The 55,633-nt window shown below is 67.1% G+C and carries 52 protein-coding genes, 2 tRNA genes and 9 pseudogenes (1 of these 63 cut by a window edge); 23 read left to right on the top strand and 40 right to left on the bottom strand.

Translation table 11 applies throughout. The features are described 5' to 3' along the window. The 3 genes from IPM60_00315 to IPM60_00305 form a co-directional block, all read left to right on the top strand. Positions 1-1,177: the final stretch of a multidrug efflux RND transporter permease subunit gene (locus IPM60_00315; GenBank protein ID MBK8906388.1), read on the top strand. It extends 1,994 nt beyond the left edge of the window; only the last 1,177 of its 3,171 coding nucleotides appear in the window; its start codon lies off the left edge, out of view; its stop codon occupies positions 1,175-1,177. An 82-nt stretch (positions 1,178-1,259) separates the two neighbouring features. Then, the gene (locus IPM60_00310; protein MBK8906387.1) at positions 1,260-3,323 is read left to right on the top strand and encodes a hypothetical protein; all 2,064 of its coding nucleotides are present in this window, start codon (positions 1,260-1,262) and stop codon (positions 3,321-3,323) included. Positions 3,324-3,471: 148 nt separating this feature from the next. After that, entirely contained in the window at positions 3,472-3,885 is a 414-nt protein-coding gene (locus IPM60_00305) for a hypothetical protein (protein ID MBK8906386.1), read from the top strand. A gap of 79 nt (positions 3,886-3,964) precedes the next feature. On the opposite strand, the gene IPM60_00300 is transcribed toward IPM60_00305, so the two are convergent. The 3 genes from IPM60_00300 to IPM60_00290 are packed head-to-tail and all read right to left on the bottom strand — an operon-like array spanning position 3,965 to position 6,761. Continuing rightward, a complete protein-coding gene (locus IPM60_00300) occupies positions 3,965-5,746 on the bottom strand; it encodes a cation:proton antiporter (GenBank protein MBK8906385.1) in 1,782 nt (593 codons plus the stop codon). A gap of 31 nt (positions 5,747-5,777) precedes the next feature. After that, the gene (locus tag IPM60_00295) at positions 5,778-6,302 is read right to left on the bottom strand and encodes a gamma carbonic anhydrase family protein (GenBank protein ID MBK8906384.1); all 525 of its coding nucleotides are present in this window, start codon (positions 6,300-6,302) and stop codon (positions 5,778-5,780) included. 3 nt (positions 6,303-6,305) lie between these two features. Further along, positions 6,306-6,761, bottom strand: coding sequence for a hypothetical protein (locus IPM60_00290; protein ID MBK8906383.1), 456 nt, complete (start codon positions 6,759-6,761; stop codon positions 6,306-6,308). A gap of 346 nt (positions 6,762-7,107) precedes the next feature. On the opposite strand from IPM60_00290, the gene IPM60_00285 reads away from it, so the two are divergent. Next, on the top strand, positions 7,108-8,028 hold the full coding sequence (locus tag IPM60_00285) for an SDR family oxidoreductase (GenBank protein MBK8906382.1): 921 nt from the start codon (positions 7,108-7,110) through the stop codon (positions 8,026-8,028). A gap of 41 nt (positions 8,029-8,069) precedes the next feature. On the opposite strand, the gene pseI is transcribed toward IPM60_00285, so the two are convergent. From pseI to IPM60_00240, 9 genes are all read right to left on the bottom strand, one after another. Continuing rightward, positions 8,070-9,125: a pseudaminic acid synthase gene (gene pseI, locus IPM60_00280; protein ID MBK8906381.1), complete on the bottom strand. Its 1,056-nt coding sequence runs from the start codon at positions 9,123-9,125 to the stop codon at positions 8,070-8,072. Positions 9,126-9,138: 13 nt separating this feature from the next. Continuing rightward, positions 9,139-10,668 (bottom strand): UDP-2,4-diacetamido-2,4,6-trideoxy-beta-L-altropyranose hydrolase, encoded by a 1,530-nt coding sequence (gene pseG / locus IPM60_00275; protein ID MBK8906380.1) that lies wholly within the window; start codon positions 10,666-10,668, stop codon positions 9,139-9,141. Further along, positions 10,661-12,280, bottom strand: a complete 1,620-nt coding sequence (locus IPM60_00270; protein ID MBK8906379.1) for a hypothetical protein — start codon at positions 12,278-12,280, stop codon at positions 10,661-10,663. The genes pseG and IPM60_00270 overlap by 8 nt, the downstream gene beginning before the upstream one ends. Continuing rightward, positions 12,277-12,933: a methyltransferase domain-containing protein gene (locus tag IPM60_00265; protein MBK8906378.1), complete on the bottom strand. Its 657-nt coding sequence runs from the start codon at positions 12,931-12,933 to the stop codon at positions 12,277-12,279. Before IPM60_00265 ends, IPM60_00270 begins: the two co-directional genes overlap by 4 nt. Next, positions 12,930-13,727 carry a glycosyltransferase family protein gene (locus IPM60_00260; GenBank protein MBK8906377.1) on the bottom strand — a complete coding sequence of 266 codons (798 nt, stop codon included), beginning with the start codon at positions 13,725-13,727 and terminating at the stop codon, positions 12,930-12,932. The genes IPM60_00265 and IPM60_00260 overlap by 4 nt, the downstream gene beginning before the upstream one ends. After that, the gene (gene pseC / locus IPM60_00255; GenBank protein MBK8906376.1) at positions 13,724-14,935 is read right to left on the bottom strand and encodes a UDP-4-amino-4,6-dideoxy-N-acetyl-beta-L-altrosamine transaminase; all 1,212 of its coding nucleotides are present in this window, start codon (positions 14,933-14,935) and stop codon (positions 13,724-13,726) included. Before pseC ends, IPM60_00260 begins: the two co-directional genes overlap by 4 nt. Positions 14,936-14,954: 19 nt before the next feature. After that, entirely contained in the window at positions 14,955-15,980 is a 1,026-nt protein-coding gene (gene pseB, locus IPM60_00250; protein MBK8906375.1) for a UDP-N-acetylglucosamine 4,6-dehydratase (inverting), read from the bottom strand. 64 nt (positions 15,981-16,044) lie between these two features. After that, complete coding sequence (locus IPM60_00245) at positions 16,045-16,386, bottom strand: hypothetical protein (protein MBK8906374.1); 342 nt, start codon at positions 16,384-16,386, stop codon at positions 16,045-16,047. Between the two features lie 235 nt (positions 16,387-16,621). Further along, entirely contained in the window at positions 16,622-17,233 is a 612-nt protein-coding gene (locus IPM60_00240) for a class I SAM-dependent methyltransferase (GenBank protein ID MBK8906373.1), read from the bottom strand. 137 nt (positions 17,234-17,370) lie between these two features. Between IPM60_00240 and IPM60_00235 the strand changes: the two genes are divergently transcribed. Continuing rightward, positions 17,371-18,384, top strand: coding sequence for an MBL fold metallo-hydrolase (locus IPM60_00235; GenBank protein ID MBK8906372.1), 1,014 nt, complete (start codon positions 17,371-17,373; stop codon positions 18,382-18,384). 38 nt (positions 18,385-18,422) lie between these two features. On the opposite strand, the gene mgtE is transcribed toward IPM60_00235, so the two are convergent. The 12 genes and pseudogenes from mgtE to cysE all read right to left on the bottom strand — a co-directional run bounded on the left by mgtE (position 18,423) and on the right by cysE (position 28,595). After that, positions 18,423-19,874 carry a magnesium transporter gene (mgtE, locus tag IPM60_00230; GenBank protein MBK8906371.1) on the bottom strand — a complete coding sequence of 484 codons (1,452 nt, stop codon included), beginning with the start codon at positions 19,872-19,874 and terminating at the stop codon, positions 18,423-18,425. A gap of 59 nt (positions 19,875-19,933) precedes the next feature. Then, positions 19,934-20,257, bottom strand: coding sequence for a DUF1476 domain-containing protein (locus IPM60_00225; protein MBK8906370.1), 324 nt, complete (start codon positions 20,255-20,257; stop codon positions 19,934-19,936). Between the two features lie 190 nt (positions 20,258-20,447). Beyond that, entirely contained in the window at positions 20,448-20,648 is a 201-nt protein-coding gene (gene iscX / locus IPM60_00220; GenBank protein MBK8906369.1) for a Fe-S cluster assembly protein IscX, read from the bottom strand. Positions 20,649-20,706: 58 nt separating this feature from the next. Then, entirely contained in the window at positions 20,707-21,045 is a 339-nt protein-coding gene (locus IPM60_00215) for a ferredoxin family 2Fe-2S iron-sulfur cluster binding protein (GenBank protein ID MBK8906368.1), read from the bottom strand. A 16-nt stretch (positions 21,046-21,061) separates the two neighbouring features. Next, positions 21,062-22,987, bottom strand: coding sequence for a Fe-S protein assembly chaperone HscA (hscA, locus tag IPM60_00210; protein ID MBK8906367.1), 1,926 nt, complete (start codon positions 22,985-22,987; stop codon positions 21,062-21,064). A gap of 1 nt (position 22,988) precedes the next feature. Then, entirely contained in the window at positions 22,989-23,693 is a 705-nt protein-coding gene (gene hscB, locus IPM60_00205; GenBank protein MBK8906366.1) for a Fe-S protein assembly co-chaperone HscB, read from the bottom strand. A gap of 124 nt (positions 23,694-23,817) precedes the next feature. Further along, the gene (locus IPM60_00200) at positions 23,818-24,159 is read right to left on the bottom strand and encodes an iron-sulfur cluster assembly accessory protein (GenBank protein ID MBK8906365.1); all 342 of its coding nucleotides are present in this window, start codon (positions 24,157-24,159) and stop codon (positions 23,818-23,820) included. A gap of 52 nt (positions 24,160-24,211) precedes the next feature. Beyond that, complete coding sequence (gene iscU / locus IPM60_00195; GenBank protein MBK8906364.1) at positions 24,212-24,613, bottom strand: Fe-S cluster assembly scaffold IscU; 402 nt, start codon at positions 24,611-24,613, stop codon at positions 24,212-24,214. Positions 24,614-24,693: 80 nt separating this feature from the next. Further along, positions 24,694-25,954: pseudogene (iscS, locus tag IPM60_00190) on the bottom strand (IscS subfamily cysteine desulfurase). Positions 25,955-26,022: 68 nt separating this feature from the next. Further along, positions 26,023-27,154: pseudogene (locus tag IPM60_00185) on the bottom strand (cysteine desulfurase). A gap of 71 nt (positions 27,155-27,225) precedes the next feature. Then, positions 27,226-27,714: an Rrf2 family transcriptional regulator gene (locus tag IPM60_00180; GenBank protein MBK8906363.1), complete on the bottom strand. Its 489-nt coding sequence runs from the start codon at positions 27,712-27,714 to the stop codon at positions 27,226-27,228. Positions 27,715-27,810: 96 nt separating this feature from the next. Further along, positions 27,811-28,595 (bottom strand): annotated as a pseudogene (cysE, locus tag IPM60_00175) (serine O-acetyltransferase). A 240-nt stretch (positions 28,596-28,835) separates the two neighbouring features. Between cysE and IPM60_00170 the strand changes: the two are divergent. From IPM60_00170 to IPM60_00155, 4 genes are all read left to right on the top strand, one after another. Continuing rightward, entirely contained in the window at positions 28,836-29,483 is a 648-nt protein-coding gene (locus tag IPM60_00170) for an alpha/beta hydrolase (GenBank protein MBK8906362.1), read from the top strand. Between the two features lie 287 nt (positions 29,484-29,770). Continuing rightward, positions 29,771-30,574, top strand: coding sequence for a L,D-transpeptidase family protein (locus IPM60_00165; protein MBK8906361.1), 804 nt, complete (start codon positions 29,771-29,773; stop codon positions 30,572-30,574). A gap of 107 nt (positions 30,575-30,681) precedes the next feature. Then, complete coding sequence (locus IPM60_00160) at positions 30,682-30,927, top strand: type II toxin-antitoxin system Phd/YefM family antitoxin (protein ID MBK8906360.1); 246 nt, start codon at positions 30,682-30,684, stop codon at positions 30,925-30,927. Beyond that, on the top strand, positions 30,924-31,319 hold the full coding sequence (locus tag IPM60_00155; protein ID MBK8906359.1) for a type II toxin-antitoxin system VapC family toxin: 396 nt from the start codon (positions 30,924-30,926) through the stop codon (positions 31,317-31,319). The genes IPM60_00160 and IPM60_00155 overlap by 4 nt, the downstream gene beginning before the upstream one ends. Positions 31,320-31,530: 211 nt before the next feature. On the opposite strand, the gene IPM60_00150 is transcribed toward IPM60_00155, so the two are convergent. From IPM60_00150 to IPM60_00140, 3 genes are all read right to left on the bottom strand, one after another. Beyond that, a complete protein-coding gene (locus IPM60_00150) occupies positions 31,531-31,668 on the bottom strand; it encodes a hypothetical protein (protein MBK8906358.1) in 138 nt (45 codons plus the stop codon). A 315-nt stretch (positions 31,669-31,983) separates the two neighbouring features. Beyond that, positions 31,984-32,060 (bottom strand) — tRNA-Pro (locus tag IPM60_00145). A 109-nt stretch (positions 32,061-32,169) separates the two neighbouring features. Further along, complete coding sequence (locus IPM60_00140; GenBank protein MBK8906357.1) at positions 32,170-33,207, bottom strand: polyprenyl synthetase family protein; 1,038 nt, start codon at positions 33,205-33,207, stop codon at positions 32,170-32,172. Between the two features lie 263 nt (positions 33,208-33,470). On the opposite strand from IPM60_00140, the pseudogene IPM60_00135 reads away from it, so the two are divergent. The 6 genes and pseudogenes from IPM60_00135 to IPM60_00110 all read left to right on the top strand — a co-directional run bounded on the left by IPM60_00135 (position 33,471) and on the right by IPM60_00110 (position 41,170). Beyond that, positions 33,471-34,245 (top strand): annotated as a pseudogene (locus IPM60_00135) (methyltransferase). A gap of 111 nt (positions 34,246-34,356) precedes the next feature. Then, positions 34,357-35,223: a S49 family peptidase gene (locus IPM60_00130; protein MBK8906356.1), complete on the top strand. Its 867-nt coding sequence runs from the start codon at positions 34,357-34,359 to the stop codon at positions 35,221-35,223. A 66-nt stretch (positions 35,224-35,289) separates the two neighbouring features. After that, positions 35,290-35,565 carry a hypothetical protein gene (locus IPM60_00125; protein MBK8906355.1) on the top strand — a complete coding sequence of 92 codons (276 nt, stop codon included), beginning with the start codon at positions 35,290-35,292 and terminating at the stop codon, positions 35,563-35,565. A 143-nt stretch (positions 35,566-35,708) separates the two neighbouring features. Then, a pseudogene (locus IPM60_00120) lies at positions 35,709-36,695 on the top strand (glycine--tRNA ligase subunit alpha). Continuing rightward, a pseudogene (locus IPM60_00115) lies at positions 36,640-38,664 on the top strand (glycine--tRNA ligase subunit beta). Before IPM60_00120 ends, IPM60_00115 begins: the two co-directional pseudogenes overlap by 56 nt. Before the next feature lies 1 nt (position 38,665). Then, a pseudogene (locus tag IPM60_00110) lies at positions 38,666-41,170 on the top strand (pyruvate, phosphate dikinase). 13 nt (positions 41,171-41,183) lie between these two features. Here the strand turns inward: IPM60_00110 and IPM60_00105 are convergent. Then, a complete protein-coding gene (locus IPM60_00105; protein ID MBK8906354.1) occupies positions 41,184-41,417 on the bottom strand; it encodes a hypothetical protein in 234 nt (77 codons plus the stop codon). 408 nt (positions 41,418-41,825) lie between these two features. Between IPM60_00105 and IPM60_00100 the strand changes: the two genes are divergently transcribed. Next, positions 41,826-41,978: a hypothetical protein gene (locus IPM60_00100; GenBank protein ID MBK8906353.1), complete on the top strand. Its 153-nt coding sequence runs from the start codon at positions 41,826-41,828 to the stop codon at positions 41,976-41,978. Here IPM60_00100 and IPM60_00095 read toward each other — a convergent pair. From IPM60_00095 to IPM60_00080, 4 genes are all read right to left on the bottom strand, one after another. Then, positions 41,964-42,119, bottom strand: coding sequence for a PIN domain-containing protein (locus IPM60_00095; protein MBK8906352.1), 156 nt, complete (start codon positions 42,117-42,119; stop codon positions 41,964-41,966). The two genes, IPM60_00100 and IPM60_00095, sit on opposite strands and share 15 nt — an antisense overlap. Further along, positions 42,116-42,394 carry an AbrB/MazE/SpoVT family DNA-binding domain-containing protein gene (locus IPM60_00090; GenBank protein ID MBK8906351.1) on the bottom strand — a complete coding sequence of 93 codons (279 nt, stop codon included), beginning with the start codon at positions 42,392-42,394 and terminating at the stop codon, positions 42,116-42,118. The genes IPM60_00095 and IPM60_00090 overlap by 4 nt, the downstream gene beginning before the upstream one ends. 209 nt (positions 42,395-42,603) lie before the next feature. Continuing rightward, positions 42,604-42,753, bottom strand: a complete 150-nt coding sequence (locus IPM60_00085; GenBank protein MBK8906350.1) for a hypothetical protein — start codon at positions 42,751-42,753, stop codon at positions 42,604-42,606. A 17-nt stretch (positions 42,754-42,770) separates the two neighbouring features. After that, positions 42,771-44,075 (bottom strand): iron-containing alcohol dehydrogenase, encoded by a 1,305-nt coding sequence (locus IPM60_00080; protein MBK8906349.1) that lies wholly within the window; start codon positions 44,073-44,075, stop codon positions 42,771-42,773. A 184-nt stretch (positions 44,076-44,259) separates the two neighbouring features. Here IPM60_00080 and IPM60_00075 point away from each other — a divergent pair, with 184 nt between their 5' ends. From IPM60_00075 to IPM60_00065, 3 genes are read left to right on the top strand one after another with little or no spacing between them, the layout of a single operon-like run. After that, positions 44,260-45,411: a Re/Si-specific NAD(P)(+) transhydrogenase subunit alpha gene (locus tag IPM60_00075; protein MBK8906348.1), complete on the top strand. Its 1,152-nt coding sequence runs from the start codon at positions 44,260-44,262 to the stop codon at positions 45,409-45,411. Between the two features lie 2 nt (positions 45,412-45,413). Further along, entirely contained in the window at positions 45,414-45,851 is a 438-nt protein-coding gene (locus IPM60_00070; protein MBK8906347.1) for an NAD(P) transhydrogenase subunit alpha, read from the top strand. A gap of 13 nt (positions 45,852-45,864) precedes the next feature. Next, positions 45,865-47,256, top strand: a complete 1,392-nt coding sequence (locus IPM60_00065; GenBank protein MBK8906346.1) for an NAD(P)(+) transhydrogenase (Re/Si-specific) subunit beta — start codon at positions 45,865-45,867, stop codon at positions 47,254-47,256. Between the two features lie 98 nt (positions 47,257-47,354). Here the strand turns inward: IPM60_00065 and IPM60_00060 are convergent. Further along, a pseudogene (locus tag IPM60_00060) lies at positions 47,355-47,507 on the bottom strand (DUF5615 family PIN-like protein). A 110-nt stretch (positions 47,508-47,617) separates the two neighbouring features. Then, on the bottom strand, positions 47,618-47,836 hold the full coding sequence (locus IPM60_00055; protein MBK8906345.1) for a DUF433 domain-containing protein: 219 nt from the start codon (positions 47,834-47,836) through the stop codon (positions 47,618-47,620). 237 nt (positions 47,837-48,073) lie between these two features. On the opposite strand from IPM60_00055, the gene IPM60_00050 reads away from it, so the two are divergent. Then, complete coding sequence (locus tag IPM60_00050; GenBank protein ID MBK8906344.1) at positions 48,074-48,334, top strand: hypothetical protein; 261 nt, start codon at positions 48,074-48,076, stop codon at positions 48,332-48,334. Beyond that, entirely contained in the window at positions 48,315-48,812 is a 498-nt protein-coding gene (locus IPM60_00045) for a PIN domain-containing protein (GenBank protein ID MBK8906343.1), read from the top strand. Before IPM60_00050 ends, IPM60_00045 begins: the two co-directional genes overlap by 20 nt. A 6-nt stretch (positions 48,813-48,818) precedes the next feature. Here IPM60_00045 and IPM60_00040 read toward each other — a convergent pair whose 3' ends face one another. The 5 genes and pseudogenes from IPM60_00040 to IPM60_00020 all read right to left on the bottom strand — a co-directional run bounded on the left by IPM60_00040 (position 48,819) and on the right by IPM60_00020 (position 53,371). Beyond that, positions 48,819-49,487 (bottom strand): hypothetical protein, encoded by a 669-nt coding sequence (locus IPM60_00040; protein ID MBK8906342.1) that lies wholly within the window; start codon positions 49,485-49,487, stop codon positions 48,819-48,821. Positions 49,488-50,033: 546 nt separating this feature from the next. Continuing rightward, positions 50,034-51,368 (bottom strand): annotated as a pseudogene (locus tag IPM60_00035) (IS1380 family transposase). A gap of 72 nt (positions 51,369-51,440) precedes the next feature. Then, on the bottom strand, positions 51,441-52,130 hold the full coding sequence (locus tag IPM60_00030; GenBank protein MBK8906341.1) for an ABC-F family ATP-binding cassette domain-containing protein: 690 nt from the start codon (positions 52,128-52,130) through the stop codon (positions 51,441-51,443). A 565-nt stretch (positions 52,131-52,695) separates the two neighbouring features. Beyond that, a tRNA-Ser gene (locus IPM60_00025) sits at positions 52,696-52,786 on the bottom strand. A gap of 84 nt (positions 52,787-52,870) precedes the next feature. Further along, positions 52,871-53,371: a YbaK/EbsC family protein gene (locus IPM60_00020; GenBank protein MBK8906340.1), complete on the bottom strand. Its 501-nt coding sequence runs from the start codon at positions 53,369-53,371 to the stop codon at positions 52,871-52,873. 59 nt (positions 53,372-53,430) lie between these two features. Between IPM60_00020 and IPM60_00015 the strand changes: the two genes are divergently transcribed. Both IPM60_00015 and IPM60_00010 read left to right on the top strand, forming a co-directional pair. Further along, a complete protein-coding gene (locus tag IPM60_00015; GenBank protein ID MBK8906339.1) occupies positions 53,431-54,198 on the top strand; it encodes a two pore domain potassium channel family protein in 768 nt (255 codons plus the stop codon). A 339-nt stretch (positions 54,199-54,537) separates the two neighbouring features. Further along, positions 54,538-54,783 (top strand): hypothetical protein, encoded by a 246-nt coding sequence (locus tag IPM60_00010; GenBank protein ID MBK8906338.1) that lies wholly within the window; start codon positions 54,538-54,540, stop codon positions 54,781-54,783. Positions 54,784-54,823: 40 nt separating this feature from the next. Here IPM60_00010 and IPM60_00005 read toward each other — a convergent pair. Then, positions 54,824-55,633 (bottom strand): ATP-binding cassette domain-containing protein (locus IPM60_00005; protein ID MBK8906337.1); only part of this gene is annotated, 810 nt, incomplete at its 5' end.

Genomic DNA, 55,633 nt, shown 5'->3' with positions numbered 1-55,633 from the left:
GCCGATCGTCGGCCTTGGCACCACCGGCGGCTTCGAATACCAGCTCGAGGACCTTCGCGGCGCGTCGCCGGCGGACATGGCGGCAGTGATGCGGGGTCTCGTCATCCAGGCCAACCAGCGCCCGGAACTGCAGGGTGTGTTCAGCACCTTCGCCGCCAACACGCCGCAGATCGACCTCAAGATAGACCGCGACAAGGTGCAGACCCTGGGCATCGAGATCGGCGATGTTTTCCAGGCCCTGCAGACCACGCTCGGCGGCTATTACGTTAACGACTTCAACCTGTTCGGCCGCGTCTGGCAGGTGAACATCCAGGGCGAGGCCAGCGATCGGGCACGGATCGACGACCTCTACCGCATCCATGTGCACAACGACCGCGGCGACATGGTGCCGATGCGCTCCATTGCAGAGCCGAAGCTGATCCTCGGTCCGCAGACTTTGATCCGCTACAACAACTATCGCAGCGTCACCATCAACGGCGGCCCGGCGCCGGGATACAGCTCCAGTCAAGCGCTGGCGGCGATGGAAGACTTGTCTGCGTCCGTGCTGCCCGCCGGCTACGCCTACGAATGGACCTCGACGGCGCTGCAGGAGATCGAGGCCGCGGGCCAGACTCCGATGATCCTCGGCCTTGCCGTGCTGTTCGCGTACCTGTTCCTGGTCGCCCTCTACGAGAGCTGGACGATCCCGATCCCGGTGCTGCTGTCGGTGTCGGTGGCCGTGCTGGGAGCGATGATCGCGCTGTGGGTCGCGGGGCTGGACAACAACCTCTACGCTCAGATCGGCATCGTCATCCTGATCGCTCTCGCCGCCAAGAATGCCATTCTCATCGTCGAGTTCGCCAAGGAGCAGCGGGAGAAGGGCATGTCGATCGTGGACGCGGCGGAGGCGGGTGCGCGGCTCCGCTTCCGGGCAGTGATGATGACCAGCTTTGCGTTCATAGCCGGCCTGATCCCGCTGGTCATTGCCACCGGCGCCAGCGCCATGAGCCGGCGCGGCGTCGGCACCGCCGTGTTCGGCGGCATGGTAGCCGCTGCGTTCGTGGGCATATTTCTGATCCCGGTGCTCTACGTGGTATTCCAGCGCCTCCGCGAGCGTATCCATGGCACGCCGAGCAAACACGAGGGCAGGCCGAGCGAGCACGAGACGGCGCAGCAACCGGCGGAGACCCGGGCTTAACCTTTGAGCAAGCGGCCTGGCGCTATCCTGACCACCCCGCGAGCCGGTTGAAGCGTGCCCGGGGCGTGAAAGGCCACTCGGGATGCGACAGTCCGGAAACGGGAAGCGCCGGGCCGAAGACGGCGATGCCGGCGGCGATGCGGGCGACCGGCCGGTAATCGCCGGCCGGTACCGGATCGATCTGCGCCAGTCGCTGCCGCGGCTCGATACTCCGTCCGCCAAAGCCTATGCGGCGGCCGACCGCGACGATGCCGGGGCGTCCCTGTTCGCCCTGGTCGCCCAGCCGACGATGCCGGCGCGGATGGAGGCGCTGCAGCGGCTGCAGGGTACCTTGGCGACCGGGTTCCTGGCGCCGCTCGCCAACGGCGTGGTGCGGTGCCCGTTGGCGCAACGGAACACCATTGCCATCGTCTACGACCGCCCCGGCGGCGGCACCCTCGCCGAACAACTGGCCGACGGCGACGCTGGCCTGTCGCAGTACGACTTGCCGCCCCGCCTCATTGCCCCGATCGCCGCGGCGCTGCAGGTTTTGGCCGACTGCAATGTAACCCATCGTGCGATCCGCCCGGACAACATCTGGTTCATGGACCGCCCCGGCGGCGAAGTGGCGCTCGGCGATTGCCTGACGGCGCCGCCCGCCCACGATCAGCCGCTGCTGTTCGAACCCATCGAGCGCGCCATGGCCGAGCGCATCAGCCGCGGCGACGGCAATACCAATGACGACCTCTATGCGTTCGGCGTGACCGTCGCTCTGGTGGTGCTGCGGCACAATCCGCTCGCCGGCCTCGACGACGACCAGGTTCTGACGGTCAAGCTGGAGCGCGGCAGCTACGAGGCGCTGTGCGGCCGTCATCGTGTGCCGATGTCGTTGATGGAGCCTCTGCGGGGCATGTTGTGCGACGATGCGGAGCAACGCTGGGGCATCGCTCAATTGAACGACTGGCTCGAAGGGCGTCGCCGCACACCGTTGCGCAGCGCCGTGGCCCGGACGCCGGCGAGCGAATTCCGCTTCCAAAGCATTGGTCACACCTCGCTGCGGCAGCTTGCTCACGCCCTGAGCCACGACATCGACGCGGCCGCCGCCATGATCCGCGGTGGCGAGTTGCAAACATGGCTTGCGGGACGCCTGAAGGCGCCCGAACTGGCCGCCGCCGTGACCGAACTGACTATGGCATCGGCCGCCGGAACGGCGGGCCCGCGCGGCTCCAACGCGTATCTGGTGGCGCGGGTCGCCATCCTCCTCGATCCCCGGGGTCCGATCCGCTACCGCGGCCGCGCCTTCATGCTGGACGGCCTGGGACCGTGCCTAGCGGCGGCGTGCCTCCAGCAACAGGACGTCCAGCCGTTCGCCGAAGCCATCGCGCTGGGCCTCCCCAACCACTGGCTGGCGCAGCAATCGTCGCCGCCGACGCGGTGGAACGAAGTGCCGTCCTTCTTCACCGGCCTGCAGGCGCAGCTGGAGTCGCTCGGGCCCGGCGGCGGCTGGGAGCGGTGTCTCTATGAGCTCAATCCCGGGCTGCCCTGCCAGAGTCCCCATCTCGCCGGCCACTACGTCTGCCAGCTCGATGCGGCGCTTCTAGCCCTGGATGCTATGGCCGACCACGCGGCGATGGAATCGGCATACGCCGACCGCTTCCCGGTCGACCGCCACGTCGCCGCGTTCGCTGCGTCGCGGTATGACCGGGAAAGCGCGCCGTATCTGAAGCTGCTCGCATCCTCCCAGCCGGAGGCGTGCGTGAGCGGCATGTTGGGCCTTTTGGCGCTGCTGCAAATCCGGGTTGGCGCAGCATCGCTCCCCGGCCTCGCGACCCTGTTCGGGAACCGGCTCGGCCCGGTGATCGCCACCTACCGCAGCCGCACGCTCCGTCTCGACATCGAACGTCAGCTTCCTAAGGCGATACAGACCGGCCGCCTGCTCGACCTGTACGTCCTGGTCGAGAACCCGGAGTGGCGGCGGCGAGATGCGGCCGGTTTCCGGACCGCCGCGGCGGAGTTCGCATCGGCCGAACGCGCCATCCTCGCCCTGGACGGCGGCGCCCGCCACGCCGCGGCATGGACGGTCGTCGGCCAGCGGCTCGCGGCGACCGTGTCGCTGATCGTCTCCAGCATCGCCATCGGCGTGATGCTGTTGCTCATCATCGCGTAGAGGCGGCTGAGACGGCATGGCGGGTCGCACCGCACCATCGACATCGGCCAAATCGCGACCGACGCGACCGGCCAAATCGCGACCGACGCGATCGGCTAAATCGCGACCGACGCCATCCGCGGCCTTCGGCAGCCGGCACACGCTCGGCTTGGCTCTCTGCGCCATCGCCGTCATCGCGGTGTGGCCGCCGACGGCCATGGTGGTCGCCATCGGCATGCTGCCGACCTTCTTCGCCGCCATCGTCGATCGCACCGCCGGCAAGCTGGCGGCGCGCTGCGTCGGGCTTTTGAACGCCTGCGGCGTGCTACCGTTCGTATTGCAGCTCTGGAGCAACGGTCACACGGTGACCGCGGCGGAACTCCTGCTCACCAACGTGTTCGACCTCAGCGCCATGTTCGCTGCGGCGGCGGTGGGTTGGCTGCTCTTCCTCGCCATTCCTCCGGTGGTCTCTGCCGTGCTTCGCGTGCAGGCGGAGCATCGCGCCGCCGCCCTCCGGGCACGCCAGAGAGAATTGGTGGAAGAGTGGGGAGAGGGCGTCGCGAATTCCGGTCATGTGCGTTGAACGCCGCTTGCACATCCTCGTCCTCCCTGCCGATGAGAGAGGAATAGCGCCGCTTGCGGTGACGACGACACGATCGTGATCATTGCTCCCTGGATTTTTCGGCGTCGCTGGCGAACAGGGCTTCCAGTTCCTTGGCGGACTCCATTGCCAGGAGCTGCATCTTTTCTTCTTCGTTGTAGTGCGCGTAGTCGCGATAAAGGCGGCGGCGGTCGTGGTCGCGGAACATGTTGACGGCCTTCTCCGCCTCGTGCTCCTTCATGCCGAGGCCCTGGAGAACCTCCCGCGCCAGGTCGACGCTGGCGAGGAATGTCTCACGGCGGATCACCTTGACCCCCAAGTCCATGAGCTTGTGCACATGGTTGCGGTTGCGGGCGCGGGCGTAGATCGGGAGGTTCGGAAAATGCTCACGCACCGTCTGCGCCGTCTTCATTGACGTCGCCACGTCGTCGATGGCGAGGACCAGCGCGGTCGCTTGCTCGGCCTTGGCGGCACGTAGCAATTCTAGGCGCGAGGCGTCGCCGTAATACACCTCGTTGCCGTAGCGGCGGACGAAGTCCACCTGCTCCGGGTTGATCTCGAGGGCGGTGAACGGGATCCTCTTGGCGCGGAGGATGCGCGCGATGATCTGCCCGAAGCGCCCGAACCCGGCGATGATCACCCGGTGCTCCTCCTCCGGCAGGGCGTCGAACTCGGGGCGCGTGCCGCCGCCGAGAGACGGCTTGAGAACCCGGTCGTTGAGAATGAACAACAGCGGCGTCACCCCCATCGACAGCGTCACCACCGCGATCAGCAGGTCGGTGAGGCCTTGGTCGATGATCCGGGTGTCGACCGCCATGCTGAGGATGACGAACGCGAATTCTCCACCCTGCGAGAGGGCGACGGCGAGGGAGCGGCTCGAGGGATTGCTGAGTTCGGACATCCGCCCGAGGACGAACAGGATGAGAAACTTGACGGCCACGAGCCCGATCACCAGCGCCGCTACCGTGCCGGCGTCGCTGCCGATCAGCCCGAGATTGAGGGACATGCCGACGGCGATGAAGAACAGGCCGAGGAGCAGACCCTTGAACGGCTCGATGTCCGCTTCGATGGTGTGGCGGTATTCGGATTCCGCGAGCAGCACTCCGGCGAGGAACGCCCCCAGAGCCATCGTCAGTCCGACCGACTCGACCAGCAAGGCGGTGCCGATCACCGTCAGCAGCGACATGGCGGTAAACACCTCGCGAATGCCGGTTGCGGCGATGGCGCGGAAGGCGTAGCGCAGGACAAAGCGTTCGCCGACGACGATGGCGAGGCACATGCCAACCGACTTGACGATCGGCATCAATTCGATCTCGGCGTCGTCTATGGCCTGCCCACCCGTGAGCAGGGGCAGCAACGCAAGGATCGGGATCACTGCCAGATCCTGGAACAACAGGATCGAGAACGCTGCGCGCCCATGGCGTGCCGTCAACTGGTTCTTTTCCGCCAAGGTCTGCAAGGCGAAGGCCGTCGACGACAGCGACAGCGCCAGGCCGACGACGATGGCGGCGGCAAGATCCAGGCCGCTGGCGTAAGCGGCGATCCCAAGCGCGGCGGCGGTCGCCACCACCTGGATGCCGCCGAGCCCGAACACCGCCTTGCGCATGGTCCAGAGGCGGCTCGGCTGCAGTTCGAGCCCGATGATGAACAGCAGCATTACGACGCCGAGTTCTGCGAAGTGGATCACACCCTCGACATCGCCGACCAAGCGGAGACCGAACGGCCCGATCACCGCGCCCGCGATCAGAAAGCCTAGCACGGCGCCCAGCCCGCACATCCGCGACACGGGCACCACTACGACCGCGGCGGCCAAGAACACGACCGCTTCGGTGAGAACGCTCACGGCGCGGCGATCCGAGCGTGTGTCAGAAGGATCAGCCCTGTTGTACGAGCCCGCCCTTGTAGCGGCGCAGGTTGTCGACGTAGTGGGCGGCGGCTTCGGCGTTCATGTCGAGATGCTCGGCGGTTACGGTGCGGACGACTTTGCCGGGGACACCCATGACCATCGAGTTATCCGGGATCTGCTTGCCTTCCGGGATCAGCGCTTTGGCGCCGACGATGCAGTTCCGTCCAATGCGGGCGCCGTTGAGGATGACGCTGCCGATGCCGATCAGGCTGTTGTCGCCGATGATGCAGCCGTGCAGCATGACCATGTGTCCGACGGTGACGCCGGCGCCGAGGATCAGCGGAAATCCCTCATCGGCGTGGAGGACGGAGCCGTCCTGAACATTGGTGTTGTCGCCGATGGTGATCGCCTCGGCGTCGCCGCGCACCACCGCATTCCACCAGATGCTGACGTTTCGCCCCAGGCGCACGCGCCCGATGACCACCGCCGATGGCGCGATCCAGAACGCGTCGCCATCGGTCTCGATCGACTCACCCTCGATGGCGTAGCGCATCGACTACCCTTTACCGTTCTGTCTCGGGGCCTCGACGATGTCGCCGGTCAGCATGAAGCGGCGGTCGTTCTCTGCCACCGGCGTGATGTGCAGCACGCCCGCGCCCTTCAAGCCCTTGAACCGCCCCGTGCCTCCGACCAGTTCCCAATAACCGTTGTCGAGCAGGATCGGCTCGCCGTCGGCCTCGGCGACGAACACCACCCGCAGATGCCATTTGATGTAGGCGACATCGCCATCCTGGGAGGTCATCTCCAGATACCCGCGCGGGTCGCCGCCGACGCCGGGGAGGAGGTCGTACATGCCGTACTCGGTGGCCTTGAGCCCCGCCAGCGGCCCGGTGCCGATGGACGTTCCCTCGCGGCGGATCAGCAGCACCACCTTTTCGCTGTCGTCTTCAAAGTCGAGGCGGATCTGCTCCTTCGGCTTGAGCACGGCCTGGATGTTGACGGGCTCGGCCATGGCCGGACCTGCCCCTACAACGGCCGCAACCAACGCCCCCGCAAGCGTCCTCCATGATGTCATGTTCCTTATCCTTCGTTGCCGTGCCCGTCACCGCCCTTATTCTTGAAGCGGCGCCAACTCGGGCAGCTTCCGCGGTGATCTTGTTGAGTTCATCCTAGTACACTTACTCAAATAATGGGTCTACAAACTCCGGTGGGGCCAGCGATGGCGCGCCCAATCGGCGCCGGTCCTGGTGAGGGTAGGGGTCTCGGCGTTCGTTCGGCTGCGGTGCAGCGCCGGGACGCGACGGTGCGGAGTGGCCGCGATGCGGGGTCCCGCGAATCGAGCGGCAGCGGGAGGGGACATGGAGACGGAACGGACGATCGACGGCAAGGTCGTCGTGGTGACGGGAGCCGGACGCGGCATCGGCCGCGCCATCGCTTTGTTGATGGCGCGCCACGGCGCCCGGGTTGTGGTCAACGACGTGGGCGCGTCGCTGACGGGGGAGGGCGCCGATCGCGGCCCGGCGGACGAGGTGGTGGCTGAGATCCGCGCCGCCGGCGGCGAAGCCGCCATCAGCAACGACAGCGTCGCCGACGCCGCCGGGGCGAAGCGGATCGTTGCCACTGCCGTCGATGCCTTCGGCCGCCTCGACTGCGTCGTCAACAACGCTGGGTTCCTCCGCGACCGCATCTTCCACAAGATGAGCGCCGACGATTGGGAGTCCGTGATCGGCGTCCACCTGATGGGGGCGTTCTACGTCAGCGCGGCGGCGGCGCCCGTGTTCCGCGAGCAGAACGGCGGCGCCTTCATCCACATGACTTCCACTTCCGGCCTGATCGGCAACGTCGGCCAGGCCAACTACGGCGCCGCCAAGATGGGCGTCATCGGTCTCTCCAAGGTCATCGCCCTCGACATGCATCGCAGCAACGTGCGCTCGAACTGCATCGCGCCGTTCGCGTGGAGCCGCATGACAAGCTCGATCCCGACCGAGACGCCGGAACAGCGCGCGAGGGTCGAGAAGCTGAAGCAAATGACGCCGGAGAAGATCGCGCCGCTGGTGGTGTTCCTGGCCAGCGACAGCGCCGCCGACGTCAACGGGCAGGTGTTTGGCGTCCGCAGCAACGAAATCATTCTGTTCAGCCAGCCGCGGCCGATTCGCACCGTGCATCGCAGCGAGGGCTGGACGCCGGCGACCGTCGCCGAGCACGCCATCCCCGCGCTGCGGCCCAGCTTCTACCCCCTCGACGTATCCGCGGACGTATTCGGCTGGGATCCGGTTTGAAACCGCCCTCGTCCGGGCAGCATGGCTCGATCTTCGAGGACTCAGCCGTCGATCAATTCCCAGGCGAGGGGCGTGCCCTTCTTGATGTCGCGGCGTGCATGCCGGCCGAGCACCCGGGGCAGGTGCTTCGGGGCGAGGCCGTAACCGGGGCGGATCGAGCGCACGGTGTCCGCCGTCAGCGCCTCGCCCGCGGCCACGTCGCGCACCACGTACAGCGAGCGCCGCACCTGGCGGTAGCCGGCTTCGCTCCCCTGCAGCCGGTAACTGACGGCGCCGCACGCCGCCCAGGCGTCGCGGACGCCGGCGGCGAGGTCCTGCAGTTCGTGGGGCTCCAGCGAAAACTCTGAATCGGGGCCTCCGTCGGCGCGGGCAAGGGTGAAGTGCTTCTCGATCATCGCGGCGCCGAGCGCCACCGCCGCGACCGGCACCGCGATCCCAAGCGTGTGGTCGGAGAGGCCGACCGGCAGATCGAACGCATCCGCCAGATGACCGATGGTTCTTAGGTTGCAGTCCTCGACCGGCGTCGGATAGCCGCTGACGCAATGGAGCAGGCACACCCCGCCGCTGCCGGATTGCCGCGCCGCCTCCACGGCGCCGGCGATTTCGCCCAGATCAGCCATGCCCGTGGAGATGATCAGCGGCTTTCCCGTGGCGGCGGCTTGCCGGATCAGCGGCAGATCGACGATCTCGAACGATGCGATCTTGTAGGCCGGGGCGTCGAGACCCTCCAGGAGGTCGATTGCGGTCGGATCGAACGGCGAACTGAACACCGTGATCCCCAACTCCCGGGCCCGCGCGAATAGAGGCTCGTGCCAGGCCCACGGCATGTGGGCCTCCCGGTAAAGCTCGTAGAGGCTGCGGCCGTCCCATAGCCCGCCCTCGATGCGAAAGCCGGGGCCGTCGTGGTCCATGGTGATGGTGTCGGCGGTGTAGGTCTGCAGCTTGATGGCATCGGCCCCCGCCGCCTTGGCGGCGTCGACGATGGCCAGCGCGCGATCCAGGTCGCCCCCATGGTTGGCCGACATCTCGGCGATCACATACGGAGGTTGCCCCGGCCCGATCCTGCGCCCGTCGATGGTGATGGTGCGGTCCGTCATGGGTTCTCCCGCTTCAAGTTGCTCGCGACTCCGGCGCCGATGCCGGCGGCCGATGCCACTCGTCGCTGCCGATGGGGTGGTAGCCGGCCGCCGCGAACAGGCGGCATGACGCCTCGTTTTGCGGATGCACGCGCGCCCGCAGCGCAGCGCCCGGGAGCAAACGGCGGCCGAGGTCGAGGGCAGCGGAGGCGATGCCTTGTCGGTACTTCTCCGGCGACGTCAGGATCGAGACGATGCGCTCCCGGTTGTCAACGTCCTTCGTGTCGAGCCGCAGCACGCCAGCCGGCGCGCCGCCGTGCTCGATCATCAGGGTGATGCGGTCGGCATCGGCGAGGGCAGCGTCGAGCCATTCGCGATGCTGCCGCCACGTCGGCTTCTCGGGGTTGTGGGCGAAGCGGCGCGTGGCGTCGCACTGCTGCCAATCGAATATGCGCCGCGCGTCGTCCTCGACCACTGGACGCAACGTCACCGGCCGGCCGTCGCGGGCATGGGCGTCAGGCAGGAGGGCCAGCATGACGCGGAGCCCGCCGCGGCCGTCGCAGAGCCGCGCCGCTGCGGCGGACAGGGCGGTGAGCCGCGCAGGGTCAGCGGCAAGCTCCTTGAGGCAGTACGCGAACAATGAAGCCAGGTTTGAGCCCCCCGCTACCACCGCCGCCTCCGCCTGGGTCAGCAAGGCCGCGTTGGCGCGCTGGTTGTCTGCGAGCACGGTGACGATGCTCGGCAAGCCGAGGCATGCCCGCTCCCACGAAGCGCTCCCCGGTGCGCCAAAAGCCAGATCCGCAGCCGCCATCAGCGCTGCCATGTCGGCGACACTGGTGTGGACGGTGACCCGCTGCCGCGCCTGTTGCGCAAGACTGCGAAGCTTCGACAGGTGTGCGGCGTCGGCATTGACGACAACGTCCACCGCCGCCGCCAGTTGAGACCGGGCAACAGCAGAAAGCGCGGATGTCGTCGCCGTAGCCTTGATGTCCGTGCCGAAATAGATGAGGATCCGCCGAAGCCCGCTTGACACGCGGCGGCGACGCAAGGCGTTCGTGCGCGCCGCGAGGAACTGGGGCCGCACCAGGGCATGGGCAGGGCCGAGCAACAACCGGCAGCCCGGCGGCACCAGAGCACGATACGGCGCGGCGCTGTCCGGTGACCCTGGATCGAGCAGCAGGTCGCAGTCGTGATGCCGGTTCGGCGCGTCGTCGCAGACAAGGATGCGCTTGGCCCATGGCCGGCAGGCGGTCTCGAACGTGCGCCCGCGGCCATAGTGATCGACGACCAGAACGTCGGCGCCATCCGGCCAGTGCGCCGCCATCGCCGCGGCTTCGTCCTCTTCGGCCACGCCGCCGATGTCCAGAACGTCCAGTCCATGTCCGATCGAACGGGCGCCGACGCTGAACGCCGGCTCGCGCGTCGCCCAACCGCAGCGCCAGCCGGCCGCCTGCAGCGACTGGGCGAGGGCCATGCTTCGGACCCAGTGGCCGCTGCCGATGGTCGCCGAGGCATCGACGCGAAAGACGGCGAAGGGCCGGGATATGCCCGCTTCCTCAGCCATCGCTCATCATGCGCCGGACATAGCTCTGGTCCGGCTCGCTGGTTGGGCGGCGCAGGGCCTCGACCAATGCGCCCGTATCGAATCGGATCCGGTCGCGATCATCGTACGACGCCGGGATGAGAGTGCAGCGGTCTCGAAGCAGAGCGAGGGGTTCCGGGTTCCACGCTAATCCCTCCACGTCGAGGACGATGATCGGACGGTTGGTGCAGAGGGCGACGCCGAAGGTGCTGGTCAACGGATACGTGAAGATCAGGGCGTCCGCCTCGCTCCAGGCCTGCTCGAACGGTGCGGGGATCACTTCGGCGCCGAGGTCGCGGAAAAACGAATCTCCGGCCCCCTTCATCTCCGGATGCGCCTTGTAGAGGGCGGTGAACCCGTTCTCGATGAGAAGCTCGATCATCCGCATCTGGATGTCGAGCTGATAGGGAAAGTACAACCCGCCCCGGAATGAATAGCGGTGCGGAACGAGCGGGTAGCCCATCACCATCACCCGGCGCACCGCGGCCGGCAGGGGCCGGCGGGACGCCTGGGCCGAGAGGTCGAGGTAGTGACGCGTCGCGGCGGAGGTGAACGACACCGGGTACAGGCCGGCGAGCCCGCCGGTGCGGTAGTTGTCGGCGTGCACGTCGGCCGATGCTTTCGAGATGCAGACGAACTCGTTGCAGGGCGCGTGCTGCACGGCGCCGCCGCCGCTGACGTCGACGTTGCCCGGCTCGTTCCCGTGGCTGAACCCGACGACGCGGACGCCCCGCCGCCGCGCCGCCAGGGCGATGGTCCGGTTGAGAGGGATCCCCTGGTTGGTCAACAGCAGGGTCGCGGGCAGATCGCGGCGCGCGGCGATCGCGTTGTACGCGGGGGCGAGGGTTGACAGGCGGCGCCACCAGGCAGAGACGATTCGATCGCGGTCCAGTCTCGCGCCGCACCGGTCCTTCAGGAGACGATCCATGTCGCTGACGAACGCGGAGAGGGCGGGACGCAGCAAACTCGGGTTTTCCCCAATCGCTGCCCTGGTTTCCGCAAGAATGACGTCGGCATCGTCATAGCGGCAGAGCAGGCCTCGCTTTGCAACATATTCGGCGCGAAGCCAGCTTCTGCTGCCGATCGCCCAGGCGTCCGGGCGGAGACGCCCGGCGGCGGCGGCTCGCACCAGAGCCGCCGGCCGGTTCAGCAGGACCGACTTGGCCATGCCGCGCAACTGCTGCCGCCGGCTTCGGCCAGCCGTCACCCAAGCATCGTGGGCGGCGCCGAGCGCTGCCCAGTCCGGCCGAACGACCGGGGCCGAAGCCGGGCCGTAAACGAAGCGGGTACCTGAGGCGCAAAGGCTCTCCACCTCGCGCGCGTGCATATGCTGGATGAGATGCACGAGGACGAACACGACGTCCGCAAGCAGCATATCCCGAGCAGCGGGTGTGGCCTCGGCAAGCAGGCGCGCCAGCCGGTTCCCGACGCTGTCGGCCATGGCCAAGAAGCTGTCCTCGGAGACGGGACAGCGCCATGCCGTCCGCCACCGCCCGACGCCCATCTCGTCGATCGATTCGGCATCGGCGGCGAACACCCGCTGCTCCGCAGGCGCCTGCGCATCGGCCCGGAGAGGCGCCGGCCGGTTCATCATGGATGGTGAGCGGGAACGCCGGGTGGGCGAGGGTCGCGCTTCCGCATCACAAACCACGTGACATCGTCCTGGGGCCAGGGATCGCGGCGGTAGACGAAGCCGTAGCCGAGCAGTTCCAGGTCCGGGAAGCGATCGAGCATGTCTCCTGCGAAATCGCGCTTGAACAGTTTTCCGCCCTGGCCCCGGTACGGAACTTCGACGGGAGCGGGGTTGTAGTATTCGATGATGCACACGTACCGGCAGGACGCGGCGTACAGCGTGTCATAGACTGCGGGCAGTTGCTCCGGGGCGATGTGAATGAGGACGCCGCGGGTCAGCGTCACGTCGTATTGCCGCCGCGGTTCGAACGTCAAGATGGACTGATGGACCGTTTCGACCTCCGGGCCGAGCCGCTTCAGATGCTTTACTGCAGCGTCGTTGATCTCGACGGCGGTGATCCGGGCGGCGGGCCGGAGCACGCGGATGGCGCGAACGTTGAGACCGGCCCCGGCCCCCAGTTCCAAAAACGTCTCGGCGTCGGCGGCGTGGTCGAGAACTTTCGCAAACAGCGCCACCCGATTGGCAAGGGCTTCAGGTCCGAGGTTGCGGTCCGTGTAGGCGTCCCCGAATGCGCCCGCCCAAAACGCCTCCTGTTCCGTGCTCCAGTCCGTCATGACCCGACCTTGAGGAGTGTGTAGCCGCGCTCGTCCGACCAGGAGAATTGCACGACGTCATGGTCGAGTCTCTCCGGCAGATATACGCCCGCGCGGCCGTCGGCTGCGGCGCCGCCGTCGTCATCGGCGCACGCCAGCGACGTGCGGTAGGCGGAACACCCGGCGCCGGCCGGCAGCTTCGCGAAAATGCGCCGGATCCGGTGAAGGTCTTCGGAGGTGTCGAGGGTCCAGCGATGGCCGCTGACGCCCGCGTCCGGACAGAGGAGATTGGCGCGCCGGGCGTCGGGATGACGGCGGATGTAGGGGGTGACATGTTCCCGCTCTGCCGCGGCGTCGGCCTCATCCGCCGCCCGCTGCAGCCAGTCCATCGTCAACGCCTCGCAGTCGAGGCCGTGCGGCCAACTCGGCGGCATGTTGTTGGCGGCGTAGTCGAAGCGCTCGTCGCGGACCAGAGCCGCCACCGCACCACACACCTCCGGATCGATCAGCGGGCAGTCGCTCGTCACCCGCAGCACGATGTCGGCCTCGACCAGGCGGGCGGCGCCCACGTAGCGCCCGAGGACATCCGACTCGGCGCCGCGAAATACTACTGAGCCGGCTCGCAGCGCGTCCTCCTCGATCACGTCATTGTCGGCGTCGTCCGGCGCCGCGCAGCAGACCACGTCGATGCCGGGCGCCGCTTGGCATCGACGCAATACCTCCGTCAGCACCGTTGCCCCGCCCAGTCGTTCCAGAACCTTGCCCGGCAGGCGGGTCGAGCCGACCCGCGCCTGGACGATCGCCGCCGTGGTCATCGGACCAGCCCGACCTCCTCGGTGAGGGCTGCGACCACCCGGTCCACATCGGCGTCGCTCATGTCCGCAAACAGCGGCAGCGACATCGCCCGGGCGTAGTAGGCCTCGGCGCCGGGAAGCGACTGCCGGCCGTAAAGTCGTGTGTAGCAGGGCTGCATGTGGAGCGGCATGTAGTGCACCTGGCTGCCGATGCCGCGCCCGGCGAGGCGGCGCATCACCGTCGCCCGATCGACGCCAAGGCCGGCGAAGTCGATCAGCGCCACCATGAGATGCCAGCCCGGCCGGCATCCGCGACGCGCCGTCAACGGTCGGATCGCCGGGGCAAGCGGCGCCAGCGCGTGGCGGTAGCGCTCGACCAGGGCGGCGCGCCGGGCAACGAAGCCTTCCAGCTTGTCCAGCTGGCTGAGGCCCAGTGCACACTGCAGGTCGGTGATGCGGTAGTTGAAGCCGATCTCGGCGATCTCGTAGTACCAGGGGTTGGCGGCGCCGTCGGGGCCAAAGGCGAGCTCCCGCTGCTGGAACTCATCCGCCTCGCGGATGATGCCGTGGTTGCGGAATCGCTTGAGGCGCGCCGCCAGGTCCGCGTCGTTGGTGGTGATCGCGCCGCCTTCGCCGCTGGTGATGGTCTTGACCGGATGGAACGAGAACGTGGTCATGTGGGAGTAGCGGCAGGCGCCCACCGCGAGCCAATCATCGTCCGCCTCGACCCGGCCGCCGATGGCGTGCGCCGCGTCCTCGACGACGGCCAGTTCCCGCGGACCGGCGATCGCCGCGATTCCGTCCATGTCGACGGTGTGGCCGCCCAGATGCACCGGAAATACCGCGCGAACTCGGCCATCGGCGCCGGTTTCCAGAGCAGCGGCGAACGTCTCCGGCGTCATCAGCCCGGTGTCCGGGTCGATGTCGGCGAAGATGACGTCGGCGCCGACGAAGCGGGCGGCGTTGGCGGTGGCGGCGAAGGTGACCGCCGGAACGACGACGCGGTCGCCGGGTCCGAGACCAAGCGTGAGCGCCGCCAGGTGCAGCGCGGCGGTGCCGCTCGAGCAGGCGACGGCGTGGGCGGCGCCCGTGGCCCGGCACAGCCCCTGCTCGAAGGCCTCCACGTACGGTCCGGTGGTGAGGATGTCGCCGTCGAGCACCGATGCGACCGCCGCCCGGTCGGCGCCGTCGATGACCTGACGGCCGTAGGGGAGGAAGTCGTCGGCCATGGTCCGCAAGGCTCCCCGGTCAGCCGGCTGCGGCAAGGAGCGCGTGCAGATCCTCGCCGCTCAGCCAGGCTTCGTTGGTGTTGGAGGCATAACGAAACGCCTCGCCGACCGCGGTGGCGCCGAGGCGGGCGTAGGCCTCGGGATCGAACTTGGGGTGCGGCTTGGGCGGGGCGATGACGTAGCGGTCCGCAAGCTCCAGCGTAGTGCGGGCGTCGTCCTCGGTGATCATCACTTCGTGCAGCTTCTCTCCCGGCCGGATGCCGACCACGTGGGTCGCCATCTCCGGCGCGACGGCGCGGCACAGGTCCACGATGGACATGCTCGGGATCTTGGGCACGAAGATCTCGCCGCCGGTCATCAACGCCAGCGACGACAGCACGAAATCCACCCCCTGCGCCAGGGTGATCCAGAACCGCGTCATCCGTTCGTCGGTTACCGGCAGGCTCAGGCAGCCGTCCTCCTTGAGCCGGCGATAGAGGGGAACGACGCTGCCGCGAGAGCCCAGCACGTTGCCGTAGCGCACGACCGCGTAACGGGTGCCGCCATCGCCGCTGATGTGGTTGGCGGCGACGAGAATCTTGTCGGCCGCGAGCTTGCTGGCGCCGTAGAGATTGATGGGGCTAACCGCCTTGTCGCTGGAGAGCGCGATGACGTGGCCGACCTTGGCGCGCAACGCGGCGCGAACGACGTTCTCGGCGCCGTGGACGTTGGTCTGGATGCACTCGAACGGATTGTATTCGGCGGCCGGAATCTGCTTCATCGCCGCCGCGTGCACGACGATATCCACGTCGCGCATCGCCATCTCCAGGCGGTCCCTGTCCCGCACGTCGCCGATGAAGTAACGCATGAACGGGTAACGGTCCATGCCGTACGACTGCTGCATGTCGTACTGCTTGAGTTCGTCCCTGGAAAAAACGATCAGCTTGCGCGGGTGGTAGCGCTCGACCACGGTTCCGACGAAGTGGGCCCCAAACGATCCTGTGCCGCCGGTGACGAGCACGGACTTGCCGTTGAGGTCGAGGACCGGCTGAAACCAGGGGTTCATGAGTGGGCCGTTGAAAGCGGGCTGGCGGAACAGGACGGCCGCCGAAACTCCATCGCGCGAGGAACTACTTCTCGGGCATATTGACCGGCGGCAGTCCCGGCTCCCCGGACGCTCCGGAGGCCGGAACGGCGGTTATGGCGGGAGGTTGGAGCCCGACGCACCGGTACGTCGCGTAGCGCGTGTCGTAGCCGTACGTCTGCATTGAACTGACCAACTCCGCCGCGTTGCCGCCGGCGTCGGTGCACAAGTCCGTGGCCAGGGCGTCGACTTCCTGGTTGCTGTCCATCCAGGGGATGTGGCGCACATAGAACGGGCTGGGCACTTCGTAGCGAACCACCGTCGGCTCCGACAATTCGGTGCAGGCGCCGACCAGAGCCACCAGGGCGATGAGCATGATGTACCGCATGGGCCGCACACTATCGCCGAACGCTGCCCCCCTCAAGCATCCATTGCGCAGTGCGTCATCAATCGCGTCATCGGCGGCTCGAGCGATGCGCGTGCAGAAAAAAAGGCCGGCATCGCTGCCGGCCCTAGTCGGAGGAGGAGGAACGTGATGACGCAAATATATCCCGCCAACCCTTAAGGCACGATTAACGCGGCGCAGCATTCGCGAAAAACGTCTGCAGTTGTCGCCGACGCTGCTATCGCGGCTGTAGCGGCTGCGGTTCCGGTTCGCCGTCGGGGCGCGGGGTGGGGGTGCGGCTGATGACGGCGCAGATGCGCTGCTTGACGCCCGGGCAGGATGCGTCAACGGCGATGCCGTGTTCGTACGCGACGACATGCACGCCGACGACGCCGCGGACGGCGTCGAGCAACTCGCCCGCCTTCAACAGATGATCAGGGTTGCGCGGCCGGTTGAAGCGCTCGTTGCCGCGGGCGAAGGTGTCGTAGATCAGCACGCCGCCGTCCGCAAGGGCCTGGATCAGGTAGGGGAACAGCGGACGGTGGAGGTAATTGACCACCACCACGGCGGCAAAGGTGCGATCGGGCAAGGGCCATGTGCTCCCCTGCTCGAGATCGAACTCCATGACCTCGGCCAGCGGGTGCCCCGCCAGGTCGAGCACCGCGCCGACGTCCCGGTCGATCAACGTCGCCGAATGGCCGCGCTCGAGGAACATGCGGGCGTGACGGCCGCCGCCGCACGCCACATCGAGCACGCCTCCGCCGGGTCGCACCAGGGGCGCGAACCGCGCCACCCACGGCTCCGGTGCGGTGATCCGGAGGTGCGATTGAACGCCGGCTTCATGTGCCATTCGCCTGTTATAGCAGCGCCGGCGCCGCGGACGACGGGGTTTCTCGACGGGCGCCATGGTCAAGGCCATTCACCGCGGCGTCGCTTTCGTGCTTCTATGACGACCATCACGTCTCCTAACCAACGGTGTCAGCTCACATGGAAAAGCTTCGGGACGACATCCCGCAACGCGGTGAGGTGTCGGAAATCGTGCCGGGGGTGTACTGGCTCAGAATGCCGCTGCCGTTCGTTCTCAACCATATCAATCTGTGGTTGCTGGCCGACGGTGACGGCTGGACGCTGGTCGATACCGGCCTCAATACCGATGAGATCAAGAGCCTGTGGCGCCAATTATTCGCGACGGCCCTCGACGGCCGGCCGATCACGCGCCTGATCGTCACTCACTTCCACCCCGACCATGCCGGCCTTGCCGGCTGGCTCACCGAGGAGTGGGGTGTCGATCTGTGGATGAGCCAGAACGAATGGCTTCACGCCCGGATGCTGAGCATGGACACCGGTCCGGAGATGACGGCGCTCATCGCCGACTTCTATCGCCGCGCCGGCTGCAGCGGCGAGCTTCTGGCGCAACTCGAAGCGCGGGGCAACACATACGCGAGCCGCGTCGTGCCGATCCCGCGCGCCTACCGGCGCATTCGCGACGGCATGGGCTTCGACATCGGCGGCCACCACTGGCGGGTGCTGGTCGGCCGCGGTCATGCGCCGGAGCACGTATGCCTGCACTGTGCCGAACTCGACACCATCATCGCCGGCGACCAGATCCTCCCCAAGATCTCGCCGGTGGTCGGCGTGTACTTCTCGGAGCCGGAGGCCGAGCCATTGAGCGACTTCCTTGCCACCATCGCCAACCTTCAGAACCTGCCCGCCAGCACGCGCGTGCTGCCGTCCCACGGCATCCCGTTCGTCGGCGTTTCCGAGCGCTTGAGCCAGCTGGCGTCGCATCACGAGGCGCGGCTGGAGCACTTGCTGGCTGGATGCACTGGCCAGCACACCGCCGCCGAACTCGCCAAGGTGCTGTTCCCCCAGGAGCTGGACCTGCACCAGACCCAGTTCGCCCTCGGCGAGACCCTCGCCCACCTGCACCACCTGATGCACCGGGGCCAAGTCCGGCGCCAAAGCCGGGCCGACGGCGTCCACCTCTACGCCGCGGCGTGAGCCCGCTGCAGTGCCCCCCGCCGATGCCGCGGCCGATGTCATGACGTGAGGACGATCGTCGCCAGGCCGAGAAAGATCAGGAAGCCCATGCTGTCGGTGGTGAAGGTCAGCAGCACGCTGGAGCCGAGCGCCGGGTCGCGGCCGAGCCGTTTCATGAGCGCCGGCACGCCGATGCCAGACACCGCGGCGACGAGCAGATTGAGCAGCATGGCGGCGGCCATCACCAACCCCAGCTTGGCGTCCTGGTAGAGGAGAAAGGCGATCAGGCCCATGGCGCCTCCCCATATCAGGCCGTTGATGATGCTGATTGCCAGCTCCTTCCGCGCCAGGTAGCCGATGTTGCCGCTGTTGATCTGATTGAGAGCGATCCCGCGGACCATCAAGGCAACGGTCTGGTTGCCGGTGTTGCCGCCGACGCTCGCAATGATCGGCATCAGGGTCGCCAGCGCAACAAGCTGCTGGATGCTCTCCTGGAAGACGCCGATGACGCGCGACGCCAGGAAGGCGGTCAGCAGATTGACGGAGAGCCACAACCAGCGCCGACGGGCGCCGGTCCAGATCGGCGCGAACAGGTCCTCCTCGCCGCTCAGCCCCTCACGCTTCAGGGAGTTGGCCTCGGCTTCACGGCGGACGAAATCGACGACCTCGTCCACCGGCAGGCGCCCGATCAGGCGATGACGTTGATCGACGATCGGCGCCGACACAAGATCGTAGCGCTCGAAGGCGCGCACCACGTCCTCGGCGTCCTCGTCGGCCACGAACGCGACGACATCCCTCTCCATGATGTCGACGACGCGCTCGCGCGGGCGGTGCAACAGCACGCACTGCAGGGGCAACCGGCCGACCAGCCGGTCATGGCCGTCGACCACGTAGAGCGCATCCATCTGGTCCGGGATCTCGGTCAAGCGCCGGAACAGCTTGAGCACGTCCTTGACTGTCGCGTCGTCCCGCACGACGACCAGTTCGTGGGTCATCAGTCGGCCGACCGACTGTGACGGAAAAGTATCGAAGCTGGCGAGCCACGAACGCCGCCGCGGCCCGAGGGTGGCGTGGAGTTCGGTAAGGACATCGCCCGGCACGTGATCAACGATCTGCGACAGATCGTCCGCGTCCATGCGGCGGAGGATGCTCAGCAGGCGCTCTCGATCCGTGTTGGCGACAAGATCGTCGGCGACGTGATCGGTGACTTCCCACAAGACGTCGCCGGCGGTGTCCTCGGACACCACCCCCCAGACCAGCCGGCGACGCTCCGGCGGCAGCATCTCCAGGAGGTGGGCGACGTCGGCCGGCGCGAGGAGGTTCACGCAGTCAACGAGTTCGCCGAGAGCTTCGCTTTCCGCGGGCTCGAGTTCGCCGATCGGGCCGCGTTTCTGACGACGGCTCAGCGCCGCCAGGACCGGCTCGCGATCGAGCAGGCCGACGATGGAGTCGAGCCCGGCCTGCAGGTGTTCCCGTGCTGTGGCGTGGTCCGGCATGCCTTGCGTCTTCATCCGGATGCCGGCGCCGGCCTGGACTCGCCGGCCTCAGCCAAGGCTCGCCGGTCGGCTCGCTATTTCTCGCTTGCCAGTTGGTTGCGGGCAGTCGTCAACAGCGTGAACATCTGCTCTCGAAGCTCGGCCTCGGTCACCGCCGCCTCCTTCGCCCTGAAGTCCGCCATGACCTTGCGAAAGACGTCCTCCTCCCCCGGTTCTTCGAAATCCGAGGCGATGACCTCCTTCGCGTAAGCAACCGCATCGTCACCCGCAAGCCCCATCTTTTCCGCCGCCCACAGGCCGAGCAGCCGGTTGCGCCGCGCGGCTATCCTGAACTCCATCTCCTCGCCGTGCTTGTGCCGCGCCTCGTGGTGCTTGCTGTCCCGCGGAGCCTTCGCCATTGCCCACCGTATCCTTCTGCCGTGTTGCCGCGACTGAGAGATGTGACCTGGAGCCGCCCTTGTCCAGCCATCGCCACGCGGTGTTGGTTTCGATGCCGCTGCGGTTCCCGAGGCAACAGGGTGTGTCGAAGCAAGGCTGTGGGCGGTGGAGTCCGCAAGCTCATCGTCGTCGGCCGCATCCTGGCCCGCGTCACTCCCGCTCGTCGAGCCAAGCCATCTGGATGGACTCCAGGATCTTTTCGTTCGAGCGTTCCGGGTCGTCGGCGAAGTCGGGCAGGGCCTGGACCCACCGCCACAGGTCGGTGAAGCGGAGGTTCACGACGTCGGCGTCCGGGTGCGCCTCTTCCAACGCGATGGCGATATCGGTGGTGTCGGTCCAGCGAAGCCCCATTTCCTGCCTCCCGTTGCAGCGGATCGTCGACGATGATGCCCCCGTGCGCCGGGGCGCGCTACTTGTCCACCATCATGTTGCGGGTGGCGGACGGCAGCTTGACGGTCAGGCCGTCGAGGGCCGGGGTGATGCGGATCTGGCAGCCGAGGCGGGACGTATGGGTCAGGCCGAAGGCGAGGTCGAGCATGTCCTCTTCCTCCTCGCTCGGGTCGTCCAGCCGGTCGAACCATTCCGGATCGACGACGACGTGGCAGGTCGAGCACGCCAGCGACCCCTCGCAGGCGCCTTCCAGGTCGATGTCGTTGTGGTGGGCGATCTCCAGCACCGACAGGCCCTCCGGCGCCTCCACCTCCTTGCGCTGCGTCCCATCCGCGGAAACAAACGTGATCTTCGCCATCGAAAGTGGTCCTCAACTACTGTCCGCTTGCGGTCCCGGCGGCGTTCCCCGCCGGACCTTCGAATTCGCTCACATCATGGCCGCGCAGCGCCTTGCGCAGACCGCGATCCATGCGCCGCTCCGCAAAAGCCCGCGTCGCCGCCTCCAGATCCTCGACCGCCGCGGTGATGGCGTCGCGATCCTCCCCGGCCATGGCCGCCTCGACCTGATCGACGACGGCGGCGATGTCCGCTCGTTCGTCGTCTGCGAGCAGATCGCCATCGGCCTGCATCGCTGCCTCCACGGCGTTGACCACCCGCTTGGCCTCGACCCGGGCCTCGACCACAAGGCGGCGGCTCATGTCTTCGCCGGCATGCTGCATGCTCTCGTACAGCATCTGCGCCATCTCGTCCTCGCCGAGGCCATAGGACGGCTTGACGGCGATGTGCTGCTCCTTGCCCGTTGCCTGCTCGCGGGCGCTGACGGTCAACAGCCCGTCGGCGTCGACGGCGAACGTGACGCGGATGCGTGCGGCGCCGGCGGTCATCGGGGGAATGTCGCGGAGTTCGAAGTGGGCGAGGGAGCGGCATTGGCCGACCATTTCCCGTTCGCCCTGCACCACGTGGATGGAGATGGCGGTCTGGCCGTCGTGGTAGGTGGTGAACTCCTGGGCGCGTGCGACGGGGATCGGCGTGTTGCGCGGGATGATCTTCTCGACCAGGCCGCCCATGGTCTCCAAGCCGAGGCTCAATGGCGTCACGTCCAGCAGCAGCGTGTCGGAGCCGCGGGTCAACGCCTTGGCCTGCAGGGCGGCGCCGACGGCGACCACTTCGTCCGGATCGATGTTGGCGAGCGGCTCGCGTCCGAACCACTCCGCGACGCGGCGGCGGACCAGCGGCACGCGGGTGGAGCCGCCGACCAGTACGACGCCCTTGACCTCATCCGTGGTGACGCCGGCGTCGGCCAGCACGTCGGCGCAGAGCCGGATGGTGCGATCGACGAACGGCGCGAGCAGCGCTTCAAGGCGGTTGCGGTCGAGGGCGTGCAGGCTGATTTCGTCATGGGCGTCGATCGTCCATTCGCCCGCATCCTGGGTGGTCAGGCACTCCTTGGCGAGGCGTGCCGACATCAACGCCATCTTGGCTTCCGAGCTGGTGAGGGCGCGTTCCCCCAGGCGCTCACGACGCTCGGCCAGGAACGACTCTGCAATCGCATGGTCGAAGTCGTCGCCGCCGAGCGCGGCGTCGCCGCCGGTCGCCAGCACCTGGAACACCCCCTTCTCCATGCGGAGCAGCGAAATGTCGAAGGTTCCGCCGCCCAGGTCGTAGACCGCGTAGAGCCCTTCTGCGTCTTCGTCGAGGCCGTAAGCCAGCGCCGCAGCGGTCGGCTCATTGACCAGGCGCAGCACCTCCAGGCCGGCGAGACGGGCGGCGTCCTTGGTGGCGGTGCGCGCCGCGTCGTCGAAGTAGGCCGGAACCGTGATCACGGCACGGTCGACGATCTTGCCGAGATGGTCTTCTGCCCGCTCCTGGAGCGCCTTGAGGATTTCCGCCGACACCTCGACCGGGGTCAATTCGCGCCCGCCGACCCGGAGCCGCACCATGCCGGAGCCGCCGTCCGCCGCCGGCACGACGTCGTAGGGCAGGGTGCCCGCCAGGCTCTTGACGTCCTTCAGCCCGCGGCCCATCAGGCGCTTGACCGAACTGACCACCGCCTCGGGCCGATCCAGCAATAACCGGCGCGCGAACTCGCCGACAATCGCCGAGCCATCGGCTGCGAAGGCCACCACCGACGGCACCAGCGCCTTTCCCTGATCGTCGCGGAGCACCTCGACGGCGTCGTCGCTGGCAACGGCGACCACCGAATTGGTGGTGCCGAGATCGATGCCGACGGCGAGGGTGTCGTCTTTTTCATGGGGCAGAGGCGTCTGCCCCGGCTCGTGGATCTGCAGCAGTCCCGCCATTTCAGCCCCGCCCGCCGGTGCCGCCATCGCCGCCGCGGTCGCCGAGCCGGGCGCGCCTGATCCGGCACTCCTGCGCGAGCTTCCGCAGGTACTTGAGGCGCGTGGTGAGGCGACACGCAGCCTCGATTTCGCCATCGGCGAACACGCCGGCCAAGTCGCCGACGCAGGCGCGGATGTCGGCGGCGGCCCGTGTCTCCAGAAGGGCGACCTCGGCTATCGTCTCGGCCTCGGCCAGCGCCTCGCGCAACTCCAGGCTCTCGGTCAGCAACTCCTGATCGGCAACCAGGTTGCAGCCCTCCGGCAGCACCCCGGCGCCCCACAGATGCACCAGATAGTCGGCGCGCTTCAGCGGGTCCTTGAGCGTCTCGTAGGCCTCGTTGACCGCGGTCGCCTGCTGTTGCGAAAGCGCGCGCTCCCGGGCGGTGCGCGCGGCGAAGCGATCCGGATGCAGGCGACGCTGGCTGTCGAAGTAGCGGCGGTCGAGCGTCGCCGCGTCGATCTCGAAACCGACGTCGAGCCCGAGCCGGGCGAAGTGATCCCGCTGGCCCGGCGGCTGTACCGCATCACAGATGTCGCAGAACACCGCCTCGGGCGCGACCGGACCGTGGCACGACCAGCACGTCTCGGCGTCGGCGCGGCCGATCCGAGCTTTCGCGTTGACATTGGCCGTGGTGACGTTGGCCGTGCTGGCGTTGGCGTCCTGCATTCGGACGAAAACACTCCTGTTGCGCCCGCCCCGCGTTCGGGCGGGGGCGCTATCAACCGGGGTGGAGCGGTGAGGCTAGCGCTCGGCCCGCGACCGGCGCCGATCCGGCGGCGACTTGGCCCACTCAGACATGAAACGACTCGCCGCAGCCGCACCGGCCCTTTTCGTTCGGGTTGCGAAACACGAACCCCGACTCCAGCTTGCTGTCGACGAAGTCCATCTCGGTTCCGATGATGAACATGGCCGCCTTGGGGTCGATCAGGATGTTGACCCCGTCGACGCCCACCTCCTCATCGAACGGGCCCTTCTCGTCGGCGAACTCGAGCGTGTACGCCATGCCGGAGCAGCCGCGGCTGCGCACCCCGACCCGCACGCCGGCGGTGGGCTTGCCGCGGCCCGCGATCATCGCCTTGATGCGCTCAGCGGCGGCCGGCGTTACGCTGAGCGGCTGCATGCGCCCAGCCATCATCGGCCGCCTCTCACCGCCAGTGGGTTTATCATCCAAGTCATTCGTGGATTTACTCCGCCGCGCTCTTGGTGGTTCCGTGTTTCGCGCGATAGTCGGCGACGGCGGCCTTGATAGCATCCTCGGCGAGTACCGAGCAATGGATCTTGACCGGTGGCAGGGCGAGATGCTCGGCGATCTGGGTATTGCGGATCTGGGCCGCCTCGTCGAGGGACTTGCCCTTGACCCACTCGGTCACCAGCGAGCTGGAGGCGATCGCCGAGCCGCAGCCGAAGGTCTTGAACTTGGCGTCCTCGATGAGGCCGTCCATGCCGACCTTGATCTGCAGCTTCATGACGTCGCCGCACGCGGGTGCGCCGACCAGACCGGTGCCGACGCCCTCGTCCTTCTTGTCGAGCGACCCGACGTTGCGGGGATGCTCGTAATGATCAACCACGTTCTTGCTGTATGCCATCGTCCTCTTCCTCTTCCAACCTTGCTTGGATGGGTGTGCTGCGCCGCCGCCGCGACGCCTGAAGCGTTCCTTATCTCCCCTCAGTGCGCCGCCCATTCGATCGACTTGATGTCGATGCCCTCCTGGGCCATCTCCCAGAGCGGGCTCATCTCGCGCAGCTTGGCGCACCTCGCGGACGATCCGCTCGACCGCGAAATCCACGTCTTCCGCGGTGCTGAAGCGACCGAGGCCGATGCGGAGGCTGGTGTGCGCCAACTCCTCCTCGACGCCGAGTGCCCGCAGCACGTACGACGGCTCGAGCGAGGCCGATGTGCAGGCCGAGCCCGAGGATACCGCCAGATCCTTGATCCCCATCATCAGCCCCTCGCCCTCCACGTAGGCAAAGCTGAGGTTGAGATTTCCAGGGATGCGATTGTCCAGGTCGCCGTTGAGGTAAACCTCCGACAACTGCTCGTTGATTGCGTTGTAGAACCGGTCCCGCAGCATCCGCAGGCGCTCCGCCTCGGCGCCCATTTCGTTGGCGGCAATGGCGCATGCCTCGCCGAGACCGACGCAGAGCGGCGTCGGCAGGGTGCCGGACCGCATGCCGCGTTCCTGGCCGCCGCCGTTGATCAGCGCCTCGAGGCGCACCCGTGGCCGGCGGCGCACGTACAACGCGCCGATGCCTTTGGGACCGTACAGCTTGTGGCCGGATATGCTCAGCAGATCGATGTTCATCTCATCGACATTCATCGGAATCTTGCCGACCGCCTGCGCCGCATCGGTATGAAAGTGCACCTTCCGCTCACGGCAGATGGCGCCGATCTCCTCGATCGGCTGGATCACCCCGATCTCGTTGTTGACGGTCATGATCGACACCAGCACCGTCTTGTCGGTCATGGCGTCTTTCAGCCGGTCGAGATCGATCAGGCCGTTCTGCTGCACCGGCAGATAGGTGACGTGAAAGCCTTCCTGCTCCAGGTGCCGGCAGCTGTCGAGCACGCACTTGTGCTCGGTGACGCAGGTGATCACGTGGTTCTTGCGGTCACGATGGAAACGCGCGACGCCCTTGATCGCAAGGTTGTTCGACTCGGTGGCGCCGGACGTAAAGATGATCTCCTTCGGGTTGGCGCCGATCAGGTCGGCGATCTGGCCGCGCGCTTTCTCCACGGCCGTTTCCGCATCCCAGCCGTACTGGTGGCTCCGCGAATGAGGATTGCCGAACACCTCCGTGAAGTACGGCAACATCGCGTCCACCACCCGGCGATCCGTCGGCGTCGTCGCCTGATAGTCCAGATAGACGGGCGCACTCCGGTTGGTGCGCTCCTCGAAGTTGGTGTTCACCGCCACATGGTCGTTCATCTCGTCACCCTGTCCATTCCGCTCGTCGCCGAGCTCCGCCAACAGTCATTCTCGTTCCCGAGCCCGCTTCAGGCCGCTCGGGTCTGCTCATCCCGGTCCTCTCGGCCGCTGCGAGCGCTCAGCGCGGACCAGGAAGCCAGAAACCGCTCCACGTCGTCCTCCCGACTGGTCCAGCCGAGGCTGACCCGGATCGCCGAGCGGGCCGTCGCTTGCGGCACGCCCATGGCCGCCAGTACGTGGCTCTGCGTCACCTTGCCGGACGAGCACGCCGATCCGGCGCTGACGGCGATGCCCGCGAGGTCCAGCGCCATCACCTGGATGGCGCTGTCGACGCCCGGCATGGCGATGCACGTGGTGTTGGGCAGCCGCGGAGCGTCTGTGCCGAACACATGCGCCGCCGGGACGCGGGCTGCAGCGCCGCGCTCAAGAGCGTCGCGCCAAGCGGCGATCCGCGTCCAAGTCGCCGTCTCGTGGCGCGCGGCCTCGGCCGCGACCCAAGCCGACGATACCCGGCACGTTCTCCGTGCCGGCGCGCCGGCCTCGTTCCTGACCGCCGCCCCGCATCATGGCCGTGACGCCTGCGTCTCCACGAACGATGAGCGCGCCGACGCCGGGCGGGCCGCCCAGTTTGTGGGCCGAGAGCGACAACAGGTCTACGTCCAGTTCGCGAACGTCGATGGCGATCTTCCCGGCCGCCTGCACGGCATCGCAGTGGACCCGCGCGCCATGGCGGCGGGCGACGTCCGACACCGCTGCAACCGGTTGCAGCACGCCCGTCTCGTTGTTGGCGAGCATCACCGACACGAGGCTCGGCCTCGGCGCATCGTCCAGCAGACGCTCCAGCGCCGCGACATCTACAACGCCGTCGCCATCGACGGGGATGATGTCCGCGCCCTCGACGGCTTTCAGGACCGACGGGTGCTCGACGGCTGAAACCAGCAGCCTGCGCTCTCCACGACCGCAGAGCGCCAGTGCATTGGCCTCGGTTCCGCCGCTGGTAAACACCACCTCGGCGGGCGCGGCGCCAACCAGCGCGGCGACCTGATCGCGGGCATCCTCCACCATCCGCCGGACCGTCCGGCCGTAGCGATGCACGGACGACGGGTTCCCCGTGGCGCAGAGAACTGCCGCCACCGCGTCGGCCACACCCGGCCGTGCCGGGGTCGTCGCGTTATGGTCGAGGTATGTCATGGTCGTCATGGTCGTCGTGGTTCTCATGCTCGCAACAAAGCTTCTGGCGTGCCTCGCGCCTGTCCTGCGGGATCTCCCGGTCAGCTCGCCGTTTCTGCGTGCGCCGGTCGCGCTTCCTCGCCGCGCCTCGAAGAGAACATCATCCGGCTCGTCCCCAGGATCCGCCGGTCGCAGATGTCCGCCAGGGTGACGGAGCTGAGGTAGAGATAAATCTGGTTGCCGAGCTCTTCCCAAAGATCATGGGTGAGGCACCGGCCGCGATGGGTGTGACAGCCGCGCGGCGAGCCGGGCGTGCACCGCGTCGCCTTGATGGGCTCGTCGACCGCCATGATGATGTCGGCGACCCGGAGCTCGGATGGCGCCCTGCCGAGCAGGTAGCCGCCGCCGGGCCCGCGCACGCTCGCCACCAACTCCGCCCGGCGCAGCCGACCGAACAACTGCTCCAGGTAGGAAAGCGAGATCTCCTGCCGTTCCGCGATCTCGGCGAGGGTGACCGGCTTGCCGCTGCCGTTCGATGCCAGATCCGCCATGGCCATGACCGCATATCGTCCCTTGGTGCTCAACTTCACGATCGCTCTCTACCCTCTCTCACGTTCCCCGGCCTGTCGATGCCTGTCGTCAAGACGTGTCGCTCCGACCTCGGCGCCGGCCCTCATCGCCGACCCTCAACGCCGTACGCTGTCGCCGATCACGGCGACCTTGCCGGCGGAACCATCGTTGTTTCGCCACTCCGGCCACCGGTCGCCCTCCGCATCCGCGGGCCCGATTGCATGCGCGGCCTGCTCGAGGTCGCGAATCCGCTCCTGCAGGCCGGCAAGCTGCACGCGCATGTTCTCGATCGTCTCCAGCACCGGGTCGGGGCAGCCGCCCGCGGGCGTGCCATAGGCCACGAAGCGCCCGGCCTCGCTGCGGTCTTGGGGAAGCACGCCGTGCGCCGGAATTCCGACCGCCGTCACGCCCGGCGGCAAGTCCTTGGTCACCACCGCGTTGGCGCCGACGCGCGCTCCTTCGCCTATCGTCACCGCGCCGAGGATCTGTCCGCCCGAGCCGACGATGACATTGTTGCGAAGCGTCGGGTGCCGCTTTACGTTGACCTGCGATACGGAATTCACAGAGGGTGCGATTCCGCCAAGCGTCACACCCTGATACAGAGTTACATCGTCGCCGATCTCGGAGGTTTCGCCGATCACCACGCCGAACCGTGGTCGATCACCAACCTCCTGCCGATCTTGGCGCCGGGATGGATCTCGATCCCCGTAAGCAGCCGCCCGAAGTGGGACAGCAGCCGGGCGATCAGAAATAGTCGACGCCGCCAGAGCGCGCTCGCCATGCGGTAGATCACCAGCGCGTGGAAGCCGGGGTAGCAAAGGACGATCTCGAGCCGCGATCGCGCCGCAGGGTCGCGCGCCATGAATGCGGAGATGTCTTCCGGAATGCTCTTGAAAACCATGAACCGTCCCTAATAGGTTACGCCGATCCGACGCCCGCCTCGGAACCAGATGTTCACCCTCGGCTATTCTGCGACGTGTGCGTACCTGCCTCATTAACCCCGCTTGGTATATACGATGCCCTACCGGATTGATCAAGTATACCCTCGCAGAATCATTAAGCGAGCCGGTCGTTGCCCCTGTTGCCTTTGCGGGCTTTGCCAAGCTGCGCAAAGGAGGCAGGGTCGGATCCTGGAGCCGCGATGCCGGAAGTGATCTTCAATGGGACCGAAGGCCGCCTTGAGGGACGCTATCACCACTCGAAGACGCCGAATGCCCCGCTCGCACTGATTCTGCATCCCCATTCGCGGCATGGCGGCTCGATGAACAACAGGGTGGTGTTCGCCCTGTTCCAGGAGTTCCAGCGCCGCGGCTTCTCGGCGCTGCGGTTCAACTTCCGCGGGGTCGGGCGCTCGCAGGGCAGGTTCGACAACGGCCAGGGGGAACTGAGCGACGGAGCTTCGGCGCTCGACTGGATGGAGAGCATCAACCCCAACGCGTCGGAGTGCTGGATCGCCGGCTACTCCTTCGGCGCCTGGATCGGCATGCAATTGATGATGCGCCGGCCGGAAATCAACCGCTTCATCGCCGTCGCACCGCCGGCCGGCCTGCACGATTTCACGTTCCTGGCGCCATGCCCCGCGTCCGGGCTCATCCTCCACGGCGCCGACGACACGACGATCCCGCCGGCGGCGGTCGCAAAGCTGGTGCAGAAGCTGTCCCAGCAAAAGAACATTAAGATTGAATACCGCACCCTGCCGGGAGTGGATCATTTCTTCCAGACCCATGTGGAAGACGTCGCCGCCGCCGCCGCCGAGTACATGGACCGGGTGCAGGCGCAGCCTGCGTAGGGCGGTTCCGTTCGCCCGCTCGAAATCGCGCAGTTCTCGCGGGGCTGCCGGCCGCGGTCGTAAGCCTGTGATCGCCGTCACTGACGAACTCACGATCATCACGCATTTTAACAAATGCCGGCGCAATGACCGGCGGCTGAATCGGGTGCTCTCGCGCGATGCTGCGCCGTCGCGAGCGGGTTCCGGCGGCCAAAAAAATACGCGGTGTCCATGGAAGGGATGGCCAGCGTCATCCGAGTGCGCCTCCAACATGCGCACGCAGACCGTATGGGGATGCCTTGGACGCCATGCACTTCGCTCCGGCGCGCGCCGCCGTTGCCCTGTTCGTAGCCGCGTTCGCCGCCGTTCTCGGCGGTGCGGAAGCCGCTGCGTTCACGATGCCGACTTCCGACCTCACGTCGCCGCGGGCGATCGTCGCCCTCGATCCTGGCCAATTCGTCTGGCAGCCCGAACGCGCACCCGACGGCGAGGTCGACGTGGTGATCAGCCTCCCGGAGCAGCTTCTGCACGTCCGGCGCGGCGGCGTCCTCATCGGCGTCAGCACGATCAGTAGCGGCGGCCCCGGCTACGCCACTCCCGCCGGCACGTTCACCATCCTGCAAAAAAAGACAGAGCACTATTCCAACCTCTACGACGACGCTCCGATGCCGTACATGCAACGGCTGACGTGGGACGGCATCGCGCTGCACGCCGGAAGCCTGCCCGGCTACCCCGCCTCGCACGGCTGCGTCCGCCTGCCAAATGCGTTCGCTATACTGCTGTATGGCGCAACCCGGCACGGCTCCCAGGTCGTCGTTCTCGACGAGGACATGGACAGCGACACATGGCTGCAGCGGGAGTTACTGGTCGCATCGGCGCCGGTGCAGGGACGCGGCCGCCGGTCAGCGGAAGATGCGGCCGTCGAACGCGAGTCCGCCGCAGCCACCGCACGGCTCAACCGGGCGATGCTGGCGCAGATAAGGGGCAGCGCGCCGCCGGCCCTTCCGCCGATGGCCGAGGCCGAGGGCGACAAGATCCCGTCAAGCCGGCCACGATTCCAGATTGCCGCGACGGATCCGGAAACTGACGAATGGTCCATGACACGCCGTTGACCCCCGCCGCCGTAGCGCCGCGCTGCGCCGCCGGCACGCCCACCGGTGGTTGACCAGACTTGGCCAATCCCGTAACGTCGTCTCCAGGAGCCTAGACAGGAGACGCGATGCTGAAAGTCAACATGCTCGAGGCCAAGACCGCCCTCTCGGCGCTGGTGGCGGCGATCGAAGAGGGGCGCGAGTCTGAAGTGATCATTGCCCGCAACGGGCGCCCGGCTGCCCGGCTCGTGCCGCTTGCCGCGCCCCGGGACGGAGAGCGTATCGGCGTCGCCCGCGGCGCGTTCGTGGTTCCGGAGGATATCGACGCGGACAATCGGATGATCGCCACCCTGTTCCGCGGCGGCGACGATTGAACCTGCTGCTCGACACCCACATCGCGCTGTGGGCGATCATCGACGATCCGCGCCTTCCCGTAGATGCGCGCACTTTGATCGCCGACCTCGAGAACGATATCTTCGTCAGTGCCGCCAGCGTGTGGGAGATCGCCGTCAAGCATGGCCTCGCGGGCCGCAAGCGCGCCGCGATGCCGGTCTCGGGGTCCGACGCGCTCGCTTTCTTCCGTCGCGCCGGCTACCGCCTGTTGCCGATGACCGCCGATCACGCCGCGGCAGTCGAGACCTTGCCGCAGATCCACGCCGACCCGTTCGATCGCATGATCGTCGCCCAGGCGCTGGTGGAGCCGCTCCGCTTGATCACCTGTGATCGGACCGTCGCAGCCTACAGCGACACCATCCTGCGCGTCTGAGCCGGCCGCCCTTTCCACTCCAGTGCATCGACCGCGCATGCGAAGAACGCGCGGTCGATGCACGGATACGATCATTCCAGCGCACTGACCCATTCGGCAAAATCATCCGGATGGATCTGTGCATCAGGGCCAAATCGTATATACTGATCATATATTATTATGATCGATCTTCAGCGCTCAGCGGGTTTGAGCTGGATGACGGCCGCGGCCATCACGGGTTCTGGACACGGACCGTGCCGCAGGGGCGGCCGTGCTGGACATCCTCGCCGACCCGGTATTGCGCTTTCGTCACGCCGTCGCCCGTTGCCGCCGGCAAGAGGAGGTTGACCGTGGGCCATGGCGGGGACATGTGGAGATCACGTCGCCGCTCCCGTCGCCGCGGCGCTTGAGGCAGGCTGCAGGCATTCTGCCGCCACACAGAAATGCTTATATTTCAACAGGTTGCCGGTTGCTCTGCATACATCCGCATACATCCGCATACATGTTGAGCGTGGATTCGGACACAAAGTGAATGAGTTGAATGGGTTGTACGCTGATGGCCTGTACGGAACGTGGCGTTCATGGAGCAGAACCGGCCGAAGTCGCCCCGCTGGCGAGCGCTGCGGGCCGATGGCGCCGGACCGCGGGCGGGGAGGGAGTGGGCGCCGGCGGACGGCTTGGGAAATGGTCGGAGTGAGAGGATTCGAACCTCCGGCCCCCGCCTCCCGAAGACGGTGCTCTACCAGGCTGAGCTACACTCCGATGCGCGGTACCTTCAGGAACCTCAAACGCGGGACCCGAGGCCCCGGGTTCCTGTGTCGGCGGAACGGCGCGGTGACGCCGCTGATAATTCCGCAGGCGGGCCGCGGGGTCAATAGGCGCGTTCGACGCAGAAGTCGATCAGGTCGGTCAGCACCTGCTTGACGGCGCCGTCCGGGAACACCCCCATGGCGTCTTCGGCGGCGCGCCCATAGGTCCGGGCACGCTCAACAGCGTCGCCGAGGGCGTCATGCCGGGTCAACAGGCCGATGGCGCGATCGAGGTCTCCCGGCTTCTGCTCCATGTCGGCGATGGCGCGGCGCCAGAACGCCTGCTCGTCGCGGTCGCCCCGCCGGTAGGCCAGGACCACCGGCAACGTCACCTTGCCGTCGCGGAAATCATCGCCGATGCTCTTGCCGAGCGTCACCTGCGCCGCCGAGTAGTCGAGGACATCGTCGATGAGCTGGAAGGCGATGCCGAAGTTCATGCCGTAGGACCGGAGTGCGGCCGCCTCTGACGGCGGCCGGTCGGCGACGACGGCGCCGATCTCGCAAGCGGCGGCGAACAACTCCGCCGTCTTGGCGCGGATCACGGAGAGGTAGGCGTCCTCGTCGGTATCCAGGTCGCTGGTGGTCAGCAACTGCATGACCTCGCCCTCGGCAATCGTCGACGACGCCGACGACAGGATGCGCAGGACGTCGAGCGAGCCGTCCTCGACCATCAATTCGAACGAGCGGCTGAAGAGGAAATCGCCGACCAGCACGCTCGACTTGTTGCCCCACACCGCGTTGGCCGAGGCAAGACCGCGGCGTAGCGATGAATCGTCGACGACGTCGTCGTGCAACAACGTCGCGGTGTGAATGAATTCGACGCACGTCGCCAGACCGATCTGGCGGCGCCCGCTATAGCCGCAGAGCTTCGCCGCCGCCAGCGTCAGCATCGGCCGCAGCCGCTTGCCGCCGGCCGCGACGACGTGTCCGGCGAGTTGCGGGATCATCTGCACGGGACTATGCATGCGCTCGATGATCGTCTGGTTGACGGCCCTCAGATCATCGGCGACCAGCGCGTCGAGAGCGCTGAGCGACGGCTTGTCCACGCCCTTCCGATCGATGGCCGCAGCGGCGCCCGACGCCTTCCGCCGCGACGTCATCGCCGTCGATCCCCGGTGCTTCCGGTCAATGGTCCTGCCGGCACTCGTCACTCGCCTTGTCGCTGCCTGACATGGGTTGTTCGTGTGGCCTTGGTTGTTCTTGTATTATTGGTTCTTCGTGCTTCGTCGCCGGATGGCCGCTTCACCAGCATGAGCAGTCGCACCCATGAGCATAAGAAGCCGTCCGCGCTTCGGTCAAGCCCCGTACGAGCACCGCGCCGGCTTCACCCGCGCGCGTCGTCATCCACCCGCCTGAAGTGTCCATGGCCACGAGCGGCGACATAGCGGAATCAGCCTTGATCGGGGGCGCCGTGCGCCTGCTGCAGCCGCGGCGGGGGTTCCGGGTGGCCATCGATGCGGTGCTTCTGGCGGCGGCGGTCGCTCCCCGGAGCGGCGACCGGGTGCTTGACGTCGGCGCCGGCAGCGGCGCCGCTGCGCTCTGCCTGGCCTACCGGCAGCAGGACATCACGGTGACCGGGATCGACTGCGACGGCCGGCTTCTGGCGATGGCCGCGGAAAGCGCCCGCCGCAACGGCCTCGATCACTGCGTGTCGTGCGTGGCCGCGGACGTAGCGGCGCCGGCCACCATCGGCAGTCCCACCGCCGTCGCGGCGGGCAGCGCCGATCATGTCATCGACCAACCCGCCGTACAGGACGGCAGGGACCGGACGCACGCCCGCAGATCCGGCCCGGGCCGCGGCCACGGTGGAAACGACCGCCGACCTCGCCGCCTGGATCCGGTTCTGCGTCCGCGTGCTGCGGCCGAAGGGCACGTTGACCGTGATCCACCGCGCCGACCGCCTGGACGCGGTACTGGCCTGCCTGGCGCCTCGCATCGGCGACGTGCGCCTGTATCCGCTGTGGCCCGGCGGCGGCCGTGCGGCGAAGCGGGTCATCATCGCCGGCCGCAAGGGATCGCGCGCGCCGCTGCAGGTGCTGCCGGGACTCTGCCTGCACGGCCCCGACGGACGGTTCACCGCATCGGCGGAGGCAGTGCTGCGCGGGGGCGAAGGACTGGACTTGTGGGGCCGCGCTTGACGCCGGCCGCATGACGCTCGACATAGGGGACACGTGCGAAACCAACGCTCACCACAGACCGCCCCACAGACCGCCCCACGGACCGCCCCACACACTGCCCCACAGGCCGCCATGCCATTGTCGCTCACCTCGATCCTGCCCGGCCGCTTCCGCAAGCGGCGCCCGATCGTCGCCGTCGTTCGGCTGGCCGGCATCATCGGCAGCCTCGGGCCGTTGCGCCGCGGCTTGAGCCTGGCCGGGTTGAGCGGCGCCCTTGAGCGCGCCTTCAAGCTGAAGGGAGCCCGGGCCGTGGCGCTGTCGATCAACTCGCCGGGCGGCTCGCCCGTGCAGTCGTCGCTGATCGCCGGGCGGGTCCGGGCGCTGGCCGAACAGCACCATCTGCCGGTGCTGGCTTTCGTCGAGGACGTCGCCGCCTCGGGCGGGTACTGGCTGGCGACCGCCGCCGACGAGATCTACGCCGACGCCAGTTCCGTCGTCGGCTCCATTGGCGTGGTGTCGGCCGGCTTCGGGTTTCAGGAGGCGCTCGGTCGCCTCGGCATCGAGCGCCGGGTCCACACCGCCGGTGATTATAAGGCCGGGCTCGATCCGTTCCGGCCCGAGCGCGCCGAGGACGTTGCGCACCTCAAGAGTCTCCAGGCCGAGATCCACGAGGCGTTCCGGGCGCAGGTTCGCAACCGGCGGCAAGGTCGATTGGCGGCCGCGGAGGACGAACTGTTCAACGGCCGCTTTTGGACCGGCGCGACGGCGCTGCGGCTGGGGCTCGTCGACGGCCTTGGCGACATCCGCTCGGTGCTGCGGGAGCGCTTCGGCGACGACGTCAAGCTGCGCGTCGTCGGCGACAGCCGGCGGTGGCGGCCGTGGCGGATGGGGACGCCCGGCATCGCCGGGGATGAGGTGTCCGGGCATGCCGAACGCCTCGCCGGCGGATTGATCGCCGCCGTCGAGGAACGGATGCTGTGGAACCGGTTCGGGCTGTAGCGTTCGAAGACGGCTCCCCGGCCCGGCGACCTTGACCCGGAAGCGGGCCGGCCCGTACAACGCCGAATGCTCGGTCTCAGCCTGTCCAAGGTGCTGTTTACGGCGCTTGTCATCCTCGCCGTGTGGTACGGCTACCGCTGGTGGACCCGCGTCGAGAGCCGCCGCAGGGCGGACCTGGAGGCGCGGATGCGGGACGAGATCGGCCGCAGCCGCGGCGGCGCGACCCGACGGCCGGCCGGCCGCGGCGCCGACGAACTGGTGCGCTGCGCCGTCTGCGGGACCTACGTCGCGGCCAGCGTCCCGACCCGCTGTGACCGCGCCGACTGCCCCCATCGGCGCTGACCACCCACCCGATGCGCCGTGAGATGCGCGTGCTGCGCATGTCTCCATCGCCTTGACCGCGCGAAGCCGACGGACGTATGGTCCGCGCGTCCGACCGGCGGCGCAGGATAGGCGCAACCGGTCTTCAGCCTTGCAACGGTTCCATGGCGTCTGCCGGTCCTCCCTTCCAATCCCTGATCCTGTCGCTGCAGACGTTCGGGGGGGCCGGGGGGGGCGCGATCCTGGGCCCTCCGACGTGGGGGGTGGGCGCCGGCACCTTCCATCCGGCGACCACGCTGCGCGCGCTCGGGCCGGAGCCCTGGAACGCGGCCTATGTGCAGCCGTCGCGGCGGCCCAAGGACGGGCGCTACGGCGAGAACCCGAACCGGCTGCAGCACTATTACCAGTTCCAGGTGCTGCTGAAGCCGTCGCCGCCGGACTCCCAGGACTTCTACCTGGAGAGCCTCTACCACCTCGGCATCGACCCCGCCTTGCACGACCTCCGCTTCGTGGAGGACGACTGGGAGAGCCCGACGCTGGGCGCCTGGGGTCTGGGCTGGGAGGTGTGGTGCGACGGCATGGAGGTCACCCAGTTCACCTATTTCCAGCAGGTCGGCGGCATCGAGTGCGATCCGGTGTCGGTGGAGCTGACCTACGGGCTTGAGCGCCTCGCCATGTACATCCAGGGCGTCGAGAACGTCTACGACCTGGACTGGGACGGCCGCGGCACCCGCTACGGCGACGTGTTCCTGCAGGCCGAAAGGGAAGGCTCGGCCTACAACTTCGAGGTCGCCGACACCGAGGCGCTGTTCCGCCACTTCGCCGACGCCGAAAGGGAATGCCGCAACTGCCTCGACGCCGGGGCTGGCGCTGCCGGCCTACGACCAGTGCATCAAGGCGAGCCACCTGTTCAACCTGCTCGACGCGCGCGGCGTGATCAGCGTGGCCGAGCGGCAGGCCTATATCGCCCGCGTGCGCGCGCTGGCCCCGGGTGCGCGGAGGCGTGGCTCGGCGAGGCCGCGCCTGGCGAAGGGCCAGCCGGCGCGATGGCTGAGCTGCTGGCTCGAGCTGCTCTCCGGAGAGATCCCGGCGCGCATGCAGGCGCGGGCGGCCGAGGATCTCGAGCGCCTGGTGTGCGAGGGCCTCGATGACGCCAGCCTGACTTTCACGGCGGCCTGGGCGTTGCGTCACGCCGCGGCGGCTCGCGCTGGTGGTCGGAGGGCTGCCTTCAGCGCAACCGAACGCGACTGAGGAGCGGCGCGGGCCACGGGCCGACGCACCGGACAAGGCGATTGCGGGCTTCCTGAGCGCCGCCGGCGTCGGCCGCGACGCCGGGCGAGAGCGCGGAGACGGGCAAGGGCTCCTGGTTCGCCACGGTCACGCACCAGGGGCGGCGGCCGCCGAGGCGTGCGCCCGTCGCTGGCATCCTGGCCGCGCTCGACGGCCCAAGTCCATGCGCTGGGGCGTTGGGGCGCTGGCTCGCGCTGGGTGCGGCCGCTGCAGGGCGATCCTGTGCCTGTTCGACGGCGCCCTGGTGCCCTGACGTCGTCGCCGGATTCCGACGGCCGGCACCACCCGCGGGCATCGCTTCCTGGCGCCCGAGCCCTTCGCCGTCACCGGCTTCGCCGACTACCGCGACAAGCTGCGGCCTTCGTGATCCTCGACCGCGAGGAGCGGAAGGAAGTGATCTTGAAGCGCGCCCGGACGCTCGCCGTTGCCGAAGGCCTGACGCTCCGCGACGATCCGGGACTGCTGGAAGAAGTCGCGGGGCTCGTCGAGTGGCCGGTGGTGCTGATGGGACGGATCGACGCGGCCTTCATGGACGCTGCCGCCGGAGGTGCTCGTGACCTCGATGCGCGCGCACCAGAAGTACTTTGCGCTCGAAGACCGCAGACGGCCGGCTGGCGCCGCGCTTCGTCGTGGTCGCCAACATCGAGGCGCCCGATGGCGGGGCCGCGATCGTCGCCGGCAACGAGCGCGTGCTGCGCGCGCGGCTGTCGGATGCCGAGTTCTTCTGGGACCAGGACCGCAAGCAGCCGCTGGAGAGCCGGGTCGCCGGCGCTCGGCAACGCATCTTCCATGCCAGGCTGGGCACCGACTGGCCGCGGCGGCCGGCTCGCGCGTCTCGCCGCGACCGCCGCGCGATCCCCGGCGCCGACCGGACCTGGCGGAGCGGGCGGGGCGGCTCTGCAAGGCCGACCTGACGACCGGCATGGTCGGCGAGTTCCCCGAACTGCAAGGGATCATGGGCCGCTACTACGCGCTTCACGACGGCGAGGCGCCGGAGGTGGCGGACGCCATCGGCGCGCACTATGCCCCCCAGGGACCGAGCGACCGCTGCCCGACCGCGCCGGTCGGCGTCGCCGTGGCTTTGGCCGACAAGATCGATACCCTCGTGGGCTTCTTCGGCATCAACGAAAAGCCGACCGGCTCCGGGGATCCCGTTTGCGCTGCGCCGCGCCGCGCTGGGCGTGATCCGGCTGATCGTCGAGAACGGGCTCAGGTGCCCGTTCTGACCGTGTTCGAGCGGCGGCGAGGCGGCCCGCCGCGCAGGGCGCCGGGATCGCCTCCGGCTCGCAGGCCCGCCCGGCTGGTCGCCACCGCTTGGACCTGCTCGACTTCTTTGCGGAGCGGCTGAAACAGCACTTGCGCGATCGCGGCGTTCGCCATGACCTGATCTCCGCGGTGTTCGCCCGCGGCGGCGAGGACGACCTGGTCAGGCTGCTGGCGCGGGTCGACGCGTTAAGAGACTTTCTCAATTCGGACGACGGTGCTAACTTGCTGACCGCATTCAAGCGTGCATCCAACATCGTTCGCATCGAAGAGAAGAAGGACCGGGCCGTTACGACGGTGAGCCGGAGGTCCGAGTTTCGCAAGCGGAGGAAAAAGGCCTGCGCATGCGCTCGGGCGCGGCGCAGAACGGATCGCGCCAGTCTGGCCGGCGAGCGTTCGCGGCGCGATGAGCGTGCTCGCCGGCTGCGGCCGCCGGTCGACGCTTCTTCGACAGGGTGACCGTGAACTGCGAGGACCCGGATCTGCGCGACTGCGGCTGCTGTCGCAAATCCGCCGCGCTCGACCGAGGTCGCCGATTTCTCAGAGATCGAGGGACAGGAGAACTAGGATGACGAAATGGGTCTATACGTTCGGCGACGGCAAGGCCGAGGGCAAGGCCGAGATGAAGAACCTGCTCGGCGGCAAGGGCGCCAACCTCGCCGAGATGGCGAGCCTCGGCCTGCCGGTGCCGCCCGGCTTCACCATCACCACCGAGGCCTGCACCTACTACTACGCCAACGGCCAGCCCTACCCGGCGGACCTGACGGAGCAGGTCGCGAAGCCGCTGCCCGAGGTCGAGGCAGGCTGGGCGGCAAGTTCGGCGCCGCCGAGGGGCCGCTGCTGCTTGTCTCGGTGCGGTCCGGCGCCCGCGCCTCGATGCCGGGAATGATGGACACGGTGCTCAATCTCGGCCTCAACGACAAGACCGTCGAGAACCTGGCCAAGTTGAGCGGCGACGCGCGCTTCGCCTACGACAGCTACCGGCGCTTCATCCAGATGTTTTCGAACGTGGTGCTGGGCGTCGACACCGAGCACTTCGAGGCGCTGCTCGAAAAGCACAAGGAAGAGCACGGCCGCAACCTCGACACCGACATGACCGCCGACGACTGGAAGGCGCTGGTCGCGGACTACAAGGCGGAGGTCGCAGGACCTGGGCAGGCCGTTCCCGCAGGACCCCGAGGAACAGCTCTGGGGCGCCATCGGCGCGGTGTTCGGCAGCTGGATGAACCAGCGCGCCATCACCTATCGCCGCCTGCACGACATCCCCCGAGGACTGGGGCACCGCGGTCAACGTCCAGGCGATGGTGTTCGGCAACATGGGCGACGACTGCGCCACCGGCGTCGCCTTCACCCGCAACCCGTCGACCGGCGAGAACGATCTTCTACGGCGAGTACCTGGTCAACGCCCAGGGCGAGGACGTGGTCGCCGGCATCCGCACGCCGCAGCCCATGAGCCTCGCCGAGAAGAACACCATGGAGTCCGACCTGCCCGCCATGGAGGAGCTTCTTCCGAACCTGTACACGGAGTTGGTTGCCGTTCGCGACAAGCTCGAGAAGCACTACACCGACATGCAGGACATGGAGTTCACCATCCAGCAGAACAAACTCTGGATGCTCCAGACCCGCACCGGCAAGCGCACCGCCCAGGCGGCGCTCAAGATCGCGGTCGACATGGCGGGCGAGGGCCTGATCGACCAGGGAGAGGCGGTGCCGCGTCGACCCCGGCCCGCTCGACCAGCTGCTGCATCCGACGATCGACCCCAGGCGCCGAGGCAGGTGCTGGGCAGGGGCCTGCCGGCCTCGCCGGGCGCGGCCTGGGGCAGGTGGTGTTCACCGCCGACGAGGCCGAGGCCTGGCCGGCAGGGCGAGGCAGGTGATCCTGGTGCGCATCGAGACCAGCCCGGAGGACATCCACGGCATGCATGCGGCCGAGGGCATTCTCACGACGCGCGGCGGCATGACCAGCCACGCGGCGGTGGTCGCCCGCGGCATGGGCACCCCCTGCGTCGCCGGCGCCGGCGAGCTTCGCGTCGATTACAGCGCCAAGACGCTCACCGCCGGCAACACCGTCGTCAACGAAGGCGAGTGGATCACCATCGACGGCGCCACCGGCGAGGTGATGCTGGGCGCCGTGCCGACGGTCCAGCCCGAGCTCTCCGGCGACTTCGGCACGCTGATGGTCTGGGCCGACGAGATCAGGCGCATGAAGGTGCGCGCCAACGCCGAGACGCCGGCGGATGCCCGCACCGCCCGCTCCTTCGGCGCGGAGGGCATCGGCCTGTGCCGCACCGAGCACATGTTCTTCGACGAGGAGCGCATCGTCGCCATGCGGGAGATGATCATGGCGAGCGACGTGGAAGGCCGCAAAGCCGCGCTCGCCAAGCTGCTGCCGATGCAGCGCGCCGACTTCGCCGAGCTGTTCGAGATCATGAAGGGCCTGCCGGTCACGATCCGCCTGCTCGATCCGCCGCTGCACGAGTTCCTGCCGCACAGCGACAACGAGATCGCCGAGGTGGCCAAGGCGGCCGGCACCGATCTCGCCACGGTCAAGGCGCGGGCGGCGCAGCTTCACGAGTCCAACCCGATGCTCGGCCACCGCGGCTGCCGCCTTGGGATCACCTACCCGGAGATCTACGAGATGCAGGCGCGGGCGATCTTCGAGGCGGCCGCCGAGGTGACCGCCGCCGGGGAGACCATCTACCCGGAGGTGATGCTGCCGCTGATCGCCACCAGAGGAGCTCGACCCAGAAGGCGGTCGTCGACCGGGTCGCCAGGAGGTGATGGCGAAGCGGGCGTCAAGCTCGAATACATGGTCGGCACCATGATCGAGCTGCCGCGGGCGGCGCTGGTCGCCGACAAGATCGCCGAGCACGCCGAGTTCTTCAGCTTCGGCACCAACGACCTGACCCAGACCACCTTCGGCCTGTCCCGCGACGACGCCGGCGGCTTCCTGATGCAATATCAGGAACTCGGCGTGCTGCCGTCGGACCCGTTCGTCTCCATCGACCGGGAAGGCGTCGGCGACGGGCCCCCTTGTTTCTTTCCGGCACGGGCGGACAGCCGGGGCGGGTAGATCTCTGCCTGGCCTAGTCCCGATGCAGGCGGAAGATGTAGCTGGTTCCGAAGATACCCATGAGCAGCAGGACGAAGTGGGCGGCAACGAACTCCGGAAACCACATGAACAGGCCGGCGCTGGCGCAGAAGACTGTCGTCCACATCAGCGCCAGCACGGTCATCACCTGGAAGCGATAGGTCTTCGGTAAACCAGAGAGAGGGTTCTTCTCGGGGTTCATCACCGCATCCCAATAACTTGCGATCATCTCCGTTTTCTCCTTGTCAGTCGGGAGCGAATTCGCGATCCACGCGATCAGCTTCCGATCGGTTACTCGCAGCCGGCAGGGTTCCTGCGTCGCATCTTTTTCACCGGACCTTCGACTTCTCCAGAACGGCAAGTCATTCGCTTTACGTGGAAGCGGAGACCGCGGATCAGTGCCGCGTCCCGAGGGTGGCCCGGAAAGGCCGGCACATCCGTCCTCCCGCTAGCGCGGACTCCGATCATTCTGGTTCACAGCCGACACCGGCGGCGTTGGGAGCTCAACACGAAGCGTGCGGCTCAGAAGTTCCTCCGGGAAGGGTGCGCGACCGCCGCCGATCACCCGTCGGTTAAAGGTCTTGATCAGCCGACGGTCGAAGGTGAAGACCGCGTCGGTGGCGAGCGACGAGGCGAGATGCAGCGCATCGGCGGCGTCAAAGCCGCTGTCGATGAGGCTGAGCGCGACGGCAACCTGCTGCGACCCTTCGAAATGCAGATGGGCAATGCCGCCGAGCTTGCGAATTGCCTCAACGATGGCGCGCCTGTCGAAGCCTTACGAGGCCTGTAACACCCACATCAGCTCTAGCACAACCGTCTTGGCGACATAGACGCAGTCGGCATCGGTGAGCAGGTGCTGGGCATCCCGAGCCTGCGCCTCATCGTCATTGACGAGAAAGCGCACGAGGATGTTGGTGTCCACGGCGATCAAGCGCCACTTCCGTCATCGGGCAGACGCCACTCGTTCGCAACAGAACGTGCGACATCCTCGTCCATCTCTTCCACGGTCTTCGCCGGACCGCCGTAGCGGAGGCAGCCGAACACCTCGTTTGCCGCCGCAGGCGGGAAGGGGCATCTCGGCTTCAGCAAGAGGCCTTCCGGCCGATCCTCCACTGTGAATTCCGTCCCGCCCTTCCAGCCGTGGGCGGCGCGGATCGAGCCGGGGATCACGAACTGCCCCCTGCTTGAAAACTTCACCAACCGCATCACGTAGCCTCCGGTAAGAACCCGTAAGACAACACCCCAGCAGTGATCGGTACCGATCTCAACTCGCCGCGCGCCCGCAGTCCCCTCCCGCCACCGCCAGCGCCAGTTGTTCCAACGCGACCTCGGCCAGAGCATGCGAGGCGAGCAGAGCCAGTACGAACAGTCTGTGTAGATTGCGACACCGCCGCCGCGGACACGCCGGCCTTTGCTCATTGCCCGCGGTGGTCTTTGAAGTAGCCGCGGGGCGGGCCGATGTATTGCAGATGGAAGTGTTCCTCCAGGGCGCGCAGCCGGGCCTGCAGGTCTTCGACCTTGGCTTCCAGGGCTCTGATTCTGGCGTCCTTGGCGTCGTCGTCCATCGCTGCGTCGTCCTTTATCACCAGTACCGCATTGCGGCGCGGAACAGGGCGGCCACGTCGTCGGCGTCGACCGGGCGGGGAGCCATGACCAGGAGGCGCTGCTGCGCCATGGTGCCCTTGACCAGCGCCGGGATGTCGCCGTCGTCGTAGCCGAGGGCCGCGATGCCGCTAGGGAGGCCGGTGTCCCGCATCATCGCCACCAGGCACTGCGCGAGCAGCGGCCCGGCCGCCTGCGGGCCGCAGTCGTTCGCGTCGGCCCCGAGCGCCGCCGCCGCCGCCAGGATGCGTTCGGGACAGGCGTCTGCAATGAAGCGGAAGGCCGCCGGGGCGTTGATGACCACCGAGATGCCATGCGGCACCATCGGCGCGGCGTGCTCGTAGCCGCTGGCGGTGTAGGCGTGCTTGAGCCCGGCGACGGCGTACGACATCGCATGCGGGATGTGCACGCCGGCGTTCCCGAACGCGAGGCCGGCCAGGGTGGAGGCGAACATCATCGCGTGCCGGGCCTCGCGGTCGCTGGCGTCGCTGACGGCTCGTACCAGATAGCGGCCGCCGAGGCGGATCGCCTCCATGCTGCCGATGTCGCTGAAGGGGTTGGCGCCCTGATAGGGCGGCCGGGCCTCCGGCGCCGGCGGTCGGTCGCGGCTGGTGTAGGGGCGGGCGGTGTAGGATTCGATGGCGTGGGTGAACACGTCGAAGCCGGTCGCCGCGACCACCCCGGCCGGCAGGCTATGGGTCGTCGTGGGGTCGACCACCGCCATCGTCGGCTTCAGCAGCTTCGACGAAATGCCGGTCTTCACATGCAGCTCGACCATGTCGAACACCGCGACGCCGGTCGTCTCGCTGCCGGTGCCGGACGTGGTCGGGCAGGCGATGTGCGGCTTGAGCGGTCCGGGGATGGGCGTGGCGCGGCCGAGCGGCGCGTTGACGTACGCCAGAAGCTCGTCGGGGTACGTGCTCAGCAGATTCGCCGCCTTGGCGGTATCGATCACCGAGCCGCCGCCGAGGGAGATGAAACCGTCCGCACCGGACTCCCGGGCGAAGGCGGTAGCGTCGAGGAACGAGCGGTCCGTCGGTTCGATGCGCACCCCGTCGAAGCAGGCGACGTCGATGCCGGCCACTTTCAGCGACTGCAGCGCCACCGCCGCCGGCTCCGTCTCCGCCACCACCGCATCGATGAACAGCGCGGCGCGGCGGATGCCGTGGGCGCGGGCGTCGGCGCCCAGTTCCGCCAAGGCGCCGGCGCCGAACTTGATCGCTTGGGGGTTGACCGTGAACGCGAATTCGCCCTCCGGCCGGTGCTCGTAGTAGATCGGGCCCATGCGGTTCGTCCTCCCGATTTCATATGTCTGATCGTTACCCGCTCCATAGTCGCGGCAACCGGGCTGGCACGTCAAAGCCTAACATGGCGGCCGGTTTTTTTCCTGAAGGCCTTGTGAAGGCTGCACGAGTGTGCAAAAACCCCAGCCAAGCCAATTCCAACGAGCGCTTGGGGGACTTCCCAGCATGAAAATCGCCATACCCAAGGAGTGCGCGCCGGGCGAATCCCGGGTCGCCGCTTCGCCCGACATGGTGAAGAAATTCGTCGGCTTCGGTTTCGACGTGGTCGTCGAAACAGGCGCCGGCGACGCGGCGGCCATGCCTAACGCCGAGTACGAGGCGGCGGGCGCCACCATTGCCGCCGACGAGGCATCGGCGCTTCAGGACGCCGACGTGGTGTTCAAGGTGCAGCGCCCGACCATCTCCGGCGACGGCAACGAACTCGCCATGATGAAGCAGGGCGCCGTGTTGGTCGGGCACCTGCAGGCGCTCACCCACCGCGAAGACGTGGACGCTTACGCCAAAGCCGGCATCACCGCCTTCGCCCTGGAACTGATGCCGCGCATCTCCCGCGCCCAGTCCATGGACATCTTGTCGAGCCAGAGCAACCTCGCCGGCTATCGCGCCGTCATCGACGGGGCTTACGAGTTCGGCAAGGCCATGCCGATGATGATGACAGCCGCCGGGACGGTGCCGCCGGCCAAGGTGTTCATCATGGGCGTCGGCGTCGCCGGGCTGCAGGCCATCGCGACTGCCAAGCGCATGGGCGCCGTTGTCACGGCGACGGACGTGCGCCCGGCCACGAAGGAGCAGGTCGCCAGCCTCGGCGGCAAGTTCCTGGAAGTGGATGCGGAAATGGAGAAGAACGCCGAGACCAAGGGCGGCTATGCCAAGGAGATGCCGCCGGAGTATTACGAGAAGCAGAAAAAGGTGGTGGCGGAGCACATCAAGAAGCAGGACATCGTCATCACCACGGCGCTTATTCCGGGCAAGCCGGCGCCGGTGCTGGTGACCGAGGACATGGTCCGGACCATGAAGCCCGGCTCGATCATCGTCGATCTGGCAGTCGAGGCGGGGGGCAACTGCCCCCTGTCCGAGCTTGGCGAGGTCGTCGTCAAGCACGGCGTCAAGCTGGTCGGCCATATCAACGTTCCGGGCCGCCTCGCCAGCGACGCAAGCGCGCTTTACGCCCGCAACATCTTGAATTTCCTCACTCCTCACGTCGACAAGGACAACAAGGCGTTCAAGTTCGACTGGGAGGACGAGACCATCAAGGGGACACTGCTGACCCGCGACGGCAAGGTGGTCAACCCGATGCTGACAGGGGAGGGCTCCTGACCATGGATCCGACCGTTCTCGCCCAGACGGGCTTGGAACAGACGGCGAGACAGATCGCCATCGAAGCCGCGGTGCTCGCCGACCGGGCGGCCGTGTTGGCCCATCAAGCGACCCAGGCGGCTCTCGTGGGTGGGCCGATGGAGGCGCACGGCAGCGGTGATTTTCTCGCGCTGTTCACGGTGTTCGTGCTGGCGATCTTCGTCGGCTTTTACGTTGTGTGGAGCGTCACGCCGGCACTGCATTCGCCGCTGATGGCGGTGACCAACGCCATCTCGTCGGTGATCATCGTCGGCGGCCTGCTCGCAGCCGGACCTGCGCACGTGGACTTCTCGAGCATCATGGGCTTCTTCGCGGTGTTGCTGGCGTCCGTCAACATCTTCGGCGGATTCATCGTCACCCAGCGCATGCTCGGCATGTTCAAGAAAAAAGTGAAGAAGTAGGGAGCGCGGATCTATGGCCGAAACAATAACCGGCTTCGCCTACCTGGTTGCTGCGGTGCTGTTCATCATGGCGCTGCGCGGCCTGAGTTCGCCGGAGTCGGCCCGTATGGGCAACATCTACGGCATCGCCGGCATGACGATTGCCGTGGTCACGACGTTGCTGTCGCCGGAGGTCGTCAACTACTGGCTGCTCGTTCCAGCCATCCTCATCGGCGGCGCCGCCGGCACGGTGATAGCGAGACGCATCCAGATGACGGCGTTGCCGCAGTTGGTCGCGGCGTTCCACAGCCTGGTCGGCTTGGCGGCGGTGATGGTGGCGACGGCCGCCTTTTATAACCCCGGTGCTTACGGCATCGGCATCGCCGGCAACCTTCCCGGCGGCAGCCTCCTCGAGATGTCGTTGGGCACCGCCATCGGCGCCATCACATTTTCCGGCTCGGTGATCGCGTTCCTGAAGCTGCAGGGGCTGATGAGCGGCAACCCGATCGTCTTTCCGATGCAGCACCCGCTGAACGCGGTGGTGGGGGCGGTGATCGTCCTCTGCGTCATCTGGTTCTGCTTCACCGAATCGGCCGGCGCCTACTGGCTCATCGTGTTGCTGGCGTTCGCCATCGGGTTCCTCTTGATCATACCGATCGGCGGCGCCGACATGCCGGTGGTTGTCTCGATGCTGAACTCGTACTCGGGCTGGGCGGCGGCCGGCATCGGATTTACGCTGCAGAACCCGGCGCTGGTGATCACCGGGGCGCTGGTCGGCTCGTCCGGCGCCATCCTCAGCTACATCATGTGCAAGGGCATGAACCGCTCGATCTTCAACGTGCTGCTCGGCGGCTTCGGCGGCGAGGGAGTCGCTTCGGTGGCCGGCGCCACCGGCGAACGCTCGGTCAAGGCCGGCAGCGCCGAAGACGCCGCCTTCATCATGAAGAACGCATCCAAGGTGATCATCATCCCCGGCTACGGGATGGCCGTCGCCCAGGCCCAGCACGCGCTCCGCGAGATGGGAGACTTGCTGAAGGAGGAAGGCGTCGAAGTCAAGTACGCCATCCATCCGGTGGCGGGCCGCATGCCGGGCCACATGAACGTGCTGCTCGCCGAGGCCAACGTGCCGTACGACGAGGTGTTCGAACTGGAGGAGATCAACCACGAGTTTGCCACCGCCGACGTGGCGTTCGTGATCGGCGCCAACGACGTCACCAACCCGCTGGCGCGCACCGATCCCTCCTGCGATATCTACGGCATGCCGATCTTCGACTGCGACAAGGCGGGCTCCACGCTGTTCATCAAGCGCTCGCTGGCGTCCGGCTACGCCGGCGTCGACAATCCGCTCTTCTTCGCCGACAAGACCATGATGCTGCTCGGCGACGCCAAGAAGATGACCGAGGAGATCGTCCAGGCCCTCGGCTGACGATACCGCTCCCGGAAACGTGCGGCCAAGCGGCGGGGGGGTAACGGCTCCCGTCGCAGCGCCGTCTTGTCTCACACCCCGCTGGTTTGCACATCGCGTCAAGGCGCTTGCCGTAGAGGGCGGATGCGGAGCCTCGCCGGCCGCACGACCGAGCGCCGTTGACGCAGAACAAGGTCGCCAAAGTCCTTGTCCACCATCACAAGCAGCCGATTTTGAGACGCTGCAAGTTTAAGTACTCGGGCGTCGTCAGCGGTCTAAACGATGTCCTGCACGAGGGCAACGTCGTGGCCTGCCGCACGGAGGAACTCAGCCAGCCCGGCTTCTACGCATTCGTCCAGGAGAAGACGCACGCCGCGCCGCCTCAGCCGGAGACAACCTCCTCATCGGCGAGGTAATCGGCGGCGAAGGTCTGAGCGGCACGAACGTCATCCGCCGACCAGCGAGGGTGATCCGCAATGATCTCCTCCGGCGTCATCCCGGTGCCGAGCTTACGCAGGACAAGCTCTACCGGAATGCGGGTGCCGCGAATAACGGGCTTGCCCTGTATGATGTTGGGATCGATGTCGATGCGCTTGTGCATGTCCGTCGCCTCGCAGGCCTTGCAGACACCATGATACCCGCGTGCGAATCCGCGTGCCAGTTTATGTTCGCCGAGTAGGCATTGGCGTCTGCAATGGGCGCGACGACTTCAAGTACACCATCGGATCGGCCGCCGGCTCATTCCGTGAGTCCCCGCGGATCGCTCTGTATTCCTGCATTGACCGTGGCGACTGGAAAACATAGAACCATGTTCGTGGTTCGTTGTGGAGGGTGTGTCGTGAAAACGACGGTTGAGCTGCCGGATGATCTTTATCGCCGCGCCAAAGCTGCAGCGGTGCTACGCGGACAAGAGTTCAGGGAGCTGGTCGAGGAGAGCCTGCGCCGCGCCTTGGAAGCGCCTGAGGGCGGAGCCCTCCCGCCGCGGCTCGACAGCCTGATGCGAAAGGCCTGCGGGATCGTCGACTCCGGCATTCCGGACCTCGGCTCGGACCCGGACCATCTTGCAGGGTTCGGACGTGATGGTCGCGGCAATCGTTGACACCGGGCCGCTCGTCGCCTTCCTCGACCGGCGTGAGCAACATCACCGGTGGGTCGTCGAGCGGATCGCCGAGATCGAGGCGCTGCTGCTTGTGTGCGAACCGGTTCTGGCGGAAACCATGTACTTGCTGGCAAGCCTGTCGAAAGCTCAGGACGCAGTATTCGCCCTACTCGGAACGGCGCTCTGCAGATCGCCTTCCGGATCGCGGAACACGCCGCTGATCTTCACGCCATGCACAGCAAATACCGCGATCGACCCATGTCGCTCGCCGACGCTGTATCGTGCGCATGGCCGAGCTCAACGCGCGTCACCGCATCTTCACGCTCGATTTCGACTTCACGATCTACCGAAAGCACACCAGCGAGCCGTTGGCGCTGATTCACCTGGCGGCTTCCTAGCGTCGCAGCTGGATCGGACTCCTAAACGGGGGAGTCGAAGCAGCGCCGAAAACCGACACCGCACCACTACGACGAACTAATTGTAACTAACCGCCACGACCTGTAGCGCGCAGAACAAGGCGCAGGAAGCCGAACATCCGGTGAAACAGGTGCTCCACCTGTTCCAGAGTCTCGATTGGTTCCTGAGATGTCTCAGAATGGCGGATGCGCAAGCTGTTGCCAATATTCGTCAGCGCTTTGGCTTCTTCTCCGAGAAACGTGCGAAACTTTCGAGCCTGTGCCGCGGCGTCGAGAACACGATCGGCCTGTTCTTTTTTGTTCGTACCAGTTTCCAGCGTCTTGATCCGCTCGAAGGCGTCCCAGAGCTTCTCCAGGGCGTCACGGCGGTCTGCATCGCGCGGCGAGAGAATGTCGTGCCTCGCAGCTTCGAGAAGCCGGTCCGTCTCATCATCGCCCGTATGAAAAACGGCCTGGCGCAACTCCTCCCTCAAGCCGGGCGAAGCTAGCCTCCGCGCATAGCCCTCATCGGTCAGCTCGAAACCGATGCCGTTTCGCTCAAACAGCCGGTTCACCTCGGCGATGAAGTCGGCCAACCCCGCAGTGCGGTCGAAGCTCAGATGGTGGTGCCCAAAAAACTGATGAAAGTCTCTCTTGATGGGCCGAACGACGGCCTGCGCACAGAATTCCAGAAAGTCAAGGATGACAGGCGTATCAAGCAAATCAACCGAGCGAAGGTCGTCAGGAAGCTCTTTGATTTCACCCCTCGCGACACTCCAGAAAGCGCTCCTGTTGGTACCGCACGGAATGTGCCCGTCGGGGCAATGCTCGGGAAACCGCTCGCCGAACGAACCACGTATGATCTCTATGTTGATCTGTTCGCGCAGCGCGCCCCACAGACGCGCGCAGATAACCTCGCTCGGGCAAGGACGCGGCCCATTTTCACGATCACTAAAATACGCTTCGGCCATCTCATGAGGTCTAAGATCGCGCGATAGCCTCATCTTTAAGATGCAGCGATCTCAGTTTCAAGTTCGCGCCACCAGTGAATGAAGATAGGCCTCATGCAGGCCGGGCATTGCGTTCCAACAGTGACGCTTGGTAACGAGGAGAAATCTATGGATCAGCGCATAGCTAGCCCGTCTTATTCATGACGCCGGCCGGGCGCGGGGTTTTTGAGCCGAGTTGGCTGATGGAACGAGCTTGGGCCTTCGGGTTTTTTTCCCGTTGTCGTTCGACTGGATTTGATGTTGGTCTGGCGGTTTCCGGGAGGGGTTTTGGCGGGGCGGTTGCGGCCCCGATGCTCAGGGTCCGGCGAGCGAGGTAGCGAGGTGTCGGAACAGCGGCGCCTCGGGACAGGCTGCGGCGAAGGCGAGGCGGACGCGCGACGTGGTCTCGATGACGCGGGCGCCGGTTTTGAGGAGCTTCAGGCGCAGGGGTGGCGAACTCGGCGACGGCCAGCGCATGCGCCTTCGGGATGGCGTCGCGCAGCCTGAGCATCAGCCAGTAGGCGGCGGTATGGAGAACGAGGCGGACCTGGTTGGCCAGCGGCGCGCGGCAGCTGGTACGATCGGACGCGAGTTGGGTCTTGTGCAGCTTGATCAGGTTTTCGGCTTGGCCGCGGGCGCAGTAGAGGACCTCGTAGACGTGCTCGGCCGTGCCTGCGGCGAGGCTGGTGACGACGAAGCGGACATCGAGGCCGAGCTTGGTGGCTTCGATGCGGGCGCAGGCCCGGCGTTCGCGTTTCCACGACCTGGCCCGGTAACGGGTTTCGGCGAAGCCGCGCAGACAGGGTTGTTCTCCAGCGCGTCGGGTGCGGATGTCGTCGGCGGCTTCGTCGACAAGACGGTCGAGCACCCTGTTGCCCGGCAGGCCGAAGAGGTAGTCGACACCGTTCGCCTCGCACCAGTCCATCACCTCGGACCGGCCATAGTGGCTGTCGCCGCGGATGGTGATGCGGGTGATGGGCCAGCGGCGGCGGATGTGGCGGACGAGCCGGCGCAGATGGCCGCGGATCTCCTTGCCGGATGGCGTCCTGCCGGGGCGGAGGATCATCGCCACCGGACGGCCGGTCGCCGTATCGTAAACGTGGATCGGCAGAAAGCAGCGCTCGTCGTAGTGGGCGTTGAACAGCGACAGCTGCTGATGGCCGTGGACGACGTCGCAGGTGTCGTCGATGTCGAGCGTCACCGCGGCGGGCGGCGCCGGGTAGCTGGCGAGCCACAGATCGAGCAAGACCCGACCGAGCCGGATGACGCTGCGCAGGTCGGGCGCGTTCTCCCAGCGGGACATCGTCGGCTGCGAGCACAGGTCCCGGCCGCTGTCCGGCAGCCGGCCGCAGGCGAGCTTGAATGCCGGATCGGAGCGCAGGCTGTCCAGGTCGTCGGCGTCCTCGTAGCCGCAGGCGATGGCGAAGATGCGCGCCCGCAGGATGTCGGCGAGCGGATGAATGACCCGGCTGGCGTCGCGGCCGTCCGGGATCGCGGCGGCGAGCTTCGCGGCAATGCCAAGCCGTCGCTCGGCTTCGGCCAGCAGCATCACCCGCCGTCAGACGTGATCCGCCCGCCGTCGAACGCGGCGATGACTTTCTTGCTCTGGGCGGCTGGAAACGCGAACGGCAGGGTCGTATCGTCGGTCATGGCGGATGTGGCCGGCCCAAATGTCGTCGAAGGACTGGTGTCAGCAACCAAATCCTACGCCACATCAACCGCTTACGCTACATCCGCCAGCCCCTGAAAAGGGGCGTCATGAATAAGACGGGTTAGGTGGTCAGATATATGGCTCGAGCAGGGGAACGGAAGACACCCGGGTTTCAGATAAGCGTTCCGCAAAGTAATCTCAAGGAGATCGTCGCGCCAGTCCTCGAACTCGCGGAAGTTGCGGTCGAGACTTCGGACGACGCCGCGGCTGATCCACAGCGTCGCGCGCGCCAGGTCTTCCAGAAACCGCCGGTCGTGGCTGATGGTAACCAGGGCCGAGCGGCCGCCCGCCGCCGTCATCTCCAGCCACTCGATCGCAGCGAGATCGAGATGGTTGGTCGGCTCGTCGAGCAGCAGGATGTCGTGCTCGGGGGCGAGGTCGCGTGCGAGGGCGGCGCGCCTCGCCTCGCCGCCCGAGAGCGTGGCCGGATCCTCGTTGCCTTCAAGGCCGGGTTGTTCGAGCAGATGGCGGGCGCGGTGCGGATCGTCGCCGGGCGCGAGACCGGCTTCCACATAGGCGAGGGTCGTCTCGTGCCCGGCAAGGTTCGGTTCCTGCGGCAGGTATCGTATGGTCGCGCCTGGCTGAACGAAGCGCTCGCCGCGGTCGGCCGCGATCAGCCCCGCATTGACCTTGAGCAGCGTGGACTTGCCCGAGCCGTTGCGCCCGACCAGACACAGCCGGTCACCCTTGACTACGGACATCTCGACTCCGTCGAGCAGCGGCTTGCCGCCAAAGGTGACGAGGATGTCGTTCAGCCGGAGAAGCGGAGGGGCCTTGCCCCGCGCATCTAGTTCCCTTGAGCGGACGCAAGCGTCCGATCGCGCGGCATCGGCTCGGGGAGTGTGCGATGGTCCGCCGCGCGCCCTCCGTTCGAGTGCGCCGCAGCCTGTCCCGAGGCGCCGCTGCTCCGACACTTCGCTACCTCGCTCGCCGGACCCTGAGCATCGGGGCCGCAACCCCCCGCCAAAGACCCTCCCGGAACCGCCAGACCGACATCAAATCCAGTCGAACGACAACGGGAAAGAGCCTGAAGGCCCAAGCTCGTTCCATCAGCCGCTCGGCTCGAAAACCCATCGCCCGCCCGGCGTCATGAATAAGACGGGCTAAATCGGCGTAGACCCCAGCTTTCGGAGAAACGAGCCAAACAGAGAAAGCCGAGGGGCCTCTGTCGGCAGTGCAGTACTCACCCGCGAGGGCAAGCCACTTTTAAACCGCACGTTTTTCTCGCACTCGCCGGGATGGAGGAAAAGCTCCGGGCATTGCGACTGGCGGATGGGGAGGGATTCGAACCCTCGATGGGCTTTTGACCCATACTCCCTTAGCAGGGGAGCGCCTTCAGCCGCTCGGCCACCCATCCGGAAACGTTAAATCCGCCCGCGCCCGTCCGCTGATCGGGAGCGCCGGACGATGCGCCCTACAAAACCCCTAAGCGGCATCGGAATCAAGGGTCTTTGGCGATGGCTGTGCAGACGACGCCGCCGGTGAGCCGCGCCAGTTCGTTCAAGCTGGTTGCGAACACGCATTGCGGGTGGCCGGCAGCGGCGTAGACGGTGGCGAAGCGGCCGAGGCTGGCGTCGATGGCGGTCGGCAGCGGATGCGCGAGACCGACCGGGGAGACGCCGCCGATGGCGAATCCGGTTGCTGCGCGCACGGTGTCGGCGTTGGCCCGCCGGACTTTGCCGTCGATCCCGAGAGCGGCGGGCAGGGCGCGCTCCACGCAGCGGCGATTGCCAGCAATCAACGCCATGACCGGCCGGACGCCGATCACGAACACCAGCGACTTGACGATGGCGCCGAGGTCGCAGCGGATGGCGGCGGCGGCGTCCTCGGCGCTGCGGGCGGTGGCGGCGAGCGCGATGACGTGCGCCGGCGACCCGGCCGCCGCCAGCGCGTCCCGCACGCGCCGCACCGAATCGCGGCTGAGAACACCGATGCTATCCATGCTTCCGGATCCCGTTATACTCGGCACCACCGATTCACGCCCTGAATATGCGCCTCGCCATGAACCGCTTGACCAGGACAGCGTTCGATCTCTACCAGGGGCGCAGCCGCCACGCGAGACGGTTCCGCCTCGGGCTTCTCACCTTCGACCTGTTCATCATCGCGTTCTTCATTGTGGCGTCCATGTTCCCCCCGGGGCCGTGGATCTGGGCGATCGACGGTGTCATCGCGCTGTTGCTGATCCTCGACTTCGCTGCCCGCTTCACCATCGCCCGCAGCAAGGGCCGGTTTTTCACGGACCTCACCACCCTCGCCGACATCGTCGTCATCGCGACGCTGCTGGTGGCGGCGTTCATCGACAATTGGGCGTTTCTCAGGGTGCTGCGGGCGCTGCGCCTGCTGCGCTCCTACCACGTGCTCCGCGATCTCCGCGAGCGGTTCGCGTTCTTCAAAGCCAACGAAGGGATCATCGTCTCGACGGTCAACCTTTTCGTGTTCATTTTCATGGTGACCGCGTTCGTCTACGTGCTGGAGGCCGGCGTCAATTCGGAGATCAACACTTACGTCGACGCGCTTTATTTCACGGTAACCACGCTCACCACCACCGGCTTCGGCGACATCACGCTGGAAGGGTCGGTCGGGCGGATGCTGGCGGTGGTGATCATGATCGTCGGCGTCGGCCTCTTCCTCCGGCTGATACAGACCATCTTCCGCCCCAACAAGGTGCGCTATCCCTGTCCCGACTGCGGCCTCAGCCGCCACGACTCGGACGCCGTGCACTGCAAACACTGCGGCCGCACCCTCCACATCGAAACCGAGGGCGACTGACGGCTGGCGCTTATGCTTGCCACGTGCGGAAACGAAAACGGCGGCGCCGCAGCGCCGCAAATCATCGGGCTCGGGAGCCGCTTGTGGTGCTTTCCGACGGCCCGCGTGTTGGATTGGGCGCCGGCTCCGGATGCGGGCCTCTGCGAACGCCGTCAAGCTCTTAACGAAGCCTTCATCGCCGCGCGGTAGGAAGGGCGGGTTGCTCATGGCGTCGCGTTGGCGCCTGGGTGATCTGGATCACACGACGCCGCGGCGGCCGGTGCTACTAGTGGCATTCGCGCCGGCCAAGACGGCTGAAACGGGGCTTCTATGACAGTCGTTCCTTTCAACGCGAAATGCTTGACGGACGCCGATGTGCAGGCGGTGCGGCCGCGCATCCTGAGGATGATCCAGAGCGGCGTCGCCGATCGCTGGAACCTGGACATGTCGTACGACGGCTACACGGCGATCACCGTGCTCGGCCGGCGGGACGACGTGCTGTTCTCGATCACCAAAGACCGCGGCGCCTACCGGGTCGCCGACCCCGTGGACCGGCAGATCGTTCAGACCCGCCGCCTGGAAAACGTCCTCGCCAGCCTGCCGTAAGAGGGATGTCCGCAGGCGAGCCGGATGGAGTGCTCTCTGATCAGGCGCGCATCAGGGGTTTGTACTTGATGCGGTGGGGCTGGTCGGCTTCGTCGCCGAGGCGGCGTTTTCGGTCGACTTCATAGTCCTGGTAGTTGCCTTCGAACCATGTCGTCTGGCTCATGCCCTCAAAGGCGAGGATGTGGGTGGCGATGCGGTCGAGGAACCAGCGATCGTGGCTGATGACCACCGCGCAGCCGGCGAAGTCGATCAGGGCGTCTTCAAGGGCGCGCAGGGTTTCCACGTCTAGGTCGTTGGTGGGCTCGTCGAGCAACAGTACGTTGGCCCCGGATTTCAGCATCTTGGCCAGATGAACGCGGTTGCGCTCGCCGCCGGAAAGGTCGCCGACCCGCTTCTGCTGGTCCGGCCCGCGGAACGCGAACTGGGCGACGTAGGCGCGGCTCTGCATCTTGCGCTTGCCGAGTTCCACTTCGTCGCGGCCCTCGGCGATCTCCTGCCAGACCGTGCTGTCAGGGTCCAGCGCGTCTCGCGATTGATCGACGTAACCGAGCACCGCCGTCTCGCCGATCTTCAGCGTGCCGCCGTCCGGCTTCTCCTGACCTGTGATCAGCCGGAAGAGGGTGGTCTTGCCGGCGCCGTTGGGGCCGATGATGCCAACGATGCCGCCGGGCGGCAGACGGAAGCTCACGTCATCGAACAACAGGTTGTTGCCGTAGGCCTTGCGCAGACCATCGGCCTCGATTACGAGGCTGCCGAGGCGCGGGCCGGGAGGAATGACGATCTGCGCCGAGCCCAACGGTTTGTCGCGGGCTTCGGCCAGCATCGTCTCGTAGGCGGCGATGCGCGCCTT

Source organism: Rhodospirillales bacterium, assembly GCA_016710335.1.
In the GTDB taxonomy this organism is placed as follows: domain Bacteria; phylum Pseudomonadota; class Alphaproteobacteria; order Rhodospirillales; family Defluviicoccaceae; genus JADJXQ01.
Note: the sequence above shows the minus strand (reverse complement) of the source record. Positions and strands in the feature narration are given on the sequence as shown.

Excerpts from the sequence above, each read along its gene's own strand:
- mgtE (MBK8906371.1), bottom strand. The coding sequence starts at position 19,874 with ATGAAGACGCAAGGCATGCCGGACCACGCCACAGCACGGGAACACCTG.
- hscB (MBK8906366.1), bottom strand. The coding sequence starts at position 23,693 with ATGCAGGACGCCAACGCCAGCACGGCCAACGTCACCACGGCCAATGTC.
- IPM60_00075 (MBK8906348.1), top strand. The coding sequence starts at position 44,260 with ATGAAAATCGCCATACCCAAGGAGTGCGCGCCGGGCGAATCCCGGGTC.
- pseB (MBK8906375.1), bottom strand. The coding sequence starts at position 15,980 with ATGAACCCCTGGTTTCAGCCGGTCCTCGACCTCAACGGCAAGTCCGTG.
- IPM60_00270 (MBK8906379.1), bottom strand. The coding sequence starts at position 12,280 with ATGATGAACCGGCCGGCGCCTCTCCGGGCCGATGCGCAGGCGCCTGCG.
- IPM60_00265 (MBK8906378.1), bottom strand. The coding sequence starts at position 12,933 with ATGACGGACTGGAGCACGGAACAGGAGGCGTTTTGGGCGGGCGCATTC.
- IPM60_00140 (MBK8906357.1), bottom strand. The coding sequence starts at position 33,207 with ATGACGTCGCGGCGGAAGGCGTCGGGCGCCGCTGCGGCCATCGATCGG.
- IPM60_00245 (MBK8906374.1), bottom strand. The coding sequence starts at position 16,386 with ATGCGGTACATCATGCTCATCGCCCTGGTGGCTCTGGTCGGCGCCTGC.
- IPM60_00150 (MBK8906358.1), bottom strand. The coding sequence starts at position 31,668 with ATGTCCCCGCCATGGCCCACGGTCAACCTCCTCTTGCCGGCGGCAACG.
- IPM60_00260 (MBK8906377.1), bottom strand. The coding sequence starts at position 13,727 with ATGACCACGGCGGCGATCGTCCAGGCGCGGGTCGGCTCGACCCGCCTG.
- IPM60_00055 (MBK8906345.1), bottom strand. The coding sequence starts at position 47,836 with ATGCACAAGCGCATCGACATCGATCCCAACATCATACAGGGCAAGCCC.
- IPM60_00100 (MBK8906353.1), top strand. The coding sequence starts at position 41,826 with ATGCAGCGCATCGGCGGCGTCAAAGCCGCTGTCGATGAGGCTGAGCGC.
- IPM60_00285 (MBK8906382.1), top strand. The coding sequence starts at position 7,108 with ATGGAGACGGAACGGACGATCGACGGCAAGGTCGTCGTGGTGACGGGA.
- hscA (MBK8906367.1), bottom strand. The coding sequence starts at position 22,987 with ATGGCGGGACTGCTGCAGATCCACGAGCCGGGGCAGACGCCTCTGCCC.
- IPM60_00030 (MBK8906341.1), bottom strand. The coding sequence starts at position 52,130 with ATGTCCGTAGTCAAGGGTGACCGGCTGTGTCTGGTCGGGCGCAACGGC.
- IPM60_00200 (MBK8906365.1), bottom strand. The coding sequence starts at position 24,159 with ATGGCTGGGCGCATGCAGCCGCTCAGCGTAACGCCGGCCGCCGCTGAG.
- IPM60_00170 (MBK8906362.1), top strand. The coding sequence starts at position 28,836 with ATGCCGGAAGTGATCTTCAATGGGACCGAAGGCCGCCTTGAGGGACGC.
- IPM60_00090 (MBK8906351.1), bottom strand. The coding sequence starts at position 42,394 with ATGCGGTTGGTGAAGTTTTCAAGCAGGGGGCAGTTCGTGATCCCCGGC.
- IPM60_00215 (MBK8906368.1), bottom strand. The coding sequence starts at position 21,045 with ATGGCGAAGATCACGTTTGTTTCCGCGGATGGGACGCAGCGCAAGGAG.
- IPM60_00065 (MBK8906346.1), top strand. The coding sequence starts at position 45,865 with ATGGCCGAAACAATAACCGGCTTCGCCTACCTGGTTGCTGCGGTGCTG.
- IPM60_00310 (MBK8906387.1), top strand. The coding sequence starts at position 1,260 with ATGCGACAGTCCGGAAACGGGAAGCGCCGGGCCGAAGACGGCGATGCC.
- pseC (MBK8906376.1), bottom strand. The coding sequence starts at position 14,935 with ATGGCCGACGACTTCCTCCCCTACGGCCGTCAGGTCATCGACGGCGCC.
- IPM60_00020 (MBK8906340.1), bottom strand. The coding sequence starts at position 53,371 with ATGGATAGCATCGGTGTTCTCAGCCGCGATTCGGTGCGGCGCGTGCGG.
- IPM60_00130 (MBK8906356.1), top strand. The coding sequence starts at position 34,357 with ATGCCATTGTCGCTCACCTCGATCCTGCCCGGCCGCTTCCGCAAGCGG.
- IPM60_00225 (MBK8906370.1), bottom strand. The coding sequence starts at position 20,257 with ATGGCGAAGGCTCCGCGGGACAGCAAGCACCACGAGGCGCGGCACAAG.
- IPM60_00070 (MBK8906347.1), top strand. The coding sequence starts at position 45,414 with ATGGATCCGACCGTTCTCGCCCAGACGGGCTTGGAACAGACGGCGAGA.
- iscU (MBK8906364.1), bottom strand. The coding sequence starts at position 24,613 with ATGGCATACAGCAAGAACGTGGTTGATCATTACGAGCATCCCCGCAAC.
- IPM60_00160 (MBK8906360.1), top strand. The coding sequence starts at position 30,682 with ATGCTGAAAGTCAACATGCTCGAGGCCAAGACCGCCCTCTCGGCGCTG.
- pseG (MBK8906380.1), bottom strand. The coding sequence starts at position 10,668 with ATGGCTGAGGAAGCGGGCATATCCCGGCCCTTCGCCGTCTTTCGCGTC.
- pseI (MBK8906381.1), bottom strand. The coding sequence starts at position 9,125 with ATGACGGACCGCACCATCACCATCGACGGGCGCAGGATCGGGCCGGGG.
- IPM60_00105 (MBK8906354.1), bottom strand. The coding sequence starts at position 41,417 with ATGATCGCAAGTTATTGGGATGCGGTGATGAACCCCGAGAAGAACCCT.
- IPM60_00045 (MBK8906343.1), top strand. The coding sequence starts at position 48,315 with ATGGTCGCGGCAATCGTTGACACCGGGCCGCTCGTCGCCTTCCTCGAC.
- IPM60_00015 (MBK8906339.1), top strand. The coding sequence starts at position 53,431 with ATGAACCGCTTGACCAGGACAGCGTTCGATCTCTACCAGGGGCGCAGC.
- IPM60_00125 (MBK8906355.1), top strand. The coding sequence starts at position 35,290 with ATGCTCGGTCTCAGCCTGTCCAAGGTGCTGTTTACGGCGCTTGTCATC.
- IPM60_00165 (MBK8906361.1), top strand. The coding sequence starts at position 29,771 with ATGCACTTCGCTCCGGCGCGCGCCGCCGTTGCCCTGTTCGTAGCCGCG.
- IPM60_00240 (MBK8906373.1), bottom strand. The coding sequence starts at position 17,233 with ATGGCACATGAAGCCGGCGTTCAATCGCACCTCCGGATCACCGCACCG.
- iscX (MBK8906369.1), bottom strand. The coding sequence starts at position 20,648 with ATGGGGCTTCGCTGGACCGACACCACCGATATCGCCATCGCGTTGGAA.
- IPM60_00290 (MBK8906383.1), bottom strand. The coding sequence starts at position 6,761 with ATGGCCGAGCCCGTCAACATCCAGGCCGTGCTCAAGCCGAAGGAGCAG.
- IPM60_00080 (MBK8906349.1), bottom strand. The coding sequence starts at position 44,075 with ATGGGCCCGATCTACTACGAGCACCGGCCGGAGGGCGAATTCGCGTTC.
- IPM60_00085 (MBK8906350.1), bottom strand. The coding sequence starts at position 42,753 with ATGGACGACGACGCCAAGGACGCCAGAATCAGAGCCCTGGAAGCCAAG.
- IPM60_00235 (MBK8906372.1), top strand. The coding sequence starts at position 17,371 with ATGGAAAAGCTTCGGGACGACATCCCGCAACGCGGTGAGGTGTCGGAA.
- IPM60_00295 (MBK8906384.1), bottom strand. The coding sequence starts at position 6,302 with ATGCGCTACGCCATCGAGGGTGAGTCGATCGAGACCGATGGCGACGCG.